This is a genomic window from Bradyrhizobium sp. SZCCHNRI2009 (genome assembly GCF_032485115.1).
Lineage (GTDB): Bacteria > Pseudomonadota > Alphaproteobacteria > Rhizobiales > Xanthobacteraceae > Bradyrhizobium.
On the sequence record NZ_JAUEUH010000006.1, the window covers coordinates 223,755 to 281,051 of the forward strand.

Annotated in this window: 53 protein-coding genes and 1 pseudogene (2 of these 54 running past the window's edge); 38 read left to right on the forward strand and 16 right to left on the reverse strand. The window is 61.1% G+C overall.

Features of this window, described 5'->3' with window-relative positions:
* The 4 genes from QX041_RS22320 to QX041_RS22335 all read left to right on the forward strand — a co-directional run.
* Nucleotides 1–159, forward strand: the 3' portion of a protein-coding gene (locus QX041_RS22320; protein ID WP_316166539.1) for a DUF2306 domain-containing protein. It extends 1,449 nt beyond the left edge of the window; 159 of the gene's 1,608 nt are visible here — the last part of the coding sequence; the start codon falls outside the window, past its left edge; it ends in the stop codon at nucleotides 157–159.
* Between the two features lie 152 nt (nucleotides 160–311).
* Nucleotides 312–770, forward strand: a complete 459-nt coding sequence (locus tag QX041_RS22325) for a 4-oxalocrotonate tautomerase family protein (protein WP_315714194.1) — start codon at nucleotides 312–314, stop codon at nucleotides 768–770.
* A 976-nt stretch (nucleotides 771–1,746) separates the two neighbouring features.
* Complete coding sequence (locus tag QX041_RS22330; protein ID WP_315714195.1) at nucleotides 1,747–2,949, forward strand: ABC transporter substrate-binding protein; 1,203 nt, start codon at nucleotides 1,747–1,749, stop codon at nucleotides 2,947–2,949.
* Between the two features lie 63 nt (nucleotides 2,950–3,012).
* Nucleotides 3,013–4,689 (forward strand): long-chain-fatty-acid--CoA ligase, encoded by a 1,677-nt coding sequence (locus QX041_RS22335; RefSeq protein ID WP_315714196.1) that lies wholly within the window; start codon nucleotides 3,013–3,015, stop codon nucleotides 4,687–4,689.
* A 53-nt stretch (nucleotides 4,690–4,742) separates the two neighbouring features.
* On the opposite strand, the gene QX041_RS22340 is transcribed toward QX041_RS22335, so the two are convergent.
* Entirely contained in the window at nucleotides 4,743–5,261 is a 519-nt protein-coding gene (locus QX041_RS22340) for a helix-turn-helix domain-containing protein (RefSeq protein WP_315714197.1), read from the reverse strand.
* A gap of 245 nt (nucleotides 5,262–5,506) precedes the next feature.
* Between QX041_RS22340 and QX041_RS22345 the strand changes: the two genes are divergently transcribed.
* Complete coding sequence (locus QX041_RS22345; protein ID WP_315714388.1) at nucleotides 5,507–6,133, forward strand: 2-hydroxychromene-2-carboxylate isomerase; 627 nt, start codon at nucleotides 5,507–5,509, stop codon at nucleotides 6,131–6,133.
* Between the two features lie 84 nt (nucleotides 6,134–6,217).
* Entirely contained in the window at nucleotides 6,218–7,417 is a 1,200-nt protein-coding gene (locus QX041_RS22350; RefSeq protein ID WP_315714389.1) for a CoA transferase, read from the forward strand.
* Here the strand turns inward: QX041_RS22350 and QX041_RS22355 are convergent.
* Nucleotides 7,414–8,091, reverse strand: a complete 678-nt coding sequence (locus tag QX041_RS22355) for a glutathione S-transferase family protein (protein ID WP_315714390.1) — start codon at nucleotides 8,089–8,091, stop codon at nucleotides 7,414–7,416. The genes QX041_RS22350 and QX041_RS22355 overlap by 4 nt on opposite strands.
* A gap of 10 nt (nucleotides 8,092–8,101) precedes the next feature.
* Nucleotides 8,102–8,845 (reverse strand): SDR family NAD(P)-dependent oxidoreductase, encoded by a 744-nt coding sequence (locus QX041_RS22360; RefSeq protein ID WP_315714198.1) that lies wholly within the window; start codon nucleotides 8,843–8,845, stop codon nucleotides 8,102–8,104.
* Nucleotides 8,846–9,085: 240 nt separating this feature from the next.
* Here QX041_RS22360 and QX041_RS22365 point away from each other — a divergent pair, with 240 nt between their 5' ends.
* The 11 genes and pseudogenes from QX041_RS22365 to QX041_RS22415 all read left to right on the forward strand — a co-directional run bounded on the left by QX041_RS22365 (nucleotide 9,086) and on the right by QX041_RS22415 (nucleotide 19,442).
* Entirely contained in the window at nucleotides 9,086–9,823 is a 738-nt protein-coding gene (locus QX041_RS22365; RefSeq protein WP_315714199.1) for an SDR family oxidoreductase, read from the forward strand.
* Between the two features lie 12 nt (nucleotides 9,824–9,835).
* The gene (locus tag QX041_RS22370) at nucleotides 9,836–11,017 is read left to right on the forward strand and encodes an acyl-CoA dehydrogenase family protein (protein WP_315714200.1); all 1,182 of its coding nucleotides are present in this window, start codon (nucleotides 9,836–9,838) and stop codon (nucleotides 11,015–11,017) included.
* 24 nt (nucleotides 11,018–11,041) lie between these two features.
* Nucleotides 11,042–12,181, forward strand: a complete 1,140-nt coding sequence (locus tag QX041_RS22375; RefSeq protein ID WP_315714201.1) for an acyl-CoA dehydrogenase family protein — start codon at nucleotides 11,042–11,044, stop codon at nucleotides 12,179–12,181.
* Between the two features lie 14 nt (nucleotides 12,182–12,195).
* On the forward strand, nucleotides 12,196–13,380 hold the full coding sequence (locus tag QX041_RS22380) for an acetyl-CoA C-acyltransferase (RefSeq protein ID WP_315714202.1): 1,185 nt from the start codon (nucleotides 12,196–12,198) through the stop codon (nucleotides 13,378–13,380).
* Nucleotides 13,381–13,399: 19 nt separating this feature from the next.
* Nucleotides 13,400–14,404: a nitronate monooxygenase family protein gene (locus QX041_RS22385; RefSeq protein WP_315714203.1), complete on the forward strand. Its 1,005-nt coding sequence runs from the start codon at nucleotides 13,400–13,402 to the stop codon at nucleotides 14,402–14,404.
* Nucleotides 14,405–14,469: 65 nt separating this feature from the next.
* Nucleotides 14,470–15,300, forward strand: coding sequence for an enoyl-CoA hydratase-related protein (locus QX041_RS22390; protein ID WP_316166540.1), 831 nt, complete (start codon nucleotides 14,470–14,472; stop codon nucleotides 15,298–15,300).
* Nucleotides 15,297–16,007: an SDR family NAD(P)-dependent oxidoreductase gene (locus QX041_RS22395; protein WP_315714205.1), complete on the forward strand. Its 711-nt coding sequence runs from the start codon at nucleotides 15,297–15,299 to the stop codon at nucleotides 16,005–16,007. Before QX041_RS22390 ends, QX041_RS22395 begins: the two co-directional genes overlap by 4 nt.
* Before the next feature lie 106 nt (nucleotides 16,008–16,113).
* Nucleotides 16,114–16,620: pseudogene (locus tag QX041_RS34410) on the forward strand (fumarylacetoacetate hydrolase family protein); the annotation flags it as partial.
* Nucleotides 16,621–16,719: 99 nt separating this feature from the next.
* Entirely contained in the window at nucleotides 16,720–17,517 is a 798-nt protein-coding gene (locus QX041_RS22405) for an enoyl-CoA hydratase/isomerase family protein (RefSeq protein WP_315714207.1), read from the forward strand.
* 1 nt (nucleotide 17,518) lies between these two features.
* The gene (locus QX041_RS22410) at nucleotides 17,519–18,784 is read left to right on the forward strand and encodes a CoA transferase (protein ID WP_315714208.1); all 1,266 of its coding nucleotides are present in this window, start codon (nucleotides 17,519–17,521) and stop codon (nucleotides 18,782–18,784) included.
* Between the two features lie 154 nt (nucleotides 18,785–18,938).
* Nucleotides 18,939–19,442: a helix-turn-helix domain-containing protein gene (locus tag QX041_RS22415; protein WP_315714209.1), complete on the forward strand. Its 504-nt coding sequence runs from the start codon at nucleotides 18,939–18,941 to the stop codon at nucleotides 19,440–19,442.
* Between the two features lie 83 nt (nucleotides 19,443–19,525).
* On the opposite strand, the gene fabF is transcribed toward QX041_RS22415, so the two are convergent.
* Genes fabF through QX041_RS22435 form a run of 4 tightly spaced genes read right to left on the reverse strand, consistent with a single transcriptional unit; the run spans nucleotide 19,526 to nucleotide 24,513 of the window.
* Nucleotides 19,526–20,788 (reverse strand): beta-ketoacyl-ACP synthase II, encoded by a 1,263-nt coding sequence (fabF, locus tag QX041_RS22420; protein WP_315714210.1) that lies wholly within the window; start codon nucleotides 20,786–20,788, stop codon nucleotides 19,526–19,528.
* 13 nt (nucleotides 20,789–20,801) lie between these two features.
* Nucleotides 20,802–21,656 (reverse strand): xanthine dehydrogenase family protein subunit M, encoded by an 855-nt coding sequence (locus QX041_RS22425; protein WP_315714211.1) that lies wholly within the window; start codon nucleotides 21,654–21,656, stop codon nucleotides 20,802–20,804.
* A complete protein-coding gene (locus QX041_RS22430; RefSeq protein ID WP_315714212.1) occupies nucleotides 21,653–24,025 on the reverse strand; it encodes a xanthine dehydrogenase family protein molybdopterin-binding subunit in 2,373 nt (790 codons plus the stop codon). The genes QX041_RS22425 and QX041_RS22430 overlap by 4 nt, the downstream gene beginning before the upstream one ends.
* Nucleotides 24,022–24,513, reverse strand: coding sequence for a (2Fe-2S)-binding protein (locus QX041_RS22435; protein ID WP_315714213.1), 492 nt, complete (start codon nucleotides 24,511–24,513; stop codon nucleotides 24,022–24,024). Before QX041_RS22435 ends, QX041_RS22430 begins: the two co-directional genes overlap by 4 nt.
* Before the next feature lie 161 nt (nucleotides 24,514–24,674).
* Here QX041_RS22435 and QX041_RS22440 point away from each other — a divergent pair, with 161 nt between their 5' ends.
* A complete protein-coding gene (locus tag QX041_RS22440) occupies nucleotides 24,675–25,169 on the forward strand; it encodes a helix-turn-helix domain-containing protein (protein WP_315714214.1) in 495 nt (164 codons plus the stop codon).
* A 103-nt stretch (nucleotides 25,170–25,272) separates the two neighbouring features.
* Here the strand turns inward: QX041_RS22440 and QX041_RS22445 are convergent, their stop codons facing one another.
* Nucleotides 25,273–26,469, reverse strand: coding sequence for an acetyl-CoA C-acyltransferase (locus QX041_RS22445; protein ID WP_315714215.1), 1,197 nt, complete (start codon nucleotides 26,467–26,469; stop codon nucleotides 25,273–25,275).
* A gap of 219 nt (nucleotides 26,470–26,688) precedes the next feature.
* Here QX041_RS22445 and QX041_RS22450 point away from each other — a divergent pair, with 219 nt between their 5' ends.
* On the forward strand, nucleotides 26,689–27,309 hold the full coding sequence (locus QX041_RS22450) for a TetR/AcrR family transcriptional regulator (RefSeq protein WP_315714216.1): 621 nt from the start codon (nucleotides 26,689–26,691) through the stop codon (nucleotides 27,307–27,309).
* A 49-nt stretch (nucleotides 27,310–27,358) separates the two neighbouring features.
* On the opposite strand, the gene QX041_RS22455 is transcribed toward QX041_RS22450, so the two are convergent.
* Both QX041_RS22455 and QX041_RS22460 read right to left on the reverse strand, forming a co-directional pair.
* Nucleotides 27,359–28,453: an alkene reductase gene (locus tag QX041_RS22455; protein ID WP_315714217.1), complete on the reverse strand. Its 1,095-nt coding sequence runs from the start codon at nucleotides 28,451–28,453 to the stop codon at nucleotides 27,359–27,361.
* 113 nt (nucleotides 28,454–28,566) lie between these two features.
* Nucleotides 28,567–29,352: an oxidoreductase gene (locus QX041_RS22460; protein ID WP_315714218.1), complete on the reverse strand. Its 786-nt coding sequence runs from the start codon at nucleotides 29,350–29,352 to the stop codon at nucleotides 28,567–28,569.
* Between the two features lie 117 nt (nucleotides 29,353–29,469).
* Between QX041_RS22460 and QX041_RS22465 the strand changes: the two genes are divergently transcribed.
* A complete protein-coding gene (locus QX041_RS22465) occupies nucleotides 29,470–30,060 on the forward strand; it encodes a TetR/AcrR family transcriptional regulator (protein WP_315714219.1) in 591 nt (196 codons plus the stop codon).
* 66 nt (nucleotides 30,061–30,126) lie between these two features.
* Nucleotides 30,127–31,161 (forward strand): NAD(P)H-binding protein, encoded by a 1,035-nt coding sequence (locus QX041_RS22470; RefSeq protein WP_315714220.1) that lies wholly within the window; start codon nucleotides 30,127–30,129, stop codon nucleotides 31,159–31,161.
* Nucleotides 31,162–31,198: 37 nt separating this feature from the next.
* Here the strand turns inward: QX041_RS22470 and QX041_RS22475 are convergent, their stop codons facing one another.
* A complete protein-coding gene (locus tag QX041_RS22475; protein ID WP_315714221.1) occupies nucleotides 31,199–32,524 on the reverse strand; it encodes a 4Fe-4S binding protein in 1,326 nt (441 codons plus the stop codon).
* A gap of 230 nt (nucleotides 32,525–32,754) precedes the next feature.
* Nucleotides 32,755–33,081, reverse strand: coding sequence for a Grx4 family monothiol glutaredoxin (gene grxD, locus QX041_RS22480; RefSeq protein ID WP_316166542.1), 327 nt, complete (start codon nucleotides 33,079–33,081; stop codon nucleotides 32,755–32,757).
* Nucleotides 33,082–33,579: 498 nt separating this feature from the next.
* On the opposite strand from grxD, the gene QX041_RS22485 reads away from it, so the two are divergent.
* The 5 genes from QX041_RS22485 (at nucleotide 33,580) to QX041_RS22505 (ending at nucleotide 38,868) form a co-directional block, all read left to right on the forward strand.
* Complete coding sequence (locus QX041_RS22485) at nucleotides 33,580–34,152, forward strand: 2-hydroxychromene-2-carboxylate isomerase (protein WP_315714223.1); 573 nt, start codon at nucleotides 33,580–33,582, stop codon at nucleotides 34,150–34,152.
* A complete protein-coding gene (locus QX041_RS22490; RefSeq protein ID WP_315714224.1) occupies nucleotides 34,149–34,862 on the forward strand; it encodes an SDR family NAD(P)-dependent oxidoreductase in 714 nt (237 codons plus the stop codon). The genes QX041_RS22485 and QX041_RS22490 overlap by 4 nt, the downstream gene beginning before the upstream one ends.
* Nucleotides 34,863–35,007: 145 nt before the next feature.
* A complete protein-coding gene (locus tag QX041_RS22495) occupies nucleotides 35,008–36,177 on the forward strand; it encodes an iron-containing alcohol dehydrogenase (protein WP_315714225.1) in 1,170 nt (389 codons plus the stop codon).
* 146 nt (nucleotides 36,178–36,323) lie between these two features.
* On the forward strand, nucleotides 36,324–38,144 hold the full coding sequence (locus tag QX041_RS22500; protein ID WP_315714226.1) for an AMP-binding protein: 1,821 nt from the start codon (nucleotides 36,324–36,326) through the stop codon (nucleotides 38,142–38,144).
* A 235-nt stretch (nucleotides 38,145–38,379) separates the two neighbouring features.
* Nucleotides 38,380–38,868: a MaoC family dehydratase gene (locus QX041_RS22505; RefSeq protein ID WP_315714227.1), complete on the forward strand. Its 489-nt coding sequence runs from the start codon at nucleotides 38,380–38,382 to the stop codon at nucleotides 38,866–38,868.
* A 156-nt stretch (nucleotides 38,869–39,024) separates the two neighbouring features.
* Here the strand turns inward: QX041_RS22505 and QX041_RS22510 are convergent, their stop codons facing one another.
* Both QX041_RS22510 and QX041_RS22515 read right to left on the reverse strand, forming a co-directional pair.
* Nucleotides 39,025–39,960 (reverse strand): alpha/beta hydrolase, encoded by a 936-nt coding sequence (locus tag QX041_RS22510; protein ID WP_316166543.1) that lies wholly within the window; start codon nucleotides 39,958–39,960, stop codon nucleotides 39,025–39,027.
* Between the two features lie 124 nt (nucleotides 39,961–40,084).
* Nucleotides 40,085–40,867 (reverse strand): SDR family oxidoreductase, encoded by a 783-nt coding sequence (locus QX041_RS22515; RefSeq protein WP_315714229.1) that lies wholly within the window; start codon nucleotides 40,865–40,867, stop codon nucleotides 40,085–40,087.
* A 159-nt stretch (nucleotides 40,868–41,026) separates the two neighbouring features.
* Here QX041_RS22515 and QX041_RS22520 point away from each other — a divergent pair, with 159 nt between their 5' ends.
* A complete protein-coding gene (locus tag QX041_RS22520) occupies nucleotides 41,027–41,536 on the forward strand; it encodes a helix-turn-helix domain-containing protein (protein WP_315714230.1) in 510 nt (169 codons plus the stop codon).
* Nucleotides 41,537–42,216: 680 nt separating this feature from the next.
* Here the strand turns inward: QX041_RS22520 and QX041_RS22525 are convergent.
* Entirely contained in the window at nucleotides 42,217–42,915 is a 699-nt protein-coding gene (locus tag QX041_RS22525) for a helix-turn-helix domain-containing protein (protein WP_315714231.1), read from the reverse strand.
* 197 nt (nucleotides 42,916–43,112) lie between these two features.
* Here QX041_RS22525 and QX041_RS22530 point away from each other — a divergent pair, with 197 nt between their 5' ends.
* The 11 genes from QX041_RS22530 (at nucleotide 43,113) to QX041_RS22580 (ending at nucleotide 56,874) form a co-directional block, all read left to right on the forward strand.
* Nucleotides 43,113–45,857 (forward strand): MFS transporter, encoded by a 2,745-nt coding sequence (locus QX041_RS22530; RefSeq protein WP_315750138.1) that lies wholly within the window; start codon nucleotides 43,113–43,115, stop codon nucleotides 45,855–45,857.
* An 11-nt stretch (nucleotides 45,858–45,868) separates the two neighbouring features.
* Complete coding sequence (locus QX041_RS22535) at nucleotides 45,869–49,621, forward strand: nitrate reductase subunit alpha (protein ID WP_316166544.1); 3,753 nt, start codon at nucleotides 45,869–45,871, stop codon at nucleotides 49,619–49,621.
* The gene (narH, locus tag QX041_RS22540) at nucleotides 49,618–51,138 is read left to right on the forward strand and encodes a nitrate reductase subunit beta (protein WP_315750140.1); all 1,521 of its coding nucleotides are present in this window, start codon (nucleotides 49,618–49,620) and stop codon (nucleotides 51,136–51,138) included. Before QX041_RS22535 ends, narH begins: the two co-directional genes overlap by 4 nt.
* Nucleotides 51,138–51,848, forward strand: coding sequence for a nitrate reductase molybdenum cofactor assembly chaperone (gene narJ, locus QX041_RS22545; RefSeq protein WP_316166545.1), 711 nt, complete (start codon nucleotides 51,138–51,140; stop codon nucleotides 51,846–51,848). Before narH ends, narJ begins: the two co-directional genes overlap by 1 nt.
* Before the next feature lie 10 nt (nucleotides 51,849–51,858).
* Nucleotides 51,859–52,581 (forward strand): respiratory nitrate reductase subunit gamma, encoded by a 723-nt coding sequence (gene narI / locus QX041_RS22550; protein ID WP_315714236.1) that lies wholly within the window; start codon nucleotides 51,859–51,861, stop codon nucleotides 52,579–52,581.
* A gap of 3 nt (nucleotides 52,582–52,584) precedes the next feature.
* On the forward strand, nucleotides 52,585–53,409 hold the full coding sequence (locus QX041_RS22555) for a peptidylprolyl isomerase (RefSeq protein WP_316166546.1): 825 nt from the start codon (nucleotides 52,585–52,587) through the stop codon (nucleotides 53,407–53,409).
* A gap of 10 nt (nucleotides 53,410–53,419) precedes the next feature.
* Complete coding sequence (locus QX041_RS22560) at nucleotides 53,420–53,713, forward strand: hypothetical protein (RefSeq protein ID WP_316166547.1); 294 nt, start codon at nucleotides 53,420–53,422, stop codon at nucleotides 53,711–53,713.
* Between the two features lie 45 nt (nucleotides 53,714–53,758).
* Complete coding sequence (locus tag QX041_RS22565) at nucleotides 53,759–54,364, forward strand: DUF2478 domain-containing protein (RefSeq protein ID WP_315750144.1); 606 nt, start codon at nucleotides 53,759–53,761, stop codon at nucleotides 54,362–54,364.
* Nucleotides 54,365–54,705: 341 nt separating this feature from the next.
* Complete coding sequence (locus QX041_RS22570; RefSeq protein ID WP_316166548.1) at nucleotides 54,706–56,043, forward strand: hypothetical protein; 1,338 nt, start codon at nucleotides 54,706–54,708, stop codon at nucleotides 56,041–56,043.
* A gap of 10 nt (nucleotides 56,044–56,053) precedes the next feature.
* Complete coding sequence (locus QX041_RS22575; RefSeq protein ID WP_315827704.1) at nucleotides 56,054–56,563, forward strand: DUF2249 domain-containing protein; 510 nt, start codon at nucleotides 56,054–56,056, stop codon at nucleotides 56,561–56,563.
* Complete coding sequence (locus QX041_RS22580) at nucleotides 56,560–56,874, forward strand: metal-sulfur cluster assembly factor (RefSeq protein ID WP_315714244.1); 315 nt, start codon at nucleotides 56,560–56,562, stop codon at nucleotides 56,872–56,874. The genes QX041_RS22575 and QX041_RS22580 overlap by 4 nt, the downstream gene beginning before the upstream one ends.
* A gap of 138 nt (nucleotides 56,875–57,012) precedes the next feature.
* On the opposite strand, the gene QX041_RS22585 is transcribed toward QX041_RS22580, so the two are convergent.
* Nucleotides 57,013–57,297: the 3' portion of a UbiX family flavin prenyltransferase gene (locus tag QX041_RS22585; RefSeq protein ID WP_316166549.1), read on the reverse strand. Its footprint extends 348 nt past the window's final position; 285 of the gene's 633 nt are visible here — the last part of the coding sequence; its start codon lies off the right edge, out of view; the stop codon is at nucleotides 57,013–57,015.

The following is a 57,297-nucleotide window of genomic DNA, read 5'->3' on the forward strand; positions in this document are numbered from 1 at the left end:
CTACTGCCCGTTATGGGCGCGTCCGGATTTGACGCACAGTGGGTGAGGGAGGGCCACATCTTCCGCCTGGCCCTCGCTGGCCAATGGTTGGTGGCGATAATGGGCGCCTTCATCTACGCGGCCTATGGACAAGCAACCCAAAGCAGACTGGCTCGCTGAAACCGGAGCCGCGGTGGCCATCAAGGGCGGGGACGAGTCTTCCTCGCCCACGCGCCGCGACGTGCAGAGCCCGACCCGACGAGTCCAACTGGTGCGATAACCAGAGGGTTTCTCCTGATAGGAGAGGCCACCTACAAAAAGGAGTGATGTCAATGCCAACCTATTATTGCTCCAGCATCGAGGGACGCCTTTCGGGCAGGCAGAAGAGTGCGATTGCGGCTGAGATCACGCGGATCCATGCGGAGGTGACGGGAGCGCCGACCTACTTCGCGCAAGTCATTTTCGACGACGTGAAAGCTGAGAACTACTTCATGGGCGGCGCGCCACTGACGCATGACCAGGTGTTTGTCTACGGTCACATCCGAGGCGGGCGCGCTGCGATCGACAAGACACGAATGATCAAATTGATGGCAGAGGCCGTCGCGGTTGCCGCCTCTGCCGCGGATCACCGCAGCGTATGGGTATATGTCGGCGAGCTTCCAGCGCGGCAGATGATCGAATTTGGTCACGTACTGCCAGAGGCCGGCGATGAACCGGCGTGGACGGCCAATCTGCCGGCAGCGGATCGCGATTTCATGCAATCCGTGGGACCGCAGACAAAGGGCAAATGACAGAAGGGCGGCAACGCCCGCGCCGCGGTTAGCTCGTCGGCAAATAGCGCTCGGACTGCCTGCAAGAGGCTGGCGATTCGATACGCGAAAATGTCAATCAGGGAAGGTCTTCAATGCGTGGCTATACCCGATTCGACATCGACGGCGCTGGGTGGAACCGCTTGGTGGCAACGCGATCCAGGTGATCAATCCCGCCGGCGAGCAGCCGGCAGGACTAATCACTCTAGGAGCGGCTGCGGACGTAGATCGCGCTGTGAAGGCCGCGCGAACGCATTTGCCAGCGTCTCCCGCGGCAGCCGCCAGGAACGGATCGATATCCTTTCCAGAATTTTGAACGTGTACGCGAGGTGTCATGCTGATCTCGGCGCCGCTCGGCAGCAGGTCCCAGCAACAGACCCGGCGGTCGTTGCGCGCACGGTCGGAGATGAACGCGCGGCGCCGGCTCGTCCAGTCCGTAGTAGTTGAGCCGAGCCCTCGCATGGTCGTTGAGGGGAACTCATATCGTGGGCGAGCCTTTCGGCGGCGACTTTGGTCGTCCGAAGGAGCCAACCGAAGTCGGTATGGACGATCAAAATCGAGAGATGTGGCTTGGCTGCGGCGCGTAAAAGCGTGAACGTCTGCTCGCCACCGGTCGGACCCGAAGTAGTTCTATAAAAGAATTGAAATCAGCTTTCGAAGGCGAGCCTCCAGGAGGTACGGTGGCTCAGGGGGCAGCGCACGCATAATCGCGGGCTGCAACAAGTAGATAGTTCAAAGATGACTTCATTTTTCGCTTTTTCGGCCGAAGCGAGCGTGCGCCTAGGTGGTCGTGAGCTTGAGCGGATGGGTCCCGCTCTGGCGATCGAGGGGAAGACTCGGGCGGCTTGACTAGTTCCAAAAAAGAACGTTAGATTGGCGAGGAACGACGGTCGATCAAGGCCGCGCTTTGTTGGATCGTGCCACTCGGGCATGCAATCCTCATTTTTGGGAGGAAGTGATGCTGGGGCTCTTCAGGTCTGCTTTCGCGGTGCTGCTTCTGGCGTTCGGGTCATCGGCTTCTGCTGCCGATATGCCGGGGATCACGCCAACGGAGATCAGGATCGGGGGCATCTTTCCCTTTAGCGGTCCTGCTTCGTCGATCGGTCTCGTTGGTCGAGGGCTTCTCGCGTATGTCCAGTCGATTAACGACCGCGGCGGAGTAAACGGCCGAAAGGTCAACTACATTGCGTATGACGATGCCTATAGCCCACCAAAAGCGGTTGAGCATGCGCGAAGGCTCGTCGAAAGCGATGAAGTGGCCTTCATGTTCAGCCAGCTCGGCACGCCCGGCAACTCGGCCACTGCAAAGTATCTGAAGTCGAGGGGCGTGCCGGCGATCGGCATCGTCTCGGGATCGAACAAGTTCACGAATGTGGCGGAGTTTCCGCTGACGACGACCAGTCTGGTCAGCTTCGACACCGAAGGGAAAATCTACGCCAGGTTCCTGACCAAGACGCTGCCGAACGCGAAGTACGCGATTCTGTATCAGAACGATGATCTCGGAAAAGACTACCTCAACGCTTTCAAGGGGGTCCTTAAAGACGAGTTCGACAAGAAGGTCGTCGCAATTGCCTACGAGGTCAGCGAGCCGACGGTGGATTCGCAGGTGGTGAGTCTCAAGAGTTCGGGCGCCGAGGCATTGTTGGTGGCTGGTACCCCGAAGTTCGCGGCGCAGGCAATCCGCAAAGCTGCCGAAATCGGTTGGAAGCCGATGATCGTACTGAACTACCCATCAAGCTCGGTTGGCGCCACGCTGAAGCCCGCAGGTCTCGACAATTCAATAGGCGTCATCGTTGGAACGGTGGCGATGGACCCGACCGACTCGCAGTGGGATAACAACGACGGAATGAAGAACTTTCGAGCATTTGTCGCGCGGTATTTGCCCGGAATCGATATTGCCGACACGAACTATCTGTTCGGGTATACGCAAGGCATGCTGCTCGAACGCCTGCTCAAGCAGTGTGGGGACGATCTGTCGCGCGAAAACATCATCGGGCAGGCCAAGAACCTCAAGAACGTCGCGCTTTCCACGCTGCTGCCTGGGATCACGGTCAATACAAGCGACAAGATCAACATGAATTTCACGCAAATGAGGCTACAGCGCTGGACCGGAACGCGGTGGGATCAATTCAGCGAGGTTCTCGATGCCAGCTCGGAGTGATGAGGTTGGTGGTGTCTCGCTAACGCCGGTGGCGTCAATCGCTGCAGCTGAAATGAGGTTATCGTGAAAGGATTGATGCAGAACCAGCCTTTGCTACTGTCCTCGCTCTTGAAGCATGCGGAGCGCGTCCATTCGCGGACGGAGATCGTTTCGCGCACCGTGGAGGGCTCGATTCATCGCTATACGTATGGGGATGCGGCGCGTCGCACCAGAAAGCTTGCCGATGCTTTGACCCGCCATGGGATCTTGCAGGGCGATCGTGTCGCAACTCTTGCCTGGAACACGTTCAGGCATTTCGAGATCGAGCATGGCGTCACGGGAATCGGTGCAGTATGGCATGCGATCAACCCGAGGCTTATCCCGGATCAGATCAGCTACATTGCTAATCACGCCGAAGACAAAATCCTGTTCTTCGACAGCTCGTTTCTTCCCCTCGTGGAGAAGCTGGCGGCCGGGCTTTCCTGCGTGAAGATGTTTGTCCTGATGGCGGATCGAGCCGGCATGCCAAGGACGACGCTGCCGAATTTGCTGTGCTACGAGGAATTCGTGGACTTGGGAAAGGAGGAGTTTGAATGGCCGGTATTCGACGAACTTTCGGCCTCCTCCCTGTTCTACACGTCGGGGACCACAGGCAATCCCAAGGGCGTTCTCTACTCGCATCGATCGGATATCCTGCATTGCCTCTGCATCTGCGGTGCGTACGCAATGGGCATTGCGCCGCGCGACACGCTTCTGCCGATGACCCCGATGTTTCACGCGAACGGGGCCTGGGGCCTGACCCATGCAGCTCCCATGGTCGGTGCCAAGCTGGTCCTGCCAGGACCCAAAATGGACGGCGCCGCCATTGCGGAGTTGATCGACAGGGAAGGCGTGACCATGACCGCCGGGGTCCCGACACTCTATTCAAACCTACTCCAGTACTTAGAGTCCAGGGGTACCGGTGCTGGGACGCTCGAGCGCATCATAGTTGCCGGTTCGGCGCCCGCGCCCAGCCTGATCGAGGGTCTTGAGCGCCTGGGCGTCTCGGTCAACCATCTGTGGGGCATGACTGAGACGAGTCCTTGCGGTACGTCTTCGCAGCCGTCGCGACGCACGGCGAGCCTTTCCCCGCAGGATCGGCTTCGACGCAAGACCAGCCAGGGGCAGCCGATCTACGGCGTCGACATCAAGATCGCTGACGAGCGGGGCAGTGAGATGCCACGCGACGGAAAATCCAGCGGCCGATTGATGGTGCGTGGACCGTGGATCATCAGCGGTTACTACGGGGAGGACAAGCCGCTGCTGGAGGACGGCTGGTTCAATACCGGGGATCTCGCTGTGATGGATGATGATAATTACATCCAGCTGACCGATCGCGCCAAAGACGTTGTGAAGTCAGGCGGTGAATGGATTTCGTCCATCGACCTGGAAAACCTGGCGAAGGGATGCCCGGGAGTCACGGAGGCGGCCGTGATCGGCGTTCCTCATCCGAAATGGGAGGAGCGACCGCTGCTTATCGTCGTGCCGACATCCGGAGCGACCGTAACGGCGCAATCGATCAGGGCCTATCTGGACAACAAAATCGCCAAATGGTGGATGCCTGACGATATCGTCTTCGTTGACGCGCTCAGCTATGGCGCGACGGGCAAGATCCAGAAGATGGAGCTGCGCCAACGCTTCTCAGGGCATTATTCCGCGCCAGCGCGAGGGGACAGTGCAAGAGTGCCACAGGGCACTTCAGCGCAGAGCAACGCATCGTGATGCGAACCTCATCGAGCCGTCGCCAGTCCCCGCCGAAAGGCAAACGCCCGGGATCACGCTGCTTGTCTGCGGGTCCTTGCCTTGCTCGGCTTCTGTTCGGGAGAGGCCTTCTCGAGCTTCCCGCGCGCGCCGGGGCCCGGATGGGTATGAACTTCCTTCGCCGACAGCGGTTCGCCGCATTCCGAGCACACCATTACGGGATCGAAGACCTTGCCGCATTTCTTATGCTCATGCAGCAGAGGTCGCCCGCGTTCGTCGACCATGTGCGTGTCGCCCCAATGGACGAGCGCCATCATGATCGGATAGAGATCGAGGCCCTTTTGCGTCAGGATGTACTCATGGCGCTTGGGTGAATCCTGATAAGGAATTCGCCGCAACACGCCGTTCCGCACCAGCTTCTTCAGCCGCTCGGCAAGCAGATGGCGCGTGATCCCGAGCGCAGACTGGAAGCCTTCAAATCGTCGGGTGCGCAGAAAGCATTCGCGTAAAATCAGAAGGGTCCAACGGTCGCCAATTACACCTATGGTTCGCGCCAGTGAACATGGCTCTTCCTCGAGGGCATCCCACTTCATTCGTACTTCTCCACTCTTCCAGCGACGGGTCGCTCGAATCGCCAACGCAACCGTCTTTTCAAGAACCATTCTAGATAGGGACTACGTTCCAAACAACCTCTAACCGATCTGGGCCAAAATAGCAGAAACTGCCAGTTTATTGACAGTTCGTTTTTAGAACTGTATGAGAGTTGGCGATACGGTTCGTGCGGACCAAACATGACCACTTCAACAATGCCTATGCGGGAGAGGCCGGCGTGACAGCTCTGAAGGTTGAATTCCAGTTCGATTTCGGCAGTCCCAACGCCTATCTGGCGGAACGCGCAATACCTGGCGTCGAGCGACGGACAGGCGTGAAGTTTGATTATGTGCCGATACTTCTCGGCGGCATCTACAAGGCGACCGGCAACATGTCCCCGGCGGAGTCGCTGCACGGCATCAAGAACAAGCCCGAATACATGGCGCTCGAGACGCAGCGCTTCATCCGTCGCCACAACATCACGACATTTCGGCAAAACCCGTTTTTCCCGGTGAATACGCTGATGCTGATGCGCGGTGCGGTCGCCGCTCAGTTCGAGGGTATGTTCGAGCCGTATTTCCGGGCCGCTTACCATCACATGTGGGAGGATCCGAAGAAGATGGACGACGTCGAGGTGTTCCGCGCGGCTTTCAAATCCTCAGGGCTCGACATCGACAGGCTGATGGCACGAGCTCAGCAGGACGACGTCAAGAAGAGGCTCATCGACCTGACCACGGATGCGGTCAACCGCGGAGCATTCGGTTCGCCGACGTTCTTCGTCGGCAAGGAGATGTTCTTCGGCAAGGACCAGCTCCGGGACGTCGAGGAATCGATCGTCGAGCAGATGCGACAGCCTGCCGCCAGCATTGCGTGACTCGAAACGCAGCACGAGATAATGCGCCTGGCCGAAGGAGTTGGCGTAATGGCCGGAAGAACCAGCCAGGAGAGGGGAAACGTCATGCCAGGGCCGCTTAGCGGAGTTCGTGTGCTCGATCTGACCGGTGTGGTATCAGGTCCGTTCGCGACGATGTTTTTGGCCGACCAGGGCGCCGACGTGATCAAGATCGAGCCCATTGGTGGCGACATCACCCGCCGCAGCCGCGCCACCATCGACAAGCGCGGTGAGTTCTCGGCGTTGTTCATCTCATCAAACCGTGGCAAGCGTTCGCTTGCGCTCGACGTCAAGAGCGAAGCCGGTCGCGAGGTGCTTGCCAAACTTGTCGCGCAATCCGACGTGCTGGTGCAGAATTTTCGGCCCGGCACGATGGAACGCCTCGGGCTCGGGGCCGCCGAGTTGCGCGGCCGCTATCCGCGGCTGATTTACGTTTCCATCAGCGGCGTCGGCGAAACCGGCCCTTATGTCAAGAAGCGCGTCTACGATCCGATCATTCAGGGTCTCTCGGGGTTCGCCGACATCCAGTCGCAGCCCGTGACCAACCGGCCACAGATGATCAGAACCATCGTTTGCGACAAGACCACGGCCGTCATGACGGCACAAGCGGTTGCAGCAGCGCTCTATGCGCGAGAGAAGACCGGACGAGGGGATCACATCCAGGTCGCGATGCTGGATGCAATGATCTCCTACCTCTGGCCAGAAGGTATGATGCAATACACTGTGGTGGGCGCCGAGGCTGCTGCGGCCGATCCCAATGATCGCCCCGACCTCGTGTTCAAGACCAGCGACGGCTACATCACTTGCGGTACTATCTCGGATTCGGAATGGCAGGGGTTTTGTCGGGCGACAGGTGATCCGGAGCTTGGCACCGACCCACGTTTTGCGACGCCGGCGGCGCGTTCCGTCAATGCGACTGCTCGCATCAACAAGATGGCTGAATACATCGCGCAGCACAACACCGCCGAATGGCTGGAACGGCTCGATGCAGCGGACGTCCCCTGCGCGCCGATCCTGCGCCGTGGGGAGATCATTCACAACGAGCAGGTGATTGCGCGCGATCTCATTGCCGAGTTGGACCAGCCCAGTGTTGGTCGCATTCGACAGCCCAAGCCGGCCGCTCGCTTCGAAGTCAATCCGGCTGCGATCGGTGGCCCTGCCCCCCGAATCGGCGAGCATTCGCGCGAGATCCTGGGTGCGCTCGGCTATGACAATGCCGCAATCGAGAAGATGGCGACCGAAAAATCGGTCCGGATCTCGGGTTAAGCCGGCGGAGCTTTTGGCAGCACCGGCGTAATTGGAACGAGCGGAATGTTAGCTTCCTGGCCGAGCCGATAGGCAGGCCGGGCGTGGATGCGCTCCAGATAGGGCAGGGCGTTATCGCAGACGCCCACCTCATAGGTGATCGCCCATTCGAGACACGTGGTCAGCAGGATATCGGCGCTGGTGAACTGATCGCCCATCAGGTATCGGCGTCCATCGGCAAGCGCGACCTCCACATGGCGCAATTGCTCGCGGAAATACTCGCCTGCCCTGGCGACGACTTCGGGAGCAATGCCGTAGATGGTGCCAAGCCCATCTGCCCGATGGCGCCGCATTACATAGAGGCTAGTGGAATCAAGCTCTGCAACGATGAAGAAGCACCATTCCAGCCAGGCAGCATAGTCGCGCTGCTTTTCTGGGATCAGCGCCCGGTCCCGCGTGGAGTAAGTGCGTGACAGGTACGCGACGATAGCGGCACTCTCGCCGATGCAGAAATCGCCGTCCTGTAGCAGCGGGACCTTCTGCCGCGGATTGAGCGCGGTATATTCCGCCGTCTTGGTTTCCCCAGTACGCGGCCCGATCGGCTTGCTCGTGTAGGCGAGATCGAGCTCGTACATCGCCCAGTGCGCCCGTACGGTCCGGCTGGTGCCTGCTCCCCACAGCGTCAGATTCGGCATGGTGTCCATCTCACCATTTCTCCGCGGAAGGACGGAGGTCGAGTTCATGTGTCCAGCCATCTCTCGTCTGCCCGTGCGCGAACCAATAGGCTTCCGCGATCGATGATGTTTTCGTCAGGCTATCCGGTGGAATCTCGCTCGCCTCCATGCCTTTAGCCGCCTTCATGCGGGCATGGATCGCCGGGCTGTCGACGCCGGCATCGATAATGAGGTGCACCACGTGGATATTTTTTGGGCCCAATTCCCGGGCCATTGACTGCGCGACAGCGCGTAGACCGAATTTCGCGCTGGCGAAGGCCGCATAGCCCGTTCCGCCGCGGAGGCTGGCGGTCGCGCCGGTGAACAGGATGCTGCCCCGACCGCGCGATACCATGTAGCGTGCGGCCTCGCGGCCGACCAGAAATCCGGCGTAACAGGCGAGTTCCCACGCTTTAGAGAACAGCTTCTCGGTTGTCTCCAGTAAAGGCTTGTTGACGTTCGATCCGGCGTTGAAAAGGCAGACCTCGATTGGCCCGATCTCCTTCTCGATGCGCGCGAATATTTCCTGAACCCCGGATTCCTGGCGAGCATCGACACTAAAGGCGTGAATCCTGTGACCCGCCGCTCTCAGCTCCGCCACAAGCGCCTGCGATTTTGCTGCCTCCCGCCTGCAGATACAAACGGTATATCCGCCCTTCGCAAAGCGGCGGGCGACGGCCGCCCCGATCGCGTCGCCAGCGCCGACAAGTATCGCCACTCCGCGGGCTCTCGCCATCTCGATTCCTCCCGATCAGTTCTTATTTGAAACGGTTTAAATAGACTGTGTCGACGATGCTGTAAACGACGTATGCGAGTGATAGAACCAGTTTCGATGCACAGGCCAGATAAATCAATCTGAAAATGTCGATTGACTAGTTCTAAAAAAGAACGTTCAATCGTCGTTAGATGCGGTGAGTGAGCGGGCTGCCGGCGCTAAGCCAAAGACGCCAGATCTAGCCTGATCGGAGGAAAAGCCATGCAAAAGCGGAGCGCGACCGTCGCTGTGATCGGCGCCGGTGACTATATCGGTGCCGAGATCGCGAAGAAATTTGCTTCGGAAGGCTTCACGGTCTTCGCCGGTCGCCGCAACGGCGACAAGCTGGAGCCCTTGGTCAAGGAAATCGAGAAGGCAGGGGGCGAGATTCATGCGCGTTCGCTCGACGCGCGCAAGGAAGATGAGATCGTTTCATTCCTCGGCGATGCCGACAAGCACGCTCCGCTCGAGGTCTGCATCTTCAACATCGGCGCCAATGTCAATTTTCCCATTCTCGACACCACTGAACGGGTGTTCCGCAAAGTTTGGGAAATGGCGTGCTATTCCGGTTTTCTCGCGGGGCGCGAAGCCGCGCGGCTGATGCTGCCCCGCGGCAAGGGCAACATCTTCTTCACAGGCGCGACCGCCAGTCTCCGCGGCGGAACGGGCTATGCGGCGTTCGCCAGCGCAAAGTTTGGCCTTCGCGCGGTTGCGCAGGCGATCGCGCGCGAATTGGGCCCCAAGAACATCCACGTCGCGCACCTCGTCATCGATTCCGGCGTCGATACCGAATGGGTTCGCCAGAGACGGATCGAGGCGCTTGGGCCGAATGCACTGGACAATCCCGACCTGCTGATGCCCCCAGCCTCCGTCGCAGAATCGTATTGGCAGCTCTATCAACAGCCCCGCAGCGCGTGGACGTTCGAGATGGAAATTCGACCGTTCGGCGAAAAGTGGTAACGAGGCCTTTCGATGGAGCTTAAGCTTTCGAAAGAGGATGCTGCTTTCCGCGATGAAGTGCGTGCATTCATCGTGGAGCACTATCCGCAGGAAATGCGGGTGCCGAACCCGGAGACTGACCTGACCAAGGAGCAGACGCTCCTTTGGCATCGCATCCTCTACAAGAAGGGCTGGATCGCGCCGCTGTGGCCGAAGGAATATGGTGGGCCCGGCTGGTCGATCACGCAGCGCTTCATCTTCGAGCAGGAAACCAGCCGAGCCGGGACGCTGCCGCCTTTGGCATTCAGCGTCACCATGGTCGGGCCCGTCATCTACACTTTCGGTAGCAAGGCGCAGAAGGAGAAATTCCTGCCGCGCATTCTCTCCGGCGAGGACTGGTGGTGTCAGGGCTATTCGGAGCCCGGCTCAGGATCGGACCTTGCGTCGGTCAGAACCAAGGCCGTACGTGATGGCGACCATTACGTCGTCAACGGCCACAAGACCTGGACGACGCTGGCGCAGCACGCCGACTGGATCTTTTGCCTGGTGCGGACCGACCCGGCGGCTAAACCGCAGGCCGGCATATCCTTTCTCCTGATCGATATGAAATCGCCCGGCGTGACCGTGCGCCCGATCATCACCATCGACGGCAGCCACGAGGTCAATGACGTCTTCCTGGAAAATGTCCGCGTTCCGATCGAAAACCTGATCGGTGAGGAGAATAAGGGCTGGACCTACGCAAAATTCCTGCTCGGAAACGAGCGCACCAGTATGGCCGGCATCGGCCGTTCGACGCGCTACCTGGATCGGCTGAAGCAAATCGTGAAGGCCGAGATTCCCGAAGAAGATCCGACGTATCTCGAATTCGTACGGGATATCGCACGGATCGAGCTGGACGTGTTGGCCTTGGAAGCAACCGAGCTTCGCGTGGTGGCACAAATGGCCCGCGGGATCGATCCAGGCGCCGCCGCGTCGTTGTTCAAGATTCGGGGTACGGAGATCTTCCAGAACATCACCGAGCTGACGCACCGGGCAATCGGTAATTACGGTCTGGCGATCCGGGAGCATCCCGTCAGTGCCAACCGCTTCATGCCGGGCCCGGCCTACGGTCATACTGCGTCCGAGAAGTACCTGAATTCACGCAAGCTCTCAATCTACGGCGGATCGAACGAGATCCAGCGCAACATCATCGCCAAGGCCGTGCTCGGACTTTAGGCCGAGCGGAGTACGGGGGATCGGATGGATATTCAGTTCACAGAAGAGCAGGCACTATTGCGGTCCAGCGTGCAGCGGCTTCTGCGGGATCGATACGACTTCGAAGCGCGTCGCAAGATCGTAGCCAGCGAAGAAGGCTTCAGTCGCAAGCACTGGGCCTCGTTCGCCGAACTCGGCCTGCTTGCCGCACCTTTTTCGGAGGATGCGGGCGGCCTCGGCGGTGGCCCCCTGGCGACCATGATCGTGATGCAGGAATTCGGCCGTCACCTCGTGGTCGAGCCATTTTTGGAGACGGTCGTTCTGGCCGGCGGCCTGATCGAGAGTGAAGCCTCGCCTGCACAGAGGGATCAGTTCATTCCCAACATCATCTCCGGGAAATCAATCTGGGCGCTGGCCTGGGCCGAAAAGGGCTCGCGCTACGATTTCGCTGACGTCACCACAACGGCGCGCCGCGAAGGTAGTGACTATGTCCTGAACGGCGAAAAGGCGGTCGCGATCGCGGCCCCCTGGGCGGATTACCTGATCGTCTCAGCACGCACCTCGGGCCACCGTCTCGATTCGGAAGGCGTCAGTCTGTTCATCGTTGATCGTCGCGCCGCCAATCTTCACCTGCAAGGCTTCAAGACGATCGACGGCCGCCGAGCGGCCGAGGTCAGCCTCAAGGACGTGCGCGTCGGCAACGATAGCTTGCTAGGCGAAGAAGGAGGGGGCGCTGGCGCGCTAGAGGCGATTTCCGAACGCGTCATTGGCGCGCTGTGTGCCGAGGCCGTCGGCGCGATGGCCGAATTGAACTCGGCGACGCTGGAATACACCAAGACGCGAAAGCAGTTCGGCGTGGCGCTCGGCACCTTCCAGGTTTTGCAGCATCGGATGGTAGACATGTTCATCGCGCATCAGGAAGCGGTGTCCCTGATGCAGCATCTCAACTTAGGTCTGGCGGCAAACGAATCGGGCCTATCGAGACTGGCGTCGGGAGCCAAGGCAAAGGTCGGCTACGCCGCTAGATTCGTGGCCGATCAGGCCGTGCAACTGCATGGCGGCATGGGCATGAGCGACGAGCTCAATGTCGGCCACTACTTCAAGCGGATTTCTTCCATCAACATCCAGTACGGCGATCCCGCCTTCCATGTTCTGCGCTATGCGCAGACCGATGCGGCCGCTTAAATCAGAGGCAAAATATGACAGAAGCAGTCATCGTATCGACCGCGCGCACCGGGGTCGGGAAGGCCTACCGCGGGGCGTTGAACAACACCGACGGACCGACCATGGCGGGCCATGTGATCGCGGAAGCCGTCAGGCGCGCCAAGATCGAGCCCGGCGAAGTCGAGGACATCGTGATGGGTTGCGCGATGCAGCAGGGCACCATGGTTATGAACGTCGCTCGCAAAGGCGCGATCCGTGCCGGATTGCCGGTGACGGTTGCCGGCACGACCATTGATCGGCAATGCGCATCCGGCTTGCAGGCCATCGCGGTCGCCGCGCGCTCGATCATGCTTGACGGCGTCGATGTCGCCATCGGAGGCGGCATCGAATCCATCAGCCTCGTCCAGAACGAGTATATGAACAAGTTTCACGCTGTCGACGCCGATTTGATGGCGATGAAGCCGGAAATGTACATGTCGATGCTGGAGACCGCCGAAGTGGTCGCCGAGCGCTACAAGATCGGGCGCGACCGCCAGGATGAATATTCGCTCGACTGCCAGCGTCGCGTCGGAGCCGCGCTGCAGGGTGGGCGCTTCAGTGACGAGATCGTTCCGATCACGACGAAAATGGCTGTCGTCGACAAGGACACCAAGGAGATCTCCTACCAGGAGGTTACCCTGGCACAAGACGAAGGTCCGCGCCCGGAGACCACGGCCGAGGGCTTGGCCAAAATCAAGCCGGTGTTCGAAGGCAAGACCATCAGCGCCGGCAATGCCAGCCAGCTCTCCGATGGCGCGTCGGCTTGCGTAATCATGAGCGACAAGATTGCTGCAAAGAAGGGAATCCGGCCGCTTGGCATTTTCCGCGGCTTCGTCGCCGCGGGTGTCGAGCCCGACGAGATGGGTGTCGGGCCGGTGGCCGCGATCCCTCGCTTGCTGAAACGGCACGGCTTGCGAATCGACGATATCGATCTGTGGGAGCTGAACGAGGCCTATGCGGTTCAGGTGATCTACTGCCGCGACAAGCTGGGCATTGATCCGGACAAATTGAACGTCAACGGTGGGGCGATCGCCATCGGCCACCCCTATGGCATGACGGGCTCGCGACTGGCCGGCCATATCCTGATCGAGGGCCGGCGCCGCAAAGCGAAATTCGGCGTGGTGACGATGTGCATCGGCGGCGGTATGGGCGCGGCCGGACTTTTCGAGATCGTGCACTGATCGGAAACTGGAGGCTTACGTGAAGACAGCTATCACTGAACTATTTGGCATCCAGCATCCGATTATTCAGGGCGGCATGCATTATGTCGGCTTTGCCGAACTGGCTGCAGCGGTGTCCAACGCCGGCGGCCTTGGCATCATCACCGGCTTGACGCAGAAGACGCCGGAGCTGTTGGCCAAGGAGATCGCGCGCTGCCGCGATATGACGGACAAGCCGTTCGGCGTAAACCTCACCTTCCTGCCGACCTTTTCGGCGCCACCCTATCCCGAATACATTCAAGCCATCGCCGAAGGCGGCGTCAGGGCCGTCGAGACCGCGGGCCGCAGTCCCGAGCAATACATGCCAGCGCTCAAGGCGGCTGGCATCAAGGTGATCCACAAGTGCACGTCCGTCCGGCATTCGCTCAAAGCCCAGGAAATCGGGTGCGACGCCGTCAGCGTCGACGGTTTCGAATGCGGCGGTCATCCCGGCGAAGACGACATGCCCAACATGATCCTGTTGCCGCGCGCCGCCGATGAGTTGTCGATCCCATTCGTGGCCTCGGGCGGCATGGCGGATGCCCGCAGCCTGGTCGCGGCGCTGGCGATGGGCGCGGCAGGCATCAATATGGGCACGCGTTTCATCGCTACCAAGGAAGCGCCGGTGCACGACAACGTCAAGAACGCGCTGTTGGAAGCTACCGAACTCGACACCCGCCTTGTAATGCGCAACTTGCGCAACACCGAGCGTGTGTTGAAGAACAAGGGCGTCGATCGCCTGCTGGAGATCGAGCGTGAAAAGGGCAAGAGCCTGAAGATCGAGGACATCCTCGACCAGGTCGCGGGCGTCTACCCCAGGGTCATGATCGATGGCGACATGGATGCCGGGGCCTGGAGCTGCGGCATGGTCGTCGGCCTCATCCATGACATTCCAACGGTGAAGGAACTGATCGATCGCATCATGACCGATGCGGATGCGATCATCCGTCAGCGACTAACCGGCTTCCTCGACGCCGACGAAAATTCCGCCCGAAAGAGGGCTTGAGGCGACAGACGTCCGCTAACGAGGTGGCGGATTGCCGATGGTCCTGGGCCGGGAGGCTGCGTATCATGACCGATGGATCAATTTCGATTGACACCGGAACGGACGAACTACTCTGCTCGGTCCGAGATCGCGTTGCCATTATCACGCTGAACCGGCCCGAAGCGCGGAATTCACTATCGGACCATTTGACGCCGGCGCTGCGCCGGATGATCAGGCAGACTGGCAGCGATCCTGATGTCGGCGCTCTGCTGATCACCGGCGCCGGCACCGCGTTTTGCTCCGGCGGTGATGTCAAGGGTATGGGCACAAAGTCGTCCACGAGGCCCATGGCCTATGGAGACAAGGTCGTACGCCTGATGGAAGGGCAGCGGACGCTGACCGGGGCGCTTGTTTCTCTCCGCAAGCCAACGATCGCGGCGCTTCCGGGGCCGGCCGCCGGCGCCGGCCTTGCCATCGCGCTTGCTTGCGATATCCGGATTGCCTCCGAATCTGCCTTAATGACTACTGGTTATGCCAAGATTGCATTGACCGGAGACTACGGAATTTCCTGGCTGCTGACCCGGTTGGCCGGAACGGCGCGCGCGCGAGAGCTGATGTATTTGTCAGAACGGATCGATGCCCGCCGCTGCGAGGCGTTGGGCCTTGTCAACCGTGTAGTACCCGATGCAGCTCTGCTGAGCGAAGCGTTTGTCATCGCAAGAACACTCGCGAATGGTCCGGCCCATGCGTATGCAGCGATCAAAGACAATCTCGATCTGGCGCTGTCGACAGATTTTGTGACATCGCTGGACCATGAAGCCAAAAACATGGTCATGGCGGCGGAGACTGCACAGCATGCTGAAGCCGTAAAGGCGTTCATCGAGAAGCGCGCGCCTGATTTTCGAGGCATTCCATGAAGACAGCAATTGTCATCGGAGTGGGCCCAGAGCGGGGACTGGGGGCCCAGTTGTGCAAGAGATTCGCCGCTGAAGGTTTGAGGGTGATAGTCGCCGGCCGTACGAAACTCGCGCTCGAGACGATCGCAAATGACATTACCTCATCGGGCGGACAGGCTCTCCCGATAGTGGCGGATGCGACGAACGAAGCCGATGTAGTCGCAATGTTCGACAGAGCCGGCGATGAACTCGATCTGGCGATCTATAATGCGGGCAACAACACACCCGGGCGTATTCTGGAGATGGAAGCGGGGTACTTCGAGCAAAGCTGGCGTGTCGTCTGCTTCGGTGGGTTCCTGTTTGGCCGCGAGGCCGTTCGCCGCATGCTGCCGAACAAGGCCGGCACGCTTTTGTTTACCGGCGCCAGTGCTTCGCTGCGCGGAAAAGCGGGGTATGGCGCGTTCAATTCGGCGAAAGCTGGCTTGCGGATTCTCGCGCAGGCCATGGCAAAGGAATATGCCAGCGAAGGGATCCATGTAGGGCACGTCGTTGTCGACGGAGCCATCGCCGGTGACAAGATCTTCAAGCGCATACCCGACGCAGCCCAGCGGGAGAACAGCCTGGTCAGTATCGAGGGCATAGTCGACGCATTTGCGTTCCTCTACCGGCAATCACTGCGAGCATGGTCGTTTGAAGTTGATGTCCGTACCTCCCAGGAAAGGTGGTGATCGCCGTCAAGCCGGTGCCTCATTCATGGGAGGCGGGCCCGTGGCCACCTGAAATTTCTCAGCGTCATGACGTGCAATTGCAAGCCGTGGCCTATGCTCCGCTTCACGGTGCAGGAAGGTGATGGACTACGAACTGGCGTTCGGATTCGTCACTAAGCGTAAAGGCGCGAACATGGCTGCGAAGGCGCGCGATCACATATTTGGCTACACGATTTTCAATGGTTTTTCCGCGCGAGATGCCCAGCTCATAGAGATGGCAGGCCGGCTCGGGCCGGCCAAGGGTAAAAGCTTTGATGGGGGCAATGTGTTGGGGACCCTGGATCGTCACGCATGACGAAATTGACGACTCCTACAAACTCAGGATGGAAGCTCGCGTGAACTGAGAACTTCGTTCTCAAGGTACCAGCGAAGGCGTGCTTTTCTCATTCGAGGAAATCATTGCACACGTCACCCTGGATGAGACGTTGATGCCCGGCGAGTTCATCGAGTCTGACACGGTTGGCAATGGCTGCGGCCTCGAACTCGGTGGTACCTCGAGCATGGAGAGGGCATTGAGCTCGAAGTCGAGAAGATCGGCATCCTGAAGAACCGCGTGGAACGCCGGACTGGTTGATATCGATGACGACTTGCAAAACGCAAGTCAACATGTATTGTGCCTGCAAGAGCCGGAGTGTGCATCTGCAGGTGAGGGGCCGGAAAACAGGAGGCAACTTTGTCCGAGGAAGCGATGGTTGCGCGCGAGGAGCGTGGCAATATCTCCGTTTTGACGATGGTTTACCGGCCGTACAATCTGCTCGGCCCGAAGCTCATCAACGCTATCGTGGAGCAGGTGGAAGCATCGCGAAAGGCGGGTAGCCGTGCCATCGTGATCCGGAGCGGATTGCGCCACTTTTCTGCCGGCGCCGACCTGGACATCTTTGACAAGCGCGTAGCGGAGGGCACATCTGATCAGAGCGGTGAAAATCGGCTGCTGAGCGGGGTCGAGTTCCTCCGCTTCATGGAATTATTGCCGATTCCGTTGATCGCCAGCGTTCATGGCGTTTGCCTCGGCGGCGGGCTCGAGCTCGCGCTGTCATGCGACTATGTCATCGCAGCTTCGTCAGCAAAGATCGGCTCGGTCGAGGCGACGCTTGGGTTGCATCCGCTACTTGGCGGAATCCAGCGGCAAGTTCAGCGGATCGGGGCACAGCGAGCCAAAGAGATGTCGATGTTGGCACGGCGCTACGATGCGCCGACATTGGAGAAGTGGGGCCTGATTAATCTTACCGTGCCCGAGGAATCCTTGGAAAAGGCGACGATGTCTATCGCGGAGGAGTTCGCGCAGGGGCCGACGGTAGCGCACGCGGCGACCAAGGAGCTAGTGCATATTGCGGTCAACGACGGTGTGGTGGCGGCAGACGAGGCGATGGCAAGAGTGCAGGCGCCGATCTGGGCATCGGAAGATCTGAAAACCGGTCTTGCGTCATTCCGCAAGAACGGCCCGGGTCTCGCCAAGTTCGCGGGGCGCTGACATGGGCGGTCCTCTCAACGGAATCCGTGTCGTCGACTTCTCCCGTGTGTTGGCAGGCCCCTTATGCGCGCGAACCTTGCAGGATCTCGGTGCCGAGGTCATCAAGGTGGAGCCGCCAAGCCCGGACGTCTCACGCTTCGCGTTTCCCTCAACCGACGGGATGTCGGGCTATTACGCGCAGCAGAACGCCGGTAAACGCAACGTCAGCATCAATCTCAATGTTCCCGGTGCTTATGAACTCGCACTGAAGCTCTGCGATACCGCCGATGTCGTCGTGGAAAACTTCCGCGCGGGCACGCTTGGTTTCTTCGGCCTTGATTATGAAACCCTGTCCAAGCGCAATCCGCGATTGGTATATGCCTCGATCACCGGCTATGGCCAGGGCGGACCCTGGCGCAGCCGGATGGCCTATGCGCCGACCGTGCAGGCCGAGGCCGGCTTCACCGAAAACAGCATTCGTCACTATGGAGAGGCGTTGACTGAACCGCGCACGGACAGCCTCTCGCACGCGGACGTCTACGCCGGCCTGCAGGCCACCATCGCGATTCTTGGCGCGCTGAATAGCCGCCAAAGGACAGGTCAGGGCCAATATATCGATGTCGCGATGGCTGCGACACTGCTCGCGGTCAACGAACGTGCACATGTCGATCTTTCCGACGATGATATTGGAGCCGAGCCCGCCGTGCTCGGCGCGACGGACTGCTCATTCTTTACCGGACCTAATGGAGAGCATTTCACGGTTGCGACGAGCATTGTCGGCAGCCGGACCTTCCCATCCTGGCTGCGCGCGATGCGTCGCGTGGATTTGATGGACGACCCGCGCTTTGCGAGCGCGGCCGCGCGTCGCTTGAATTTCGGTGTGCTGCACCAGATGATCCAGTCGTGGATCTTGACCTTCCCCGACATGGCGACGCTCGATGCCCAATTCGACGAAGCCAAGATCGCGATGGGCGAGATCCGCTCGATCAAGGAACTAAGCGCGTCGGAATGGAGCGATTATTGGGGCGCAGTGCAGCACGTGCCGGACCGCAGCGGCGGCGAATATCGACTGCCGGGTCGGCCGTGGCGGTTCTCGGCGGAGGAGTTGAAGCCGATCGGAGCACCTGCGTTCCAGGGAGAGCACAATTTCGAGGTGTTCAGCGAACTGGGCGTGAGCCAGGAGGAACTGAGACGCTTGAGCGAAGCGGGTGTGCTGGTCACGCATCCCCGCGCTCTGGAGCCCGAGATTGGCGTCAAACCGCCGGCCGAGTCGGGCCGTGCGGCCTGAGATCCGAGAGAACCATTCGGCTGCGAAGGTTTGCAACCCCCTAGCTGGCACTGGACATACTGGGATTCCGCTCAATATGGTATGAGCTGAATTCGAAGCTAGGAAAACGATGTCCGGTGCGAAGCAGAGCCGTCTTGCCAATAAGGAATGCTCCATGGCTCGTGCCATGGAGGTGGTCGGCGACCGCTGGTCCATCCTGATTCTCCGTGAAGCCTATTATGGCGTGAAGCGGTTCGATGAGTTCGAACACTACATTGGTATTGCTCCCAATATCTTGAGCAATCGCTTGAAGAAGTTCGTCGATGCTGGTGTGATGACGCGCGTGCCGCTGCCCGAACATTCCGGACGATACGAGTACGTGCTGACCGAGAAGGGGCGCGCTTTCTTTCCGGCCTACCTGGCTCTCAAGAAGTGGGGCGATGATTGGCTCGCAGAGCCTGAGGGACCGCAGGTCGTCTTCCGCGATCGTGTCGCTGGGCGCCCGATTGAATTTCCCGTACTGCGGACGTCCAGCGGCAAGCCCCTGCGGCTCGAGGACGTCGAAGTGGTGCCGGGCTCGGGCGCCGTTCCCTTCAATCGCAAGCGATTTGGTGGCACGGCTTCTGCGGAAGCCTCGGCTGGTGTGAGGGCAAGCGCCCAAAGACGAAAGCGGAAGTAGCGGCTTGCCAAGATGCGGCTGAGGCGGCCGGGAGAACGCAGCAGCCGTGGCCCGCTCCGCTTTTACCGGAGCTGAACCCCGCTCTACTGCCAGCGCCGAAAAATGATGCTCGCGTTGACGCCTCCAAAGCCGAAACCGTTGGAGATCGCATGCTCCATCGTCATGGGCCGGGCCTGACCGGCGACAAGGTCGACACCTGCCGCGGCGGCATCGCAAGTTTCGAGATTGAGAGTAGGTGGCGCGACTTGATCGCGCAGCGCCAGAATCGTGAAGATTGCTTCCGCTCCGCCGGCCGCTCCGAGCAGATGGCCAGTTGCGGATTTGGTGGCACTCACGGCAATCTGCCCCTCGCGGCCGAAGACCGCCTTGATCGCCTCCAGTTCGGAAACATCGCCAACTGGCGTTGACGTGGAATGCGCGTTGAGGTGCTGGACGTCACCGGGTTTGAGGCCGGCCTGCCGCAATGCGCCTTCCATGGCGCGGCGCGCACCGTCGCCGTCCTCGGGCCCTGACGTGATGTGGTACGCATCTGCCGTCGTTCCGTAGCCGACGATTTCCGCAATCGGCTTTGCGCCGCGGCGGATCGCATGCTCCAGCTCTTCTATGACCAGGACGCCCGCGCCTTCGCCCATGACAAAGCCGTCGCGATCACGGTCGAAGGGACGGGAAGCGCGGGCGGGCGTTTCATTGAAGCCGGTCGAAAGCGCACGCGCAGCGGCGAACCCGCCCAGGCTCACGAGATCGATGCAGGCTTCCGAACCGCCGCAAACCGCGGCGTCGGCTTCTCCAGATCGGATCAGGCGTGCGGCATCGCCGATTGCCTGCACGCTCGCGGCGCAGGCGGTGACCGGCGCGCCGATGGGACCCTTGAAGCCGTAGCGGATCGAGATGTGGCCAGCCGCGAGATTTGCGAGAAAGGACGGCACGGTGAAAGGCGAGAGACGCCGGACCCCGCGCTGGTCTGTGGTGCGGACCGCTTCCACGATCGCCGGAAAGCCTCCGATGCCGGAAGCGATCACTGTCGCCGTGCGCTCAAGCGAATGCGCGTCGGACGGAGTCCATTCCGCCTGGGCAATGGCCTCGGCCGCGGCGGCAAGCGCGAACAGGATGAAGCGATCCATCCTTCGCTGATCCTTAGGCGCGACGGTCAGATCCGGATCGAATCCGCCCTCTTGATCTTTGGCCCTTGTCGGCACCATTCCTGCGACCCGCGCCGGCAGGGCCGCCGCCCACTCGGGAAGGGCGGCAAGCCCCGAACGGGCCGCGAGCAGCCGTGACCACGCCAGCTCGCTGCCGCAACCCACCGGCGATACCAATCCCAATCCCGTAACGACGACTCGGCGCATCACGGATTCCGTCTCACGAGGAAAGCGCAAGTAGCGCGCGTCTGGTCTCGGTCCGGATCAGATTCGCCCGATACTCCGCCGAAGCGTAGCGATCCGAGAGGCATTCGGTGGTCTCGCTCAGCAATGTGGCCGCCTGGTCGATATTCTCCCGCGACAATGTCTTTCCGGTCAGGAAATCGGCAGCGGCCTGGCCGGCGAAAGCGTGGTTCGCCGCGCCTGTCACGCCGAGGGAGACCTCGGCCACCACGCCGTCTCGCATGCGCACGCCGACCGCAATGCCCACGACAGCAAAGCCGCTCGCGGGATGCCGGATCTTTCGGTATATGAAGCGCATGCCGGCTGTCGGCCGCGGGATATGAATGCTGGTGAGAACCTCGTCCGGTTCCAGCACAGTAGAAAAGATATCGACAAAGAAATCCTGCGCCGCGACCCGTCTGTGGCCGTTCGCGCCAGCGATCTCGATCTCTGCCTTCAGCGCGACGACGACCGCCGGCCAGTCAGCTGCCGGATCGGCATTCGCAAGCGAGCCGCCGATCGTGCCACGGTTACGCACCTGGGGATCGGCTATCAGACTCGCCGCCTGGCGAAAGATGGGCAATTCCTCGAACAGCGTCTCTGATGCAAGCAGGTCGGCATGCCGCGTCAGCGCGCCGATCCTGACTCCGGCTTTGCCGATCTCGATGCCCTTGAGCTCGGTGATGCCTCCGATATCGATCAGAAGTTCGGGCGACGCCAGCCGCAGCTTCAGGGCCGGAAGCAAGGTATGGCCACCGGCCAGGAGCTTCGTTCCGTCGGGATCTTCCCGTAGCAGATCGATGGCCTGGGCGAGCGAAGCCGCGCGGACATAGTTGAAGGCTGCCGGGATCATTGGAGTTCTCCCGAGCTCGCCTCTTGTACCGCCTTCCAGATTCGCGGCGGCGTCAGCGGCATATCGAGATGTTTGATACCGAACGGTGACAACGCATCGAGTACGGCGTGGACCATGCAGGGGGGCGCCGCGATCGAGCCACTCTCGCCGATGCCCTTGACGCCAATCGGATTGGTCGGCGAGGGCGTCTCCTGGAACTGCGAGCGGATGTTCGGCACGTGCTCGGCGCGCGGAACGGCATAGTCGAGCAGCGAGCCGGTCAGGAGTTGTCCATTGTCTGGATCGTAGCTGACCTCTTCATAGAGCGCCTGCGCGATGCCCTGCACGACGCCACCATGAATCTGGCCCGCCGCGAGACGTGGATTGATCAGGGTGCCGACGTCGTCAACCGCGACATAGTCGAGAATGTCGACGATGCCAGTCTCAGGATCGACCTCGACGTAGGTGAGGTGGACGCCTGACGGCGAGCCCATACCGGTTGGGTCGTAAAACTCCGTTTCGTCCAGGCCCGGTGTAACGCCATCCGGCAGCTTGTGGCCGACATAAGCCATGCGGGCCACCTTCGAGAACGTTAACGGCGCGATATCCGTGCCAGGCACGCTGAACGCACCGGCGGAATAGGAAACGTCCTTCTCATCCACTTCCAGCATGCTCGCCGCGATCTTCTTTGCTTTGGCCACGACGCGCTGCGAGCATACATGCACACTGGATCCGCCGACCGCCATCGAGCGGGAATTGAACGTGCCGTGGCCGGCCTGCACTTGCCGCGTGTCCCCCTGCACGATGTCGATGTCCTCAACGGGAATCTGCAGCACGTCCGCGGCAATCTGCGACAGCGACGTGATATGGCCCTGACCCTGGTTCATCGAGCCTGAATAGATCGTCGCCCGGCCGCTGGAATCGATGCTGACCCGCGCACTTTCCCAGCCGCCGCGATCAAATCCGCTGAGCGCCAGCCGCCGCGACGGCGCCATGCCACACATATGCGTATAGGCGGCGATGCCGACGCCGCGATAGACACCGTTGGCACGCAAGGCATCACATTCCTTTCGGCGCCCTTCGTAGTCGAAGGCGGCAAGCGCCTTGTCGAGCAGTCCCTGATAATTACCGCTGTCGTACATCACGCCCGTGCTGCCATACGGTCGATACGGAAATTCCGCTGCTTGAACGAAATTCTTCCGCCGCACCTCGACTTGGTCGAGATGAAGGTGACGCGCGACCGCATCGATCGCCCGCTCGGCGATATAGGCGCCCTCTGGCCGTCCATAGCCGCGATAGGCATCCACCGGCACCGTATTGGTGACAACGACTCGGGATATCGCCTCGTAGTTATCGATCTTATAGGTTCCGGTACCGAAGTTGACGGTGTTCACGGTGGGACCGCCGCTCGCCATGTTCGACAGATAGGCGCCGACATTACCAAGGGTTTCGACTTTCAGGCCCAGGATATTGCCGTCGTTTTTGAACGCGATCTCGATATTCTCCGTGTGCGCGCGACCGTGGCTGGTCGATTGATGGCTTTCGGAGCGGCTTTCCCACCATTTGACTGGCACGCCGAGCTCGCGTGCGAGATAGGGGCAGAGCAAGTCTTCAGGGTAGAGGTGCATTTTGGCGCCAAACCCACCTCCGATATCAGGCGCGATCACCCGCAACTGATGCTCGGGAATACGAACCGTCTCGGCGATCCAGCGCCGGTGCATGTGCGGAACTTGGCTGCCAATATAGACCGTCAGCGTCCCGTCTGGCTCCGGCGTGGCAACGATCGCGCGCGTTTCCATGCAGGTCGGGATCAGGCGGTTGTTGACGACGCGCAGTCCGATGACCTGATCGGCCTCGTGGGCGGCCTTCTGGTAGTCGCCGCCACGCACCTTGTAGATCGTAGTGATGTTGCCGGGAACGTTGTCATGAAGTTGCGGCACGTCCTGCCGGATTGCGGTCTCTTCGTCGATCACGGCAGGCAGCACTTCGTAACCGACGTCGATCAGCCCGACGGCGTCGTAGGCTTCGGCCAACGTTTCCGCCACTACCAGCGCTACGCATTCGCCGACAAAGCGGACGCGGTCGGTCGCGACTACAGGGCGGAACGGCACCTTGCTGCCCGGAAGAACCCAGTTCGGAACAATCGGGCCAATCTTGCCGGCGAGCGCCATCCCGGAAAGGACCAAGCGAACCCCTGGTGCGGCTTTTGCTGCAGAGAGATCGACGCTTCTAATCTCGGCGTGGGCGTGCGGCGATCGCAGTACCGCCATGTGCAGCATGCCCGGCAGCCTGACGTCATCGACGTAGCGGCCCTTGCCAGCGAGCAGCTTGAAATCTTCGCGCCGCTTTAAGGGCCGACCGATATGGCGGATCGCAGGCGTGTCGTTCAAGGCTGCTGCTCCTTCGCTGCGAGGCTTTCAACGGCGCGGACAATGTTGTGATAGCCGGTGCAGCGGCAGATATTGCCGGCAAGTCCATGGCGGATGTCGTGCTCGCCGGGATTGGGATGATCCCTCAGGAGCTGCCGTACGCTCATCACCATGCCCGGCGTACAGAAGCCGCATTGCAGCGCGTGATGTTCGTGAAAGGCGGCCTGAACAGCGCTGAGTTCGCCACCGGGATCGGTCAATCCCTCGACCGTGGTGATCGACGCGCCGTCCGCCGTCACGGCCAGTACCGTGCAGGATTTGACCGCCAGTCCATCGATTTCGACGGTGCAGGCACCGCATTGGGAGGTGTCGCAGCCGACATGGGTGCCGGTGAGGCCAAGATCCTCCCGGATCAGATGGACCAGCAACTTTCGCGCTTCAACGAAAACCGTCTTGCGCGATCCGTTTATCTCGAATGTCACCAAGTGCCGGCTGTGAGGGTCGGGCATTTATCCTCCTGGGATCGGCGCGCGGTTTTTGTTATCCAATAGTCACTCTAATAATAAGAGTGACAAAAATGCAAGACATTTCTTGTCGATGTTCGCGGCTTGGCGCTTGGATGGCGTCCCGAGCATGATTATTCTGCTGAGAAGTGTTGTTAGGAGGGATGATGCGCTCGAAGGGCTTTGAAGGAATGGCGTGCTCGATCGCCGGCGTATTGAACGCTGTCGGTGACCGCTGGGCCATGCTCATCCTGCGCGATCTGTCACTGGGATTGAGCAGATATGACGAGTTGAGGAAGTCGACCGGCGTCACACATGCCACCCTGTCCGATCGGCTCAAGCATCTCGAAGAAAATGAACTGCTCGAGCGGCGTCGGTATCAGACCGGCCCTGAACGCTACGAATACCTTCTGACCCGAAAGGGCAGGGACATTATCCTGGTGATCCAGGCGCTTGCCCAGGTCGGGGACAAGTGGGCGATTACGGGGGATGCGGGTCCGCCGCTCAAATTCATCAACAAGAACAGCGGACGTCCGGTTAAGCTCGCTCTTGTCGATGACAAGTCGGGAGAATTGGTGCGCATGAGGGATGTCCGGCCGTTGGCCGGACCAGGGGCTGACGACCTTGTTCGGTGGCGGCTCGCCAAGTTCGACCAGCGATGATTCGGATTGCAGAAGGTGGACCGGGGGTGAGCTTCCCGATAGAAAATCGGCAAGCGACACCATGTGGGCCGCTTGCCAAGTTCTTTTTGCGAGCTGGCCTCGACTAGCGAACGATGCGCTGGACGGCGATTGCAGTGGCTTCACCGCCGCCGATGCAGAGTGCGGCGACGCCGCGTTTGAGGTTCTGCGCTTCCAGCGCATGCAGCAGCGTCACGATCAATCGCGCGCCGGTGGCGCCGATCGGGTGGCCGAGCGCGCAGGCGCCACCATGGACGTTGAGCTTTTCGCGGGGAATGCCGAGGTCCTTCTGCGCGGCCATCGCCACCACCGCAAAGGCTTCGTTGATTTCAAACAGGTCGACGTCGCCGACGCTCCAGCCGACCTTGTCCAGGAGCTTGCGGATCGCCGGGATCGGCGCGGTGGTGAACCATTGCGGTTCTTGGCTATGGGTGGCGTGGCCCCTGATTTCCGCCAGCGCCGGCAGTCCCTCGCGATCGACGAGCGAGCGCTTCGCCAGGATCAGGGCGGCGGCTCCGTCCGCGTTCGCCGAGGAGGCGGCAGGCGTGATGGTGCCGTTGGCGCGGAACGCCGCCTTCAAGCCTGGGATCTTGGCAGGGTCTACCTTCAGCGGATGCTCGTCATTGGCGATGACGCGCGGCCCTGCTTTTTCGGCCAGAGTGATCGGTGCGATTTCGGCCTTGAACGCGCCGCTTTCCACGGCCTTGCGTGCTCGGATCAGCGTCTCCATCGCATAGGCGTCTTGGTCCTTGCGGGTGAACTGATAGGCTTCGGCCGTGGCCTCGCCGAAGTCACCCATCGAACGGCCGGTCTCATAGGCATCTTCCAGGCCGTCCATCAACATGTGGTCGATGATCCGGTCGTGGCCGGCCCGATAGCCGGCGCGCGCCTTTGCCAGCAGATATGGCGCGTTGCTCATGCTCTCCATGCCACCGGACAGCACGATGGCGGCAGAGCCCGCATTGATGATGTCGTGGCCGAGCATGGTCGCCTTCATGCCGGAGCCGCAAACCTTGTTGATCGTGGTGGCCCCGGTCGCATCAGGCAGTCTGGCGCCGCGCGCAGCCTGGCGGGCCGGCGCCTGCCCCTGGCCGGCCGGCAGCACGTTACCCATGAAGACCTCGTCGATCCGCTCCGGCGCGAGCTTGGCACGCTCCAGCGCTGCCGCGATCGCGTGAGAGCCGAGCTTATGTGCCGAGAGCGGCGACAACTCACCCATGAAACGTCCCAAAGGCGTGCGTACGGCCGAAAGAATGACAACGGGATCGGTGACTGCGGACATGGTGAAATCTCCCCGACAAGCGGTGTTGTTTGTATGACAATAATCATATAATTTGGCTCATCTTGCAATGAAATGTTGCGGGGAGGCATGGCGCAAAATCCAGGACTGAAACGCCGGCGCCGATGCTTAGATGTCGGCTGGAATCGGAGCGGCCGGCCATGGGGCGTTTGGTGTCTGATGAGCCGCCCAGCAGATCTTCTGCAAATCGGATGAAGCACGATGCGTTACGTGAAAGATCATAAGCGTCAGACCCGCGACCGGATCGTCGAGAATGCCTCCTACGGTCTGCGCAAGAAAGGTGCCGAAGCGCTCAGCGTTGTCGATTTTATGCAGCTCGTCGGTCTGACACATGGCGGCTTCTATAACTATTTCGCGTCCCGTGCGGCTCTCGTTGCTGAAGCAACCGGCTTTGCAATGGATCAGACTATCGAGCGCTGGAAGCGGCTGACGAATGGGAGCGCTGTCCCGACGTGCGTTGATGCGATCGTTGCCGATTACCTCAGTCCTCGCCACCGTGACGATCCCACGCACGGTTGCGCGCTTCCGGCGCTCGCCGCCGACATCGGGCGATCAGAAGCGCGGGCACGCCGGAGCTTTGAGCGTAAGCTGGATCAAATGGTCGACGTCCTAGCTGAGCTAAATTCCGGCGCTTCTTCTCAAGAGGCACGCCAGATCGCCACAGGCATCATCTCGACCATGGTAGGTTCAATTCTGCTCGCCCGTGCTGTCAACAGCAAAGCGGCTTCTGACCATATTCTTGGGGCCGGTCGAGAGATCATTGGTGAACTTGGTGCTCGACGGTCCGACCGCGCGGCCAGGAGCTTAGTTCAAAAAAAATGATCGTGATGGCGCCTCTGTTCCACACCGAGGTGCTCGGTGAGGCCCGCTCCTATGTTTTCGCCGGATCTTCGCGCCCCACGTTCTCCGGAGATTTCGGTAGTGTAGGATAGTCGGTATAACCGTGGGCATCCGGACCGTAGAAAGTTTCGGGGCGGGGCTGATTGAGCGGCGCGCCGAGCGCCAAGCGCTTAGGCAGATCCGGATTGGCAATGAATGCCTTTCCGAAGGCAACCGCATCGGCCCAACCCGCATCGAGAACCGCCTGGGCGGTTTCCGCAGTGAAACCTTCATTTGCAATATACTTTCCGCCGAAGGCGGCCTTGAGAGACGGTCCCAAGCTGTCGGGTCCCAAGCGCTCGCGAGCGCAGATGAAGGCGATGCCGCGCCGTCCGAGTTCAGCTGCCACGTATCCGAACGTCGAGGCACGGTCGGAGTCGCCCATGGAATGCACGTCAGCCCGAGGCGCAAGATGCATTCCCACCCGGTCGGGTCCCCATACCGACACTGCAGCATCTGTGGCCTCGAGCAAGAGCCTGGCGCGGCTTTCGATTGAGCCTCCGTACCGATCCGTCCTTTGGTTGGAGCTATCTTGGAGGAATTGGTCCAGCAAATACCCATTCGCGCCGTGTAGCTCCACGCCATCGAAGCCAGCTATCTGGGCAAACTTGGCAGCATTGCGAAATGCTTCGACAACCTCCAAGACTTCTTCTGTCGTAAGCGGGCGCGGCACGCTGAAAGCCCGTTCCGGACGGACAAGGCTGACGTTGCCTTTCGCGGCGATCGGGCTGGGGCCGACCGGCGCCTGACCATCCAGGAATATTGGATCGGAGATCCGGCCGACGTGCCAGATCTGCATGAAAATCCGCCCCCCACGTGCCTTCACCGCGCGTGTAACGGCTTTCCAGCCCTCGACGTGGTCTGCCGACCAAATGCCGGGAACGCCGGCATAGCCCACTGCCTGAGGCGAAACAGGAACACCTTCTGTGATGATCAGACCCGCCGAAGCCCTCTGCGCGTAATACTCCGCCATGATCGCATTGGGGATCCGGCTCTGGCCTGCGCGTAGCCTGGTCAGCGGGGCCATGATGACCCGGTTCGGCAGATGCAGATCGCCAATAGTTACGGGGTCAAACAGCGACGGCATTTAGCCTCCGGAATGCGGTTGCAAGGCGTTCGCGCGAAGTTGTTGATCGGGAGGTTCAAACATCCTGTCGCGGCGATCGTGGAAATCGCTCGCGATCGACTGTTTCGACGGGATCACCCCGGCAGCCCCATCTGCTTGCGAAGGCTTTTGTCGAACATTCCTTCAGGCACAAAACGACGAAGGATGCTCACCTGGCGCGCAACCTTTCCGCAGGTGTATCGCCGACGAGGTGATGGCGTTGTCGCGGCCAAAATCACCTTCTCGGCAACAACCTCGGGACTCTCGGCTGTATTCATCACATCGCGTAGCAGCGCGCTGGCTCGGGTTCGCGCCGACACATATTCCTTCAGGTTCCGGTCCGGAAGCACCATGTTCTGCTCAAACGAGGTGCGGGTATAGGCCGGCTCAAGCAGGCAAACGCGAACGCCAAAGATCCGCACTTCGTGGTCGAGAGATTCGGAGTAACCCTCGATGGCATGCTTCGTAGAAGAATAGAGGGCGGAAAACGGCGCAGGTATCAATCCCAAGACCGAACTAATGTTGATGATCCGTCCGGCTTTTCGATCTCGCATGGTCGGGAGGACCGCATTTGTCATGCGCATCACTCCGAAGACGTTCACGTCGAACAAGGCCTTGGCCTGATCGGCCGAGGATTCTTCGGCCCCGCCCAGCAAGCCGAAGCCTGCGTTGTTCACCAGAACATCGATCCTGCCGGTCGCAGCCAGTACCTTGTCGACGGCCGCTTTCACCGAGGCGTCGTCCGTCACATCGCAGCTTAGCATCTCAGGATCGCTCGCGGCAGCTCGTCGGCTGGTCCCGAACACCCGGAATCCCGCCTCGCGCAATGCTCTTGCGGAGGACAGCCCGATTCCCGTCGAAGCCCCGGTCACAATCGCCACTTTTCCGTCCTGTCGCACAGAAGCTCTCCGTTGACGCAGTTGAACCCTAGGTTAGATTAAGGTATACATATCACATGATTTACATCATACAATAGGCTGTTCGTTCGGAGGGCCTGCATGCGGTATGCCAAGGGGCACAAGGATAGTTCGCACGAGCGGATACTGAAGGTCGCCGCAAGGAAATTCCGGCGCCAAGGCATTGCGGCGACTGGAATGACGGGAATTATGTCCGAGGCGGGCCTTACGAATGGCGGCTTCTATTCTCACTTCGGCTCGAAAAGCGATCTCGTTCGGGAAGGGCTTGAGCGGGCGCTGGACGAGCAGTTGCGGCGACTGAGCGAAGCCGACGTTGTCCCCGGGGAACTGAGCACGCTGATCCGGTCTTACCTGTCTGCGGAGCATCGCGATCGGCCGGACGTTGGATGCGCCTCGGCTGCACTGCTTCCAGAGATCGGTCGCCAACCTCGATCCGTCCGAAAGGCCTACACAGCTAGATTGCGCGAAATATTCGAGCAGCTAAAGAGGCGATTGCCGCGGAAAACGTCCAGCCGCGCCGCGCAAGAGGCCGCAATCGGAATTTTCGCTGTACTCGTCGGCTCTCTCCAGCTTGCTCGTGCCGCCGAAGACTCGTCGATGTCGGATGCGATACTTGCGGCTGGCATTCATGCAGCAAATGCGCTCGCGCTCGTACCTCAACAAGAGCGCTGAGCTTGTCTCGTCCGGCTTTCAGATAATCAGACCAAGTAAACGATCGAGATCAGGGAGGACACGAGTATGAAGAGCAAGGCGCCAATTCTGGTGACGAGCGCCGGTGGACAAACCGGCTCGGTTGGCCGAACCATTGTTCGCGGCCTGCTGCACCGCGGCCTTCCCGTCCGTGCGTTCGTGCGGAAAAATGACGAGCGGGCGCAGAGTTTGCGCGACATGGGAGCCGAGGTGTTCGTGGGCGATCTCCTAAATCCGCGTGACGTCACGCAGGCCGTCAAGGGTGTGCGGCGCATCTATTTCAGCATGAGCCTGAACCCGTCCTACGCCGATGCCACCATCTTAATGGCCGCAGCGGCCAAGAAGGAAGGAGGCACCGAGATATTCGTCAACATGTCGGACTATGAGCAATGTCACATGACGCTCGAGACCATGTCGGCGCCGGACGCGGAGCGCATCGCCGTGCTGGGCGTGGACGTCCAGTGGTCGCCCCAGCAAAGGGCGCATTGGGCGGGCGAGCGAGCCCTCGATTGGTCAGGCCTGCCGATCGTTCATATCCAGGCGGCGATGTTCGTCGAGAACCCAATCACACTGTGGGTGCCGGCTATGACCATCAAGGAGGACGGCACGATCCGTCTGCCATTCGGCCTGGGAAAGACCGCGCCGGTGGCAACGGCCGACGTCGCTGATGTCTGTATTGAGGTGTTAGCTGACCCAGCCGGCCACGCTGGGAAGTCCTACGAGTTGACGGGGCCGGAACGAAAGGACATGTACGGGTTTGCCGAGGATTACTCGGCGGCGCTCGGTCGAAAGATCGAATACCTGCCGACGACGATGGAAGAGTTTCGGCAACGTATGCGTAAGCTCATGCCTCATATCGCTGAGCATCCTGCGTTGCATCTGGAAAACCTGTGCATGCAAAATGGCGGTGATCGGTATATTGCCGAGGTAACGCAGGACGTCGAGAAGCTGCTCGGCCGGCCGGCCACCACATTCAGGAAGGTCATTGAAAAGGAGGCGTGGCGCTTCGAGAGGGGGACGCCAAACCATCTGCAGCACCGCGAAGTGAAGGATCTGAACCCGACCCGTGTCTTGCAGGCATAGCGGCTTTGCCTCGCTCAAAACTCCGGACCTGAAAGCCCTAGAATGGAAAGCAGCGCATATAGGCGGCGAACAGATCTGCATCGCTTGGAACGATGAGCCGCGACTCGATCGCCTCCGCAAGCTCGAGATCGCGGCTAAGCACTCGGAGCCATGCCTCGCTATCGGCCGTGATCGAAAGCCGGGCGTCGCCGGCATGGGTTCCGGGCGTTACATCCAGAATCTTGTCGTTGATGCGCACTGTCCCTTGGAACGGAGTTTTTCCCGTAAAGGTCCAATGAGTGACCAGATCGAGCTTCTTTGCCTTTCCACGCTGGAAGCCGAGCCTCAGTGTAAAGAGGTACGCCTGAACGCTTCCGATCGGACGTCCTGCGCGCACATGCCGGATCGTCTTATTCGGGAACCGTCGTGGCGCACTCTCCTCGGCGTCCGATCCAGGAATCACGAACAGCGTCTCTTCTTTCTCGAGCAGAGGTTTGACCACATCATTCACATAGGACACCCGGTCATCAAGATATGGTCCGATTACATCCTCGCCAGCCGGGCAGACCGATACGCAATATGCAGCCTTGTACCCGGGCTTGAATGAGAGAGATTGCCAAATGCTCTGAGTCTCGGAAGGGCTCACGCGGGACCTGTAGTCCTTCGCATCACGCGAGTCCGCAACCTCTTCGACCCATTTGGTAAAGTTTCCGAGAAAATCGTGGTAGTTGTGCGTGAAGCAGGTCTGAAAATCGAAGTACCCATCGTGCTTTATCGCGCCGACGGGGCAAGCTCCGACACATAGTCGGCATTCCAAGCAAGGATTATAGTCGATCGGCTGGTCATAGGCATCGATCTCGTCCGCCAGCAAGATCGTTCCAAGCAGGATGAAGCTGCCAAATTTCGGGTGGATGATGTTGCGATGAATCCCCATGCGACCCAGCCCGGCCTCGACGGCGACCGGCTTGTGCTGCACCATCATGATGCGTGCCTGGTCCATCTCCATGGGAAATGCGGCAACCGAATTGCAGGCCGCGATGCCGTGCTCCGCCAGGGCGCGGACAATTGCGCGCGAAGTCTCGTTCACATGGTCATAGGTTCCATGAAATTCCTCATTAGCCACCGAGCGAGTGGGAGAGCGTACCGGCTCGCGATTCATATGACATGCGATCGCCATCAAGGACTTCGTGCGGCCATAGACCTTTCGGATGTAGTCGACTTGGGGACTGATTGCCGGACGGCCAATCTCGACCAGCCCGACATCGTCCGCTCCACAGCTCATCGCGATCCTCTTGACGAGCTCCGCCGACAGCGGCGCCGCGTCGGTCCGGGCCAGGCTGCGCGACCGAAAGGCCTTTACCGTCGGATGATCCTCAATGGTCAATTTTCGTCTCCTCAGATGCGTCGAGTGTCATTCCGACTGGGAAGCGACCTGCGATTGATGCAACGAAAGAATGCTGAGACTGCCACCAGGCGCTGCTCCATCCTCGATAGCGCTTGGCCCTGCACATCACACGGCAAATGACCAAACATTGCGCGGACGCTCATGTGTTTTCGCGACATCGGCGCCCTCTGATGACGGGGTAGGCCATCGACAGAGAGCCCAGCCGTGGTTCATGATCGCGCCGCTTCCTGCGGCTCCGAGAGAATGGCCTGCAGCTCTCCAGACCGGAACATCTCCGTCACGATATCGCAGCCACCTACGAATTCGCCCCGTACATACAGCCGTGGAATGGTCGGCCAGTCCGAGTAGTCCTTGATACCCTGCCGCAACTCCTCCGACTCGTAGATGTTGTGCGATTTGAACGAAACTCCCAGATGATCGAGGATGCGAACTACCTGCGCCGAGAACCCGCAGGCCGGCGACGAGGGCGTACCTTTCATGAACAGGACGATCTCGTTGGACTCCACCTCACTGCGAATGAACTGCGCAACGCTCATGTTGGTCTCTCCATCTGTCCGTCGCATCAGTTCGAATTTAGAACTTAATGGTCGGGCCAGAAAAGAGCGAAATTGCCTTGAAGCCTGCTTGGCCGGCCTCGCGCTAAGGCGCGGTAGCTATTATTTTCCGCAGAGTCCACGAAGGATGCCGGTCGATCGGACAGTCGACCATCGCTTGGAGGGATTAGAACGACCGGGCGCTCGATTGGATCGAATATCAATTCTAAAAAGGAATTGACGAGCGTTCTGTGGCAGCTAAAGTCGGGTCAATCACAAGAAGAGACTGATGGCTGTCGTCTGCGCCGAAGCCACTGTTTCAGGAGGGAAAATGGGCGCTCGACCCCAATTTTTGGAATTTGGAGGTTGTCCGCGCATCAGGGGGCGGCAAGCTCAAGGCGACCGGGGCGGTCGAATTCGTCTGGCCCAGACTCAAGGCGTCTTAACATTCCGTCTTGGCAGGCTCCGCTGCTTCTGCCGGGGAGTTGGATGACGAGCGCAATGACCAGCATCGACTTCTATTTCGACTTTCGCAGTCCTTATTCCTATCTCGCCCACTCTCAGCTCGGCACGCTGGATGCTGAGCTGAGCTACCATCCTGTAGATATCGTCGCAGCCATGAAGCAGGGCGGTAACACGCCGACGACCTTGACCTGTCCGGCCAAAGGCAAATACGCCGGCGCAGATCTACAGCGCTGGGCGAAGAGATACGGCGTACCGCTGAGCCGGCATAAGGACATAAAATCGATCGACGGCCGCAGGCCGCTGCGCGCGGCGGAAGATTGCGGTCTCGCCAAGGAGGTCGTTGCGGCGATCTTTCCGGCGTTCTGGCGACATGGCTTGCCGCTGAGCACAGCCGGGGATCTGGTGCGGATCCTTGAAGCTTCCGGAATACGTGACCCCCAAGTTGCTTCCAGTGTCGATAGCAGCGAATTGGATGATCGGTTGACGCAGAGAAATGAAGCAGCGGGAGCGCGTGGCATCTTCGGCGCGCCGACTTTCATCGTGAACGACGAAATGTTTTTCGACAATGACCGCCTTGAATTCATTCGCGAAGAACTGAGGGCAGCATGAGCAAGATTGATGCGCAGCCGCTGGCAATTGTCACCGGAGTCGGACCTGGTACCGGCTCTGCTATCGTCAGGCGGTTCGCGGCCGGAGGGTATCGCGTCGCGATGCTCGCGCGCGACAAGGCGCGCCTGGACGCGCTATCGGCGGAGATTCCGTCGAGTATTCCGATGGCGTGTGACGTCTCGGACTCGGCAGCGCTCGCGCGGGTGCTCGACGAGATCGACCGGCGGTCCGGCCCGCCGAAGGTCGTTGTCCATAACGCGGTTGGCGGGGCGTTCGGAAAGTTTCAGGAGGTAGGTCCCGAGGTTCTCCGAGCCAATTTCGAGACGAACGTGATGGCACTGCTCCATCTCGCGCGGCACGTCGCGCCCCCAATGATAGCGGCTGGCGGCGGAGCGCTCCTCGTAACGGGCAACACGTCGGCTCTGCGAGGAAAGGCGAACTTCGCGGGTTTTGCGCCGACGAAGGCAGCCCAGCGTATCCTCGCCGAGTCGATCGCGCGCGACCTCGGCCCGCAAGGGATTCACGTGGCTTATCTGGTCATCGATGCGGTCATTGACGTGCCATGGCAGCGGGAGCGAATGAAGGACGCGCCCGACGAGTTCTTCATCAAACCCGCGGCGATCGCCGAGGAAATCTACCACATCGCGCATCAGGACCGCTCGGCGTGGTCTTTCCTCTCGGAAGTGCGACCGTACCGCGAACCCTGGTAGATCCAGGGCGAGCGGTCCGTCGTCGTTCGCGGTGTTGGCGCCGCGCTCCACATCTGAACGTCATCGGGCAGCCCGCCTGACTGATCGGGAGGAAACAGCCAACTCCCGGTTGGTGCGACGACAACCTCTTTTTAGGAGAGAGCCCATGATCAAGGTTGGACTTCATCAATATCCCCCGATGGATCAGGTGATCTTCGGAAAGCCTGCCGGGCAAGCGCTGGCCGAGGAGGCGGAGCGGCTCAACGCGCACAGGGTGTTTCTGATTGCCAGCCATACGTTGAATACGAAAACCGACGAGATCGAAAAGATCCGCAAAGCATTAGGTTCTAGGTATGCGGGGACGTTTGATGGGGTCCCGCAGCACACCACCCGTACGTCTGCCGTAGCTGCAGCCGCAAGGGCGGTCGGGGCGGGCGCCGACCTGATCGTGGCCGTCGGCGGTGGTTCTGTCGTCGACGCGGCAAAAATCGTTCTGATGTGCATTGAGCACAAGATCACCGATGAGGGCGGCCTCGACGGGTTTGAAGTAGTCTCGACCCCGGAGGGCCCGCGCCCTGGTCCGTTTCGAGCCCCGCGCGTCAGGATGATCGCCATCCCGAGTACATTGTCCGGCGGCGAATACAACGCCGGTAGCCTCGTTACCGATACACGGCGGAAACTGAAGCAGATCTTTCACCATCCCTTGATGATGCCTCGTTCGATCATCCTCGATCCCGCGATTACGGTTCACACGCCCCAAAACTTGTGGCTCGGCTCCGGAACGCGCGCGATGGACCACGGGATCGAAGCCGTCTGCTCGCCGAGAGGCGATCCCCTCGTCGAAAGCGTTTGCCTGCGAGGACTGCGCTATCTCTATGACGGGCTGCTCGCGACAAAAATGAATCCGGACGATCTTGAGGCCCGGCAATCCTGCCAACTCGGGTCGTGGCTGTCCGCCTTCGGGCTGCAGTGTCGGGTTCCGATGGGGGCGAGCCATGCTATCGGACACGTGCTTGGCGGTACATGCGATGTGCCGCATTACTTTTGCACCGCGGTTATGATGCCCAGCGTGCTGGAGTTCAATCGCCCGGATACGGCTGGAGCACAAGACAAGCTCGCCGAAGCTTGGGGAGTGCCGGGGGCGAAAGCAAGCGAGACCTTCGCCGAATTTATACGACAGTTGGAGCTCCCGCGTCGATTGTCTGAAGTTGGCGTGACCGAGGACAAATTCGATCTGATCGGACGGAACGCGATGCTTTCGGTTTTCACGCGCGCAAACCCGCGTCCGATCAAAGGCCCCGAAGACATCGTTAAGATTCTCCGGATGGCCGCTTAGCGCGTGTCAGCCCGGCGGCCAGGGGATGCGGTGGGCCGTACGGTCGGTACAAAGCTCGTCTATTTCAATCGGATAGACCGGCCGAACGGAAGGCGAGCAAATTGCAGAGTGTTCAAGTCGCTCGTGAATGGGAGCGGAGGAAATCCATGACGACGAATGTTGCCGCGCGCGCCACGTCTGACGTCAACTTCGCTCCACGCGAGGTCAGTATCGAAGCGCATCCCGATGGAAGCCTCATCCTGAGGTCGCCGATCAACTTCGTCGAGCCGAGCTGGTCGGTCACCGACTTTCTACCCGTATGGGCGATGCAGGAGCCCGATCGCGTCTTTCTGGCGCAACGCGAAGCTGCCGGGTGGCAAAAGATATCGTATCGGCAGATGTGGCTACGGACTCAGTCCGTAGGTCAGGGGTTGATCGATCGCGGAGCTCAGCCGGGCGACAGGATTGCAATTCTCTCCGGGAATTCGATCGAGCATGCAATCGTCATGTTCGCGGCCATGTCGATCGGGATGGCCGTCGCTCCCATTTCGCCCAACTATACATTGATGCCGGGCGGGCTGTCCCGCTTGACGGACATCGCTCGGCTGCTCAAGCCATCATTTGTATTCGTCCAGGACGGCAGCGCCTTTGCGGCAGCCCGATCAGTTAGTGGGCTGGAGGAGGCGACTTGGATCGCATGCGGTGGATCCGACGGGCTTCTGCCGCTTGAGGCCCTGTACGAGGGACGACCAACCTCGGAGTTTCAGCGGCGGTTCGGAAACCTCGATCGTGACGCCATCGCAAAAATTCTGTTCACGTCGGGCTCGACCGGCCTGCCGAAGGGCGTCATCAACACGCATCGCATGATGGCATGCGCCCTCGAAATGGGCAGTCTGCTGGCGCCGGCAAACCAAGCTCCGGTTCAGGTCGAGTGGTTGCCCTGGCATCACACGATGGGGGGCAATGTCATTCTGCAGGGCACCCTGAAGAATGGGGGGACGCTCTACATCGACGACGGACGCCCCGTCCCGCAACTCTTCCATAAGACCGTCGCCAACCTGAGGGAAATTTTCCCCACAGCGATGTTCAACGTGCCCGGCGGCTACACGCTCCTGTGTGATGTTCTCGAAGCGGACGAGCATTTCAGAAATACATTCTTCAACCGCATGGAGCGAATGACCTACGCCGGAGCGGCAATTCCGCAGTCCACACTGGACAAGCTCTATGACCTGTCATTGCGTGCGACCGGCCGCCGCATTCCCGTCATGTCTGGGTACGGCACGACCGAAACGGCGCCAACGATCAGCACGACGCACTGGGCCACCGAGGAACCGGGAGAGGTCGGCCTTCCTGGACCTGGTCTCAGGCTCAAGTTGCTGCCTGCGGGAGACAGTTACGAGGTTCGCGTAAAGGGGCCGAACGTCACGCCGGGATACTTCGGCAGATCCGATCTCACGGAAAGTGCATTCGACGAGGAGGGCTACTACCGGGTCGGAGACACCGTGGCTTTCCTCGATCCGAAGCAGCCGCATCTCGGATTGAGATTCACGGGACGTCTTTCCGAAAACTTCAAGCTCACGAACGGGACCTGGGTGGTTGTCGGGAACCTCAGGGCGACCATCCTGGGCGCAACGCGTGGCGTTCTTCAGGACGTCGTCATTGCGGGCGAAAACCGGGACCAATGCGCGGTTCTCGCCTGGCTAAATCCCAGCCAAGCCAAACAACACGCCTCCGCGCCCGTTGGCGATCTCGAGCGAGATCCAGGCGTGCTGGCATTCCTGAGAGAGTGCTTTCGGGCACACAACGAAACAGTCGGAAGCAGCGAACGAATCCGCTCATTCAAGTTGCTGAAGGAGCTTCCGTCGCTTGCCGCTGGTGAAATCACCGACAAGGCCTATGTAAATCAGCGGGCTGTACTCGGCCACCGAGCGCATAGCGTTGAGGAATTGTATGCCGGGTCACCTGCTGAAGATGTGACCTTCATCTGAGTGCCCCAACTTCGCAAGGAGTGCTCCTGGAAGTGAAGGTCCGAGGTGGCGCTGAACCGGCTCTGAGCAAGGTCCGTCCATCTCAGACGTTGTCGTCGCGGCGAAGCCATCGGCTGAAGTTGAGACGCTCGTCGGCGCCGGACAGTCGACCTCATCAGAGGAGAGCCGATGGTCGGTGCGGCGCAGACTCGGCTCACGCGGAATAAATCATCGGTCTCTAACGAGGAAGAGGGCAATGAAAGGATCGAGCCTGCCTGACATTTCGCCGAAGGAATATGCGGCAATGGTGGGCAAGGAGGTCGGCGTGTCACGCTGGTTCGAGATTGACCAATCTCGCATCGACCAATTCGCCGACATTACGGAGGATTGGCAATTCATCCACATAGATCCGGTGAAGGCCGCCGAGACGCCGTTTGCCGGAACCGTCGCTCACGGCTTCCTGACGCTTTCTTTGCTTGCGCCGATGGCGTTTGACGCGCTTCCGAAGCTTTCGGGGAGAGTCATGGCGGTCAACTATGGTTTCGACAGGATACGATTTGTGTCCGCCGTACGATCCGGAGGTCGGGTGCGGGCCAGATTCAAACTTCTGGATATGACGGCTCGCAATCCGAAGGAGGTGGCCACCAAGTTGGAGGTCTCTGTTGAGATCGAGGGGGCGCAAAAACCCGCGTTGATCGCCGAATGGCTCGGAGTGGCCTATTTCGCCGAAGCAGTCGTCGTCTAATTTGCCGCGGATACTTTCCACCTGCGTCCGGTCGACATAGCAAAGAAGAGCCGCGAACATTATGCTCTGCTCGCAAGGTCTGCCGCGGAAGAGAGGGAGCAGTTAGCGGTTATCTCTTTTGTCCAACTGCCCCTCGCTCCGCGCCCTCGAAGATGTTCAGCCCTTGCTGGTGGCCTTGATGAAAGCGCCGATTTGGGCGGAAGCCTCGTCCGGATATTGATGATGCGGCCCGTGCCCGGCTCGCGCATAGGTGATCAGATGAAGGGTCGGCAGCTGTCGATTCAACGCATACCAGTTCTCGATCGGGAACACGATGTCGTGGTCGGCTCCCAGGTGCAGGATCGGAACCGACGTCGTCTTCAAGAGCTGCAAAATCTGGTCTGATGGAAACACCGGGTTACGCGGCGTGTTGCCGATCTGCGCCATGGCCCAGTCGGCCGGAACGTCGGGGCTGCGGTCTTTCTTTCGCGCCATGATGCGATCGAACGAGCGCTTTGAAGCCGCCCGGCTGCCTGCGTCCGCAGGTTCGAAGAACACAGTCGTGAACTGCTCCAATGCGATGCCGGGGATTGCCGCGGTATCATAGAAGAGTTGTTCGCCCGTCTTGACCAGCGGGCCCGGAGGTGTCGTGGCCAACAGAACCACATGAGTTGCCATCGGCCCGGTCATTGCCAGCAAGATCTGCGCGGCGATCCCACCGATCGACCATCCACCGATCGCGACGTCCTTGAGGCCGAGTGCCTCGATGAGATCCTTACCATCCTTCGCGAGCGACATCGGATTGTAGGATTTTTCGCCAGTCGACTGGCCGAGACCTGAATAGTCGAAGGTTACGACCTGAAAGCCCTGAGCGGCCAATCCGTCGATGAAGGCGGGATCCCAAAGATCGAGGACGCCTCGAAAACGGTTGCACAGGACCAGCGGCTTGCCCGTGCCGACGGATCGATAGGCGAGGCGGCGTCCGCCAACGTCGACGAACTGGGTGGAGGCGGTCGCCGAACTGGCGGCGGCCTGCGCCTTCAGCGGTAGCGCAAGTGCCGCAGCGCCCAGCGCTCCGGCGGTGATCATCGTGCGACGAGATTGAGAGTTCATGTCCGCAATTCCTGATGAGGCAGCATTGAGGCTGCACGCTGGATCGAAGGGATGGCTACGCGTTTCGAGATGAGGAGCGGGAGTACCGATCGGCCGGTATCGCCGGCCGATCGGAGCGTTGTGACTAGGCGCTGGCGCGCGCGCGGTAGCGCTCGGCGGGCTGCGCACCCAAACCTGAGGGCAGAACCGCTCGTGCGCCCTCGAACGCCTCCCAGAGGCCCAGGTCCGAAAGGGGCGGTATCGTCACGGCTTCGCGGCGATCGAAGCCGACCAGCGCCGCGTCGACCAGGTCCTCGACGCCCATGAGATTGGGAATTTTCGAGAGATCGGCACCCGCCCGTTCCCAGATTTCGGTCCTGGTTGCCGCCGGTACCACGGCCTGGACGTAGACGCCCTTGGGCCCGACCTCGGCCGCCAGCCCCTGCGAGAACGTGAGCACGTAAGACTTGGTCGCCGAATAAATCCCCGGAAAAAACGCGGGCATGAACGACACCACCGAACCGAGATTGATGATGGCGCCGCTTCCGCGTTTCACCATGCCCCCGATCGCCGCCGAAGCCAGCAGCGTCGGCGCAGTCACATTGAGCTTGAGCAGTTGCTCCATGGCGGCGGGATCCGCCGCCTCGAACGGGCCGAGCAGCGCCGCGCCAGCGTTGTTGACCAGAATCTCGACTGGGCTGCCCGAATGGAGCCGGTTCGCCACCATTTGCAGCTGCGCGGCATCCGTCAAATCCGCTGTCAGGACTTCGACGGCAATCCCGTGCGCCTTGCGCAGTTCCGCAGCCAGGGCCGCCATTCGCTCCGTCGCGCGAGCGACGAGGACGAGGTCATGGCCGCGCGCGGCGAGGCGCCGCGCATAGACGGCGCCGATGCCGCTGGAGGCGCCAGTAATGAGTGCAGTGGACATGTCTTCTTCTCCGTGGGAGGGGCCAATCTGTCCCCAAAATGTAGATGACAATCATCATCTACTTGCAAAGATGATGTTTGTCATCTACATTTTTTGAACTGAGGGAGATTTATTTTGGCGAGAAGCCGGGAGCAGAAGGCGGAGAGCAGGCGGGCGATCGTGAACTCGGCCGCTAAGTTGTTCCGGGAAAAGGGAATTGACGGTGTTACCGTCGCCGAGATCATGGACGCAGCGGGGCTGACGCACGGCGGCTTTCCAAGGCACTTTGCGAGCAAACAGGAGCTCGTGACCGAGGCCCTGGCGGACGTTTTCGAGGCCAGCAGGCGTCAACCCCTGCTGCCGACGGATGTCCGTGGCTTCGCCCGCGCGTATCTGCGGCCAGAACATCGGGATGCGGCGGGGGCGGGATGCGTCTTCGCGGCGCTCGGGCCCGAGATGTCGCGGGCGCCGGCGCCCACACGCCGCGTCCTGACCGAGGAGATGCGACGGCAGATCGAACAATTCATGGCCTCGGCGCCAGGTGACGATCCGCACCAGAAGCGTGTCGCGGCGATCGGCAGTTGGGCAGCGATGATTGGGGCGATGTTGCTCGCGCGCATCTCCGATTCAGAAGAACTGTCGGACGAAATCCTACAGGCGACCCGCGCGTTCCTCGGCGCGGAGCCCTGAGAGCTGGAATTCCCAAAGCGCGGTCATAATCGCCTGTCCAAAGCCGTCGCGCAGATCCTCGCTGGCGAAGCGGGCGGTCAATTCGATACGTGCTCGAAGAGGGCGCAACGCCGAAGATCGCCAAAAGGCGGTCCTGAAGGTGCTCCGGTCTAGTAGGCGCCAAACCTTTCTGTGCGCATCGCAATCACCTCTGCCGATGTCGGAACGCTTCATGGACCCCTTAGCGCAGAAATCCAACGGCGGCCCGAGCCTCGCCTGGAACGCGGGTCCGAGGCCGGAAGCGATGGTCCAGCATGAGGTGCTGACCGAGCCAGCACCAAGGAGCCTCGGTATGCGTAGGATTGCAGGAAGTATCGTAGGTCCGCCGGCTGTGGGGAAAGGCGGTAGCGCTCCCCCGCGACCACCTTTCCCTGCACTCGCTTCATTCGGCTCGGATACGCCTCTCCGCCAAGCGGTGAGGCTGTGACCGTTTCCACCGGGTCCGGTTTGCTTTCCTCAGCATCGCCCGCGATCACGGCTTTGCCGGCCGCACGTTCCAGGGCCGATCGGTTTCGGGGCGTCCCAGCGACTGCCACACGGGGTGGGTGTGCGGCGGAGAAGAACTATATCGACGGCACCGTTTCCGTACTCTGCTGATTTGCCGTTCCCAACAGAGGGGCAGGACCGATCGCAAAAGAAGCCTACGAGCCGGGATCGTCGATCAGGGGCTTTGGCCGGGCAAACAGCTCCAACTGCTCCTTGTGGTCGATGACGATCTCTCGTCCGCGGACGCGAACCCCATGGCTCGTAAGTTGGGCAAGACTGCGTGACAGGTTTTCGCGCGTCGTGCCGATGTGGGAGGCCAGCGTGCCGCGGTCGAATGGGATGACGATATTCGCATGCCCCGGTTCGCGCTGGGCTTCGGCGAGGATCCAGTTGGCGAGGCGCTCGATGCTCGACCGGGCCAGGGTGCCCTTCAGTTTCTTGACAGAAGCGCGATAGGCATACGCCAGCTCCTGAGCAACAATCCGTGCGAATGCGATGTCTTCGTCGAAGAGTGCCCTTACATCGCGGGCCGGGATCAGCAGCACCCGCGACTCCGTCAGCGTGCGGGCTGAATTGAGATACGCCTGATCGACCACGACTGCAGCAAGTATGAAGGTCGACACGGGACGAAGCAGTGAGATGCCCCACTCGGCCTCGTCCTGCTCGGTGTAGATTTCCACCAACCCGCCAATCAGCACATGCAGGAAGTCGGCCTGATCTCCCTCGCGAGCCAACCGCACCCCGGGCGGAAATTGCTGCAGCAGAGCCGCGCCGAGCAACCGCTTCAGGTTCTCCTCGCTGAGGTCCGCAAACAGCGGCAGCGTCTTCAACTGGGCGAGTTCGTCGGGGCGCAAGCGAAGCTCCAAGAGTCACTCACCCGCTATCGCGCCGAACTGTGACAAAAGTCAATTGTATACGTGCAGTCTGACAATTCGATCTGGGACATTTGGCAGATTGTGGCCGACCGGACCGTCCGGTTGATGCATCGCAAAACATTTTCCTGGTCCCCCGAATAACTGCTGCGGCGTCGAAGCCATACGTCGAGGCCACCATGGACGCCGTAGATTTCAGCCCTGAGCACCGAACGCGAGCACTCTGGCTCTCAACAATCTCGTTCACGATCTGCTTTGCGGTGTGGACGATCTTCTCGATCATCGGCATCCGGATCAAGCAAGAGCTGGATCTGAACGAAACCGAGTTCGGTCTCCTGATCGGCACCCCGATCCTGAGCGGCTCGCTGATCCGGCTGATGCTCGGCATCTGGACCGATCAGTATGGCGGGCGCCGCGTCTACACCGTCGTGATGCTCGCCGCGGCGGTCGCGACCTATCTCCTGACCTGGGCGCATACCTATCCGCAATTTCTCGTCGCCGCGCTCTTCGTAGGAATCGCCGGTGGCTCGTTCGCGGTCGGCGTCGCCTATGTGTCGCGGTTCTATCCGACGGCCAAGCAGGGCACTGCGCTGGGAATCTTTGGCGCCGGCAATGTGGGCGCCGCCGTCACCAAGTTCGTCGCGCCGTTCGTGCTGGTCGCCTATGGCTGGCAGACCGTGGCCCAGATATGGGCGCTCGCGATCGGCGTCATGGCGATCGTCTTCTGGCTGTTCTCCGAGGAGGACCCGGTGGTCCGCTCGCGAAGGCAGCGCAAGCAGAAGGCCGGCAGCGCCTGGCTCGAGCTCGCGCCGCTCAAGAACATCCAGGTCTGGCGCTTCGCGCTGTACTACTTCTTCGTTTTCGGCGCCTTCGTCGCGCTGTCGCTGTGGCTGCCGCAATACCTGATCAAGGTCTACGGCGTCGGAATCCAGTCGGCCGGCATGATGGCCGCCATGTTCTCGTTTCCGGCCAGCGTGTTTCGCGCCTATGGCGGACACTTGTCCGATCGCTTCGGTGCCCGCCGCGTGATGTACTGGACATTTCTGGTCGGTGTCGCGGCGACCTTCCTGTTGTCCTACCCGCCGACGGACTACGTCGTGACGACCGTCAACGGAAAGGTCGGCTTTCATCTGGAGATGGGGCTCGTCCCGTTCGTCGTCATCGTCTTCGTGCTCGGCTTCTTCATGGCGCTCGGCAAGGCCGCCGTCTACAAGCACATCCCCGTCTACTATCCGAACAATGTCGGAGCCGTCGGCGGCCTGGTCGGCATGATCGGCGGGCTCGGCGGATTCGTGCTCCCGATCGCGTTCGGCGCGCTGGTCGATCTCACCGGTCTGCGAACCAGCTGCTTCATGCTGCTCTTCCTGCTCGTCGGGGTCGCGCTGGTCTGGATGCATCTCTCGATCCGGCAGATGGAGCGCGGCGTTGCCGGCGAGGCGCTGAAGCGGCTGCCGGAGCTGCCCGAAATGGAGGAGATCCACCGGCCCGAGCACATCGGAGCCCTGTCCGGCGCGGTTCTCACCGACTGGCGGCCTGAGGACGACACGTTCTGGAGGGAGCAGGGCCGAGCCATCGCGCGACGCAATCTCTGGATCTCCATTCCGGCGCTGCTGTTGTCCTTCGCGGTCTGGCAGGTCTGGTCTGTCGTGGTTGCGAAGCTGCCTTCGGTCGGCTTCAAGTTCACGACCGATGAGCTGTTCTGGCTGGCGTCGCTGCCTGGGATCTCCGGTGCAGTTCTGCGCATCTTCTACTCCTTCATGGTGCCGATCTTCGGCGGCCGGCTGTGGACCACGCTGGCCACGTGGTCGCTGCTGATACCCGCGATCGGAATCGGCTATGCGGTGCAGAATCCCGCAACGCCCTATCCGGTGTTCCTGATACTGGCGCTGTTGTGCGGCTTTGGCGGCGGCAATTTCGCCTCGTCGATGGCTAACATCTCCTTCTTCTTTCCCCGCGCCGAGAAGGGCAACGCGCTCGCGCTCAATGCCGGCCTCGGCAATCTCGGCGTCAGCGTGGTCCAGTTCGTGGTGCCAATCGTCATCACGGTCGGCGTGTTCGGCTGGTTCGGCGGAGATCCGGCGATGGCAACGAGCGGGTCGCAGCCGATGCCGATCTGGCTTCAGAACGCCGGCTTCGTCTGGGTGCCGTTCATCGTCGCCAGTGCTTTCGCCGCCTGGTTCGGGATGAACGACATCGCCTCCGCGAAAGCGTCCTTCGCTGATCAGGCCGTCATCTTCCAGCGGCGGCACAACTGGATCATGTGCTGGCTCTACACCGGCACGTTCGGCTCGTTCATCGGCTATTCTGCGGGCTTCCCGCTGCTGGCGAAGACCCAGTTCCCGGCCGTCGACGCGTTGCAGTTCGCATTCCTCGGGCCGCTGGTGGGTGCCTTGTCGCGGTCCGCGACGGGCTGGATGGCCGACAAATGGGGCGGCGGGCGCGTGACCGTCGGGGTGTTCCTGCTGATGATGGCCGGCGTGCTCGGGGTGCTCTACTTCCTCGGCATCAAGGATCAGCCCGGTGCATTCTGGGGCTTCTTCGCGATGTTCCTGCTGCTGTTCTTCGCGACCGGCGTCGGCAATGCATCGACCTTCCAGATGATCCCCAACATCATGCGCCAGGAAATGACCCGGCTCATGCCGACCGCGGACGCGGAGACGCGGCTGCGCCAGGCCGAAAAGGAATCCGCCGCCATCACCGGCTTCACCTCCGCGATTGCCGCCTTTGGCGCATTCTTCATTCCCAAATCCTACGGCACCTCGATCGACCTCACCGGCGGCGTGCAGGCCGCCCTATGGGGCTTCTTCGGCTTCTACGTCACCTGCGTGCTGATCACCTGGGCCGTCTACACCCGCAAGGGCGGCGTCCTGCACGATGTCGAACGGCGCCGGGCGATCGCGGCCGCTGCCCAACCCGCTGAATGAGGACGTAAAAGATGAGCCATTTTCTCGATAGGCTGACCTTCTTCACCCGGGCCAAGGAGGAGTTCGCAGGCGGACACGGCGTGACGACGACCGAGGACCGTTCCTGGGAGGAGGGCTATCGCAAGCGCTGGCAGCACGACAAGATCGTGCGCTCGACGCACGGCGTGAACTGCACCGGCTCCTGCTCGTGGAAGGTCTACGTCAAGGGCGGCATCGTCACCTGGGAGACCCAGCAGACCGACTACCCCCGGACGCGCCCTGATCTTCCCAATCATGAGCCGCGCGGCTGCGCCCGCGGCGCGAGCTACAGCTGGTACCTCTATTCCGGAAACCGGGTGAAATATCCGCTGGTGCGCTCGCGGCTGCTCAGGCTGTGGCGCGAGGCGCGAGCGCGGATGACGCCGGTCGCAGCCTGGAAGTCGATCGTCGAGAATCCGGGCAAGCGCTCGGACTATGTGCAGAAGCGCGGACTGGGCGGCTTCGTGCGGGCGAGTTGGGCCGAGGTCAATGAGCTGATCGCGGCAGCCAATGCCTATACGGTCAGAGCCCATGGTCCGGACCGCGTGTTCGGATTTTCGCCGATCCCGGCGATGTCCATGGTGAGCTACGCGGCCGGCGCGCGCTATCTGTCGCTGCTCGGCGGCGTCTGCATGTCGTTCTACGATTGGTATTGCGACCTGCCGCCGGCCTCGCCACAGACCTGGGGCGAGCAGACCGACGTACCTGAAAGCGCGGACTGGTACAATTCAGGCTTCCTGATGCTGTGGGGCTCCAACGTGCCACAGACGCGTACGCCGGATGCGCACTTCTACACGGAGGTACGCTACAAGGGGACCAAGAGCGTCATTGTCTGCCCGGATTATTCCGAGGCTGCGAAATTCGCCGATCTCTGGCTGTCGCCGAAGCAGGGCACCGACGCGGCGCTCGCGATGGCGATGGGTCACGTGATCCTCAAGGAGTTTCACATCGACCGGCAGACGCCGTACTTCAACGACTATGTGCGCCAGTATACGGATATGCCATTTCTGGTGCGGCTGGTGAAATCCGAGGGACGGCTCGTTCCTGAGCGGTTCGTGCGCGCCTCGGATTTCGCCACATCTCTCGACGAGGCCAACAATCCCGAATGGAAGACCGTCGCCTATGATGAGATCAGCGGGGCCATTGTCGTGCCCAAGGGATCGGTCGGCTTCCGCTGGGGCGAAAAAGGCAAGTGGAGCCTGGAAGAGAAGAGCTCGGCGAACAACGACACCCGGCTGCGGCTGTCTCTGGCCGGCATCGAGGACGACATCGCACCGGTGGGATTCCCCTATTTCGGCAACCGTCAGCACGATCACTTCAGCGGCACCAATCATCCGGATGTGCTGACCCGCAACGTGCCGGTGAAGCGACTTCGTCTTGCCGATGGCGAGGCGGTCGTGGCCACTGTGTTCGATCTGTTCGCCGCCAATTATGGCGTCGATCGCGGCTTCGGCGGCGACCACCTCGGCAGGAGCTACGACGATCTGGAACCGTACACTCCGGCATGGGCCGAGGCGATCTGCGGCGTGCCGCGCGGCCAGATCATCGCGGTTGCCCGCGAGTTTGCCTCGAACGCGTCCAAGACCCGGGGGCGCTCGATGGTCATCGTCGGGGCCGGTCTGAACCACTGGTACCACATGGACATGAACTATCGCGGCATCATCAACATGCTGGTGATGTGCGGCTGTGTCGGCCAGTCCGGCGGTGGCTGGTCGCATTATGTGGGGCAGGAAAAGCTGCGGCCGCAGTCGGGCTGGACGCCGCTCGCCTTTGCGCTCGATTGGGGGCGCCCGCCGAGGCAGATGAATTCGACTTCGGCGTTCTACGCTCACACCGACCAATGGCGCTACGAGACGGTCAATGTCAGCGAGATTCTCTCACCGACCGCACCGGCCGGTTCTTGGGAGGGAGCGCTGATCGACTACAATGTCCGCGCGGAGCGCATGGGATGGCTGCCGTCCGCGCCGCAACTGCAGGCCAATCCGATCGAGGTATCGAAGCGCTCCGCCGCCGCGGGCCTGGAGCCGAAGGACTACGTCGCGAAGGCCTTGAAGTCGGGCGAGCTGAAGCTCGCCTGCGAGGATCCCGACCATCCGAAGAACTGGCCCCGCAACCTGTTCGTCTGGCGCTCCAATCTGCTCGGCGCCTCAGGCAAGGGCCACGAATACTTCCTCAAGCATCTGCTCGGCACCAAGCATGGCGTGATCGGCAAGGATCTCGGCGACCAGGGCCACAATAGACCGGTCGAGGTCGCTTGGCACGAAGAGGCCCCGGAAGGAAAGCTCGATCTGCTGGTCACGCTCGACTTCCGGATGTCGACCACGTGCATGTATTCGGACGTCGTGCTGCCGACGGCCACTTGGTACGAGAAGAACGACCTCAATACGTCCGACATGCATCCATTCATCCATCCGCTCTCGGCGGCGATCGATCCGGTGTGGGAATCGCGCAGCGATTGGGACATCTACAAGGGGATCGCCGAGGCCTTCTCCAGGGTCGCGCCCGAAGTGCTCGGGGTCGAGAAGGACGTCGTGCTGACGCCGATCATGCATGACAGTCCGGGCGAAATCGCGCAGGCGTTCGACGTCAAGGACTGGAAGCAGGGCGAGATCGATCCGATCCCCGGCAAGACCATGCCAGCGGTCACCGTGGTCGAACGTGACTATCCGAATCTCTACAAGCGCTTCACCTCGCTTGGACCGTTGATGAACAAGCTCGGCAATGGCGGCAAGGGGATGGCCTGGAACACCGACCATGAGGTCGAGCTTCTGAAGCGCCTCAACGGCGTCGTCGCTGACGACGGACCGACCCAGGGGCTGGCTCGCATCGACAGTGCGGTCGACGCTTGCGAGGTGATCCTCAGCCTGGCGCCGGAAACCAATGGCGAGGTCGCGGTCAAGGCGTGGTCGTCCCTGGAGCAATTCACCGGCCGCGACCATGCTCATCTCGCCATTCCGAAGGAAGACGAGAAGATCCGATTCCGCGACGTCGTCGCGCAGCCGCGCAAGATCATCTCGTCGCCGATCTGGTCGGGGCTCGAGTCGGAGAAGGTCTGCTACAACGCCGGCTACACCAATGTCCACGAGCTGATCCCCTGGCGGACGCTGACCGGCAGGCAGCAGCTCTATCAGGATCACCTATGGATGAGGGCCTTCGGCGAGGGCTTCTGCGTCTACCGGCCGCCGATCGATACCAAGACCGTCAAGCCGGTGATCGATCGCAAGCCGAATGGCAATGCGTCCGTCATCCTGAACTTCATTACGCCCCACCAGAAGTGGGGCATCCACTCCACCTATACCGACAATCTCCTGATGCTGACCCTGTCGCGCGGCGGTCCCATCGTGTGGATCAGCGAGATCGACGCAAAGGCTGCCGGTATCGCCGACAATGACTGGATCGAGGCCTACAACACCAATGGCGCGCTGGTTGCGCGCGCTGTGGTCTCGCAGCGGGTCAAGCAGGGCATGTGCATGATGTATCATGCTCAGGAAAAGATCGTGAACGTGCCGGGCTCCGAGCAGACGGGGCTGCGCGGCGGCATCCACAATTCGGTCACGCGTGTCGTTCCGAAGCCGACGCACATGATCGGGGGCTACGCTCAGCAGGCCTATGGCTTCAACTACTACGGCACGGTCGGCGCCAACCGCGACGAGTTCGTCATCGTCCGGAAGATGTCGAAGATTGATTGGCTGGACCAGCCGACTGCTGACCGGTCGGCCACGACCCCCTCGGAGGCTGCAGAATGAAGATCCGTGCTCAGATCGCAATGGTGCTCAATCTCGACAAGTGCATCGGCTGCCACACCTGCAGCGTGACCTGCAAGAACGTCTGGACCAGCCGCGAGGGGATGGAATACGCGTGGTTCAACAACGTCGAGACCAAACCAGGCGTTGGCTATCCCAAGGATTGGGAGAACCAGTCCCGCTGGAAGGGAGGCTGGTCGCGCAATCGCGACGGGTCGATCCAGCCGCGGATCGGCGGCAAGTGGCGGGTTCTGGCGAATATCTTCGCCAATCCCGACCTCCCCGAGATCGATGACTACTACGAGCCGTTCACCTTCGACTATCAGCACCTGCAAAGTGCGCCCGAGGTATCTGCGATGCCCACGGCACGGCCGCGCTCGCTGGTGTCTGGAGAGCGGATGGAAAAGATCGAGTGGGGACCGAACTGGGAAGAGATCCTGGGCGGCGAATTCGCCAAGCGCTCTCAGGACATCAATTTCGACGGCGTGCAGAAGGAGATCTACGGCCAGTTCGAGAACACCTTCATGATGTATCTGCCGCGGCTGTGCGAGCATTGCCTCAATCCGGCATGCGTCGCATCCTGCCCGTCCGGCGCGATCTACAAGCGCGAGGAGGACGGCATCGTCCTCATCGATCAGGACAAGTGCCGCGGCTGGAGAATGTGCGTCTCCGGCTGTCCATACAAGAAGATCTATTATAACTGGTCCTCGGGAAAATCGGAGAAGTGCATCTTCTGCTATCCTCGGATCGAGGCGGGGCAGCCGACCGTGTGCTCCGAGACCTGTGTCGGGCGCATTCGCTATCTCGGTGTCGTGCTGTATGACGCGGACCGCATCGCAGAGGCCGCGGCCAAGCCCGACGAGGGCGATCTCTACCAGGCCCAGCTCGACATCTTTCTCGATCCGAACGATCCGAACGTGCTTGCGGAAGCCGAGCGCCAGGGCATCCCTCATGCATGGCTGGAGGCGGCGATACGGTCGCCGATCTGGAAGATGGCGATGGAATGGAAGGTCGCCTTCCCCTTGCACCCGGAATATCGGACCCTGCCGATGGTCTGGTATGTGCCGCCGCTGTCGCCGATCACGTCGGCGGCCTCGTCCGGCAAGATCGGGCACGATGGCGAGATGCCCGACGTCAAATCCTTGCGCATTCCGATGCGGTACCTCGCCAATCTGCTGACTGCGGGCGACGAGAAGCCGGTAACGTTGGCGCTCGAGCGAATGCTGGCCATGCGTGCCTATATGCGGGCCAAGACCATCGACGGCGTGGTCGACGAGGCGATCGCGAGGCGCGTCGGCCTGAGCGGCCCGCAGATCGACGACATGTACCACATCATGGCGATCGCCAACTACGAGGACCGCTTCGTGATCCCGACCGCGCACCGCGAGCTCGGTGCCGACGCGTTTGATATCCGCGGCTCGTGCGGCTTCTCGTTCGGCAACGGCTGCTCCGGGGGCGAAAGCGAAGTCAACCTGTTCGGATCGCCGCGTAAGGCCAAGAACCCGATGGAGGTCGCCTGATGAAGACGTTCAAGGTGCTGTCGGCATTGCTGAACTATCCGAGCGGGGAATTGATCACGGCCATCCCGGAGCTCGCGCGGGTGCTCGACCAGGAAGGCCTCGTCCAGCCCGGCATTCGCCGGGAGCTCGATGTGCTGCTGCAGGAGATCGCCACGGGCGACGTCTACGACCTGCAGGAGCGCTACGGCCTGCTGTTCGACCGCAGCAAGACCCTGGCGCTGCATCTGTTCGAGCACGTCCATGGCGAAGGCCGCGACCGCGGCCAGGCCATGGTCGACCTGCGGGCCATGTATGACCGTGCGAACCTCGTCATCGCCGGCAACGAGCTGCCGGATTATCTGCCGCTGTTCCTCGAATTTCTCGCCACCCGGGAGCTTGCGGACGCGCGCGAGTTGCTTGGCCAGACCAGCCACATCATCGCCGCGCTCGCGGAACGATTGGGGCGTCGGCAGTCGAGCTATCGGGCGGTGTTCGATGCGCTGCTCCAGATCGCCGCGGATCAGCCCCGCGCGGAGATCGTCGATGAGCTGCTGAAGGCGGCGGACGTGGATCCGATGGACCTGCACGCGCTCGACGCGGCCTGGGAGGATGAAGAGGTCAGGTTCGGCCCGGGAGGGGGCGACCAGGCAGCCTGTGGGCACGACAATCTGATCGCAAAACTGCGCCACGCCAAACGTGCGGTCAACGCGCCGCCGTCACAGTTGCAATGAGGGATTGGCCATGCAAACACTCAATGCCATCGTCTTCGGCTGGTATCCCTATCTCTGCCTGACAGTCTTTCTGGTCGGCAGTCTGATTCGGTTCGACCGCGAGCAATACACGTGGCGCTCAGGCTCGAGTCAGCTGCTTCGGCGGCGCCAATTGATCTGGGGCTCGAACCTTTTCCATGTTGGGATCCTCTTCATTTTTGCGGGTCATTTCGTCGGGCTTCTGACGCCGATCTGGGTGTTTGACATGCTCGGCGTGTCCCACGGCTTCAAGCAGATGCTCGCGATCGTCGCCGGTGGCGGCGCCGGACTGATGTGTCTGGTCGGCATTTCACTCCTCGCGCATCGCAGGCTTTTCGATCCCAGGATTCGCGCGACGTCGTCTTTTGCTGACACGGGTATCCTTCTGGTGCTGTTCGTCCAGCTGCTGCTTGGCTTGGCGACCATCCCCGTGTCGCTCGGTCATCTCGATGGTCATGAAATGGTCAAGTTCATGGCCTGGGCGCAGGGCATTCTCACGTTGCAGCCCGGAATCGCCGCCAACATCGTCGACGTCCATCCGATCTTCAAGGCGCATCTGGTCCTGGGAATGACCATCTTCCTGCTCTTCCCCTTCACCCGCCTGGTCCACATCTGGAGTGCGCCGGTGTGGTATCTCGGCCGCCGCGGCTATCAGGTGGTGCGCAGCCGCGACGGACGCCGTCATCTTGTGCAACCAATTCAGCCCGCGGAGTAGCCGATGGACTGTTCATTGGGCGCGGCGCTTCCAAAGCCGAAGCTGGTCAGTGTGAACGGGGTCGTGATCGAACGCGACGTCATTGCCCGGGAAGTTCAGAACCATCCGTCGGACAAGCCGATCCTCGCCTGGCAAGCGGCGGCGCGCGCGCTTGCGGTGCGCGAATTGCTGAGACAGGAGGTCATGCGGCTCGGCATAACGGCCGCTCCTCTGCGCGATGCCGAAGGTCGCAGCGAAACCGAGGAAGAGGCGGCGATGCGGGCGCTGATCGCGCGTGAGGTTCTGATACACGAGCCGGACGAATCGACGTGCCGTCGCTTCTACGATCAGAACAGGCAGCGGTTCCTGGTTGGAGAACTCTACGAAGCGTCTCACATCCTGCTGATCGCGCCGAGCAGCGATTCGCTGGCTCGGTCGGCTGCGCGAGACGAGGGGCGGACGATCGTGGAGGCCGTGCAGAGAAGCCCGGAACTGTTCGAGACCATCGCGCGCGATCGCTCCGATTGCAGGGTCTCGGCGGAGAATGGTGGCAGGCTCGGGCAGCTGTCGCGTGGGCAGACGACCGCAGAGTTCGACGCCGCGCTGGCCCGGATGTCGGTTGGAGAGGTCGGTCTGATTGAGACACGCTTTGGTATCCATGTCGTGCGCCTCGACCGACGGGCCCTCGGACAAGTCCTGCCGTTCGACATGGCAAGGGCGCGCATTTCGCAATATCTCACCGAGCGTGTGCGGCATCAGGCGCTCGCGCAATATGTAGCCAATCTGGCAGACCGCGCGGAGATCGTTGGCGTGACGTTGCCGGCGCCGCAATCGGTACTGCCGCAGTAGGGGGGCGATCATGCTGCTCGGGGATCTCATTCACGATCTCAGTGACGACGCGAAGTCGAGTGCGGTGTTGCAGGGGTGCGGCGACCTCACGCTCCTGGTGCGCATCAGCTCTGTCGCGGGTCGCCTCGGCGAGGATGTCGGTGAGTATGCGTCGGCTGCTGTCCGGCGCTTTGCAAATCTCGCAGAGAATGAGGATTGGCTCGGGTTGATGAGCGCTATCGACCGCGCCGCCGACCCCGCGATCGTCTGTCTGACGTCCATGATCAAGTGGTCGCTGCAGAGGGATGAAATCGAGCTCTCCTAGAACGGATCCACCGCAGGCTATCCGTGCTGGAGGGGCGGGTCAAAAATGTCGAAGCGTCAAATTGATGTTGGGATTCGCATGCACGATGTGATGGTAGAGAAAGTCGGCGTTGCGGCCGCGCCGCTGGTGGCGCTCGTATACGACGACGGGAAATATCCTTACGAGACGTTCGATCACCTCGTGGATCACTCGCGTCGAGCGCGATTGAAGGTCGCCGGCGCACTGCAGCGAAGGCTGTTCCTCGACGAAAATCGCAGGTGCGACGTCCTGCTCGAGGAGATCGACACGGCAAATCAAACCCCGATCTTCGAGGATCGTGGATCGGGAGCGAGAGGTTGCCGGCTGGATGAATCGGCGCTTGCAGAGGTGACAGTTCGGGTCCTCGCCAGCTTGGATGCACGTCCAAACATCCTGGTGTTGAACAAATTTGGTAAGGCAGAGTGCGGGGGAGGCGGAACGCTTGATCTGATCGCCCGCGCGTTGGACCTTGCGATACCGACGATTGTCGGCGTGCCGCGCAGCAATATCGATGCCTGGAGAGGTTTCGCCGGAGATATGGGGGTTGAGCTCGAAGCCCGCGGAGACGTGGAGCGGTGGCTGGAAAGTGTTCGGCAGGATCGAACCATAGACTCAGCCAGCCAGCTGCGCTGATTGCGATTGCGATTGCGAGCAATCGAGGGGTCGGGGACACAGAACTGCCAAGCCAGACCGTCGAAGATGTCTGCCGGCTGACATGGATGTTCCTCGACGAGACAGGAAACCCGCCGGTCGATCTGGAGTGGTCATCACGACGCTGATGACACGGAATGTTGCGCTCCGACAAAGAATGGCCGGTCGCGCCAGTTTAGCATCTTTCCGATCGCCGGGGATTGTATGGCGCAAGCTCATTGTTCGCGCCCCCTTGGCTGCGTTCCTCCGGGCGCCACGGCAACTGCCGAATGGCGCATCGTCGTGGCGAGTGCTGCGTCCGCGATCAACAACTGGAGCCGCTCATGATTGGGGCGAAGATCTCGCGCTGGACGATGAGCTATTTCGCGGCAGCGCTGGGGTGGCTGCTCGTTGCCTTGGCAATGCTGGTCGGCGGACTCGGTTACCCCGCCGCAGAGCTCGGCGCTCCCGATACGCTTGTCGTTGTGCATGCGGTCTGTATCGGTTGGCTCAGTCTCTCGGTATGCGGCGCCTTGTTCCAGTTCGTTCCCGTTCTCGTCGCAAGGCCGCTCCCCTTCGACAAATGGGCCTTGCCGGCCTTGTTCCTCATCAACGTCGGTCTGGTCTGCTTGATATTGGGCTTCCTCTCACTGGCCGGACGAATTGCTCCAGCCGTTTGGCTTCTGCCGGCCGGCAGCGTGGTGCTCGGCGCGGGTCTGGCGATGGTCGCGCTCGATCTGGGCCTGACTCTCTTCAGCCAGCCGAAGGGATCTGCTCTCTTTGTCATCGCCGGACTTGGCGCGTTATGCGCAACTGTCGCGCTCGGCGTCGCGTTCGCGTTTGCTCTCGCCGGATCGGCGGGCGCCTACGGCGACGCGCTCCTGGCCGCGGCGATTCCGATCCATGCGATTGCCGGGCTGGGAGGCTGGCTGACCCTGACCGCCATGGGGGTGAGCTATCGCCTGCTGGCCATGTTCATGCTCTCGGCGGACCTCGGCGAGCGACAGAGCACATCCGCGCTGAAATTTGGTGCGCTCGCGCTATCGGTCGCTGTCGTGGGCGGATTGTTCGCGATCGGCCTCGAGGCCGGGCTCGGAGCCGTGCTCATCGTCGCCGCCGTTCTTGGGGTGATCTCGCTTGCGCTCTATGGACGGGACATCGCGACGATCTATCGCTCGCGCAAACGGCGCCAACTCGAGTTGAACATGCGGATGGCAACCGTGTCTTTCGCCAACCTGGCGGCGACGGTGACGCTCGGCACCGTCATCATCGTCAGCGGAAAGGTCGGCGTTCATGTCGGCGCGTTCGCGTTCTTGGCCGTGTTCGGCTGGCTGTCTGGTCTCATATTCGCGAAGCTCTACAAGATTGTCGCCTTTCTGACCTGGCTCGAAACCTACGGTCCCGTGATGGGGCGCGCCCAGACGCCACGGGTTCAGGACCTGGCGGTGGAACGTCGGTCCGAGAAGTGGTTCATCATCTATTTTCTAGGCGTCTGGGCGGCGACCATCATGTTGATGATGGGCGAGGGCCAGGCGTTTCGCGGCGCCGCGGCGGTCATGGCCGTGGGCAGTATTGGAATCATACACGAGCTTGTGCGAGTCCGACGTCTTTCCGATGTTGCGGGCTCCCGTAGGCTTCCGGCCGGAGCCATCGCGCCAAGCCTGTTGTTCGCCAGAAACTAGGAGGAGAGCCATGACCGCGTACATTGACGTCGACGTCCGACCGATTCTCAGGGCCGGAGGCGAACCGTTCTCCATCATCATGGACGCGGTCGACCGGCTGGCGCCAGGCCAGGGTGTGCGGCTGATCGCGAGCTTCAGGCCGGTTCCGCTGCTCTCCGTCATGGCAAGAAAGGGCTTCGCCCACACCGATCGACCGCTCGACGATGGCGATTGGGAAGTGCTGTTTTCGCCGCTGGCTGCCGAGGACGCCGGTCAGGAAGACGCTGGTGCCGGCCTCGCCTTCGAGCAATGGCCAGATCCCGTAGTCACGCTCGACAACCGAGAGCTCGACCCACCCGAGCCGATGGTGCGCATCCTCGCGGCTGCGGAGGAGCTGGGCCCTGGAGAGACCTTGTCGGCACTTCTGGGCCGCGAGCCGGTCTTCCTGTTCCCTGAACTTGAGAAGCGCGGCTTTCGCTGGCTCGGCGGGTTTACGGCGGATGGATCGACCTACGAACTGTCGGTGAGGGCTCCGCTATGAGCCGCGATGTCATCGACCGCATCCGCGACGCAATGCGCGTGGTCATCGATCCGGAACTGGGGGAAAACGTGGTCGATCTCGGCTTCATCTATGAGATCACGGCGACGGATGGCGTCGTGCATGTCACGATGACGGCCACAACGCCCGGGTGCCCCGCAACAGTTTTTCTCAAGGAAGGGGTCGCAAGCAGCATTGCGGAGATTGCGGGCGTCGAAGCCGTGGACGTGACGATGACATTCGATCCGCCGTGGACCCCATCCAGAATTGATCCGGCCGTTCGTGCTGCGCTGGGTTTCGACAACGTCAATTGACCGAACGAAAGCGAAAAGCTGGCAGCGCTCGGCCGGAGAGGCGGCGTCGTTACGCCCGCTCGTCGAAGAACACGTCAACCGTCGTGGACGCCTTCGGCCCATCGCCCGAGTGGATCTGTCGTGTTCTGTCTTCAAATCCTATTGCCTGTCTTGCTTCCCTATCTCAACAAGGTTGCCTGCTTCGGTCGTCCGGTCCGAAAGCCACTCCCGCGCGTTGGCGCGGAGCCCGGGGACGCCGAGCAGGTTGATCGCGCGACAGGCGATCTGCTCGATGACGTCATCGAGCGACTGGGGCTTCAGGTAGAACGCCGGCATTGGCGGCGCGATGATCGCGCCGATCTCGGTGGCCTGCGTCATCGCTCGGAGATGACCGAGATGCAGCGGGCTCTCCCGCACCAACAGTATCAGCCGGCGGCGCTCCTT

Coding starts and splice junctions, on each gene's coding strand:
- QX041_RS22380 (WP_315714202.1), top strand. CDS start 12,196: ATGACAGAAGCAGTCATCGTATCGACCGCGCGCACCGGGGTCGGGAAG.
- QX041_RS22340 (WP_315714197.1), bottom strand. CDS start 5,261: ATGAAGTGGGATGCCCTCGAGGAAGAGCCATGTTCACTGGCGCGAACC.
- QX041_RS22410 (WP_315714208.1), top strand. CDS start 17,519: ATGGGCGGTCCTCTCAACGGAATCCGTGTCGTCGACTTCTCCCGTGTG.
- QX041_RS22515 (WP_315714229.1), bottom strand. CDS start 40,867: ATGTCCACTGCACTCATTACTGGCGCCTCCAGCGGCATCGGCGCCGTC.
- QX041_RS22485 (WP_315714223.1), top strand. CDS start 33,580: ATGACCAGCATCGACTTCTATTTCGACTTTCGCAGTCCTTATTCCTAT.
- QX041_RS22450 (WP_315714216.1), top strand. CDS start 26,689: ATGCGTTACGTGAAAGATCATAAGCGTCAGACCCGCGACCGGATCGTC.
- QX041_RS22575 (WP_315827704.1), top strand. CDS start 56,054: ATGACCGCGTACATTGACGTCGACGTCCGACCGATTCTCAGGGCCGGA.
- fabF (WP_315714210.1), bottom strand. CDS start 20,788: ATGCGCCGAGTCGTCGTTACGGGATTGGGATTGGTATCGCCGGTGGGT.
- QX041_RS22330 (WP_315714195.1), top strand. CDS start 1,747: ATGCTGGGGCTCTTCAGGTCTGCTTTCGCGGTGCTGCTTCTGGCGTTC.
- QX041_RS22470 (WP_315714220.1), top strand. CDS start 30,127: ATGAAGAGCAAGGCGCCAATTCTGGTGACGAGCGCCGGTGGACAAACC.
- QX041_RS22365 (WP_315714199.1), top strand. CDS start 9,086: ATGCAAAAGCGGAGCGCGACCGTCGCTGTGATCGGCGCCGGTGACTAT.
- QX041_RS22390 (WP_316166540.1), top strand. CDS start 14,470: ATGACCGATGGATCAATTTCGATTGACACCGGAACGGACGAACTACTC.
- QX041_RS22465 (WP_315714219.1), top strand. CDS start 29,470: ATGCGGTATGCCAAGGGGCACAAGGATAGTTCGCACGAGCGGATACTG.
- QX041_RS22555 (WP_316166546.1), top strand. CDS start 52,585: ATGGACTGTTCATTGGGCGCGGCGCTTCCAAAGCCGAAGCTGGTCAGT.
- grxD (WP_316166542.1), bottom strand. CDS start 33,081: ATGAGCGTTGCGCAGTTCATTCGCAGTGAGGTGGAGTCCAACGAGATC.
- QX041_RS22435 (WP_315714213.1), bottom strand. CDS start 24,513: ATGCCCGACCCTCACAGCCGGCACTTGGTGACATTCGAGATAAACGGA.
- narJ (WP_316166545.1), top strand. CDS start 51,138: ATGAAGACGTTCAAGGTGCTGTCGGCATTGCTGAACTATCCGAGCGGG.
- QX041_RS22505 (WP_315714227.1), top strand. CDS start 38,380: ATGAAAGGATCGAGCCTGCCTGACATTTCGCCGAAGGAATATGCGGCA.
- QX041_RS22580 (WP_315714244.1), top strand. CDS start 56,560: ATGAGCCGCGATGTCATCGACCGCATCCGCGACGCAATGCGCGTGGTC.
- QX041_RS22530 (WP_315750138.1), top strand. CDS start 43,113: ATGGACGCCGTAGATTTCAGCCCTGAGCACCGAACGCGAGCACTCTGG.
- QX041_RS22355 (WP_315714390.1), bottom strand. CDS start 8,091: ATGCCGAATCTGACGCTGTGGGGAGCAGGCACCAGCCGGACCGTACGG.
- QX041_RS22495 (WP_315714225.1), top strand. CDS start 35,008: ATGATCAAGGTTGGACTTCATCAATATCCCCCGATGGATCAGGTGATC.
- QX041_RS22455 (WP_315714217.1), bottom strand. CDS start 28,453: ATGCCGTCGCTGTTTGACCCCGTAACTATTGGCGATCTGCATCTGCCG.
- QX041_RS22560 (WP_316166547.1), top strand. CDS start 53,420: ATGCTGCTCGGGGATCTCATTCACGATCTCAGTGACGACGCGAAGTCG.
- QX041_RS22325 (WP_315714194.1), top strand. CDS start 312: ATGCCAACCTATTATTGCTCCAGCATCGAGGGACGCCTTTCGGGCAGG.
- narH (WP_315750140.1), top strand. CDS start 49,618: ATGAAGATCCGTGCTCAGATCGCAATGGTGCTCAATCTCGACAAGTGC.
- QX041_RS22570 (WP_316166548.1), top strand. CDS start 54,706: ATGATTGGGGCGAAGATCTCGCGCTGGACGATGAGCTATTTCGCGGCA.
- narI (WP_315714236.1), top strand. CDS start 51,859: ATGCAAACACTCAATGCCATCGTCTTCGGCTGGTATCCCTATCTCTGC.
- QX041_RS22375 (WP_315714201.1), top strand. CDS start 11,042: ATGGATATTCAGTTCACAGAAGAGCAGGCACTATTGCGGTCCAGCGTG.
- QX041_RS22445 (WP_315714215.1), bottom strand. CDS start 26,469: ATGTCCGCAGTCACCGATCCCGTTGTCATTCTTTCGGCCGTACGCACG.
- QX041_RS22360 (WP_315714198.1), bottom strand. CDS start 8,845: ATGGCGAGAGCCCGCGGAGTGGCGATACTTGTCGGCGCTGGCGACGCG.
- QX041_RS22350 (WP_315714389.1), top strand. CDS start 6,218: ATGCCAGGGCCGCTTAGCGGAGTTCGTGTGCTCGATCTGACCGGTGTG.
- QX041_RS22565 (WP_315750144.1), top strand. CDS start 53,759: ATGTCGAAGCGTCAAATTGATGTTGGGATTCGCATGCACGATGTGATG.
- QX041_RS22535 (WP_316166544.1), top strand. CDS start 45,869: ATGAGCCATTTTCTCGATAGGCTGACCTTCTTCACCCGGGCCAAGGAG.
- QX041_RS22510 (WP_316166543.1), bottom strand. CDS start 39,960: ATGAACTCTCAATCTCGTCGCACGATGATCACCGCCGGAGCGCTGGGC.
- QX041_RS22415 (WP_315714209.1), top strand. CDS start 18,939: ATGGCTCGTGCCATGGAGGTGGTCGGCGACCGCTGGTCCATCCTGATT.
- QX041_RS22440 (WP_315714214.1), top strand. CDS start 24,675: ATGCGCTCGAAGGGCTTTGAAGGAATGGCGTGCTCGATCGCCGGCGTA.
- QX041_RS22425 (WP_315714211.1), bottom strand. CDS start 21,656: ATGATCCCGGCAGCCTTCAACTATGTCCGCGCGGCTTCGCTCGCCCAG.
- QX041_RS22490 (WP_315714224.1), top strand. CDS start 34,149: ATGAGCAAGATTGATGCGCAGCCGCTGGCAATTGTCACCGGAGTCGGA.
- QX041_RS22370 (WP_315714200.1), top strand. CDS start 9,836: ATGGAGCTTAAGCTTTCGAAAGAGGATGCTGCTTTCCGCGATGAAGTG.
- QX041_RS22395 (WP_315714205.1), top strand. CDS start 15,297: ATGAAGACAGCAATTGTCATCGGAGTGGGCCCAGAGCGGGGACTGGGG.
- QX041_RS22500 (WP_315714226.1), top strand. CDS start 36,324: ATGACGACGAATGTTGCCGCGCGCGCCACGTCTGACGTCAACTTCGCT.